Source organism: Frigoribacterium sp. PhB116 (assembly GCF_004364285.1).
Taxonomy (GTDB): domain Bacteria; phylum Actinomycetota; class Actinomycetes; order Actinomycetales; family Microbacteriaceae; genus Frigoribacterium.
In genome coordinates this window covers 1-54,154 of the sequence record NZ_SOBE01000006.1, presented here as the reverse complement: position 1 = coordinate 54,154, position 54,154 = coordinate 1, and the positions used below count along the sequence as shown (strand labels likewise).

At 73.3% G+C, this 54,154-nt stretch carries 56 protein-coding genes; 22 read left to right on the top strand and 34 right to left on the bottom strand.

The window, feature by feature from the left end; all coding sequences use genetic code 11:
* Window positions 1-51: 51 nt before the first annotated feature.
* The 3 genes from EDF20_RS14920 to EDF20_RS14910 all read right to left on the bottom strand — a co-directional run bounded on the left by EDF20_RS14920 (window position 52) and on the right by EDF20_RS14910 (window position 3,098).
* Window positions 52-1,020, bottom strand: a complete 969-nt coding sequence (locus tag EDF20_RS14920; protein WP_123548805.1) for an ATP-binding cassette domain-containing protein — start codon at window positions 1,018-1,020, stop codon at window positions 52-54.
* Entirely contained in the window at window positions 1,017-2,060 is a 1,044-nt protein-coding gene (locus EDF20_RS14915; protein ID WP_123548806.1) for an ABC transporter permease, read from the bottom strand. The genes EDF20_RS14920 and EDF20_RS14915 overlap by 4 nt, the downstream gene beginning before the upstream one ends.
* Window positions 2,061-2,129: 69 nt before the next feature.
* A complete protein-coding gene (locus tag EDF20_RS14910; RefSeq protein WP_123548807.1) occupies window positions 2,130-3,098 on the bottom strand; it encodes a sugar ABC transporter substrate-binding protein in 969 nt (322 codons plus the stop codon).
* 169 nt (window positions 3,099-3,267) lie between these two features.
* Here EDF20_RS14910 and EDF20_RS14905 point away from each other — a divergent pair, with 169 nt between their 5' ends.
* Window positions 3,268-4,452, top strand: coding sequence for a Gfo/Idh/MocA family oxidoreductase (locus tag EDF20_RS14905; protein WP_133739230.1), 1,185 nt, complete (start codon window positions 3,268-3,270; stop codon window positions 4,450-4,452).
* Window positions 4,453-4,480: 28 nt separating this feature from the next.
* Here the strand turns inward: EDF20_RS14905 and EDF20_RS14900 are convergent, their stop codons facing one another.
* From EDF20_RS14900 to EDF20_RS14885, 4 genes are all read right to left on the bottom strand, one after another.
* Window positions 4,481-5,263, bottom strand: coding sequence for a TIM barrel protein (locus EDF20_RS14900; RefSeq protein WP_133739229.1), 783 nt, complete (start codon window positions 5,261-5,263; stop codon window positions 4,481-4,483).
* Between the two features lie 7 nt (window positions 5,264-5,270).
* Window positions 5,271-6,275, bottom strand: a complete 1,005-nt coding sequence (iolG, locus tag EDF20_RS14895; RefSeq protein ID WP_123548810.1) for an inositol 2-dehydrogenase — start codon at window positions 6,273-6,275, stop codon at window positions 5,271-5,273.
* 91 nt (window positions 6,276-6,366) lie between these two features.
* A complete protein-coding gene (locus tag EDF20_RS14890; protein WP_243833519.1) occupies window positions 6,367-7,272 on the bottom strand; it encodes a sugar phosphate isomerase/epimerase in 906 nt (301 codons plus the stop codon).
* A gap of 226 nt (window positions 7,273-7,498) precedes the next feature.
* Window positions 7,499-8,470 (bottom strand): WYL domain-containing protein, encoded by a 972-nt coding sequence (locus EDF20_RS14885; RefSeq protein WP_208292672.1) that lies wholly within the window; start codon window positions 8,468-8,470, stop codon window positions 7,499-7,501.
* A 109-nt stretch (window positions 8,471-8,579) separates the two neighbouring features.
* Here EDF20_RS14885 and EDF20_RS14880 point away from each other — a divergent pair, with 109 nt between their 5' ends.
* Window positions 8,580-9,005: a VOC family protein gene (locus tag EDF20_RS14880; RefSeq protein WP_133739226.1), complete on the top strand. Its 426-nt coding sequence runs from the start codon at window positions 8,580-8,582 to the stop codon at window positions 9,003-9,005.
* A 124-nt stretch (window positions 9,006-9,129) separates the two neighbouring features.
* Here EDF20_RS14880 and EDF20_RS14875 read toward each other — a convergent pair whose 3' ends face one another.
* A complete protein-coding gene (locus EDF20_RS14875; protein WP_133739225.1) occupies window positions 9,130-9,873 on the bottom strand; it encodes an SDR family oxidoreductase in 744 nt (247 codons plus the stop codon).
* Window positions 9,874-10,035: 162 nt separating this feature from the next.
* On the opposite strand from EDF20_RS14875, the gene EDF20_RS14870 reads away from it, so the two are divergent.
* The 5 genes from EDF20_RS14870 to EDF20_RS14855 all read left to right on the top strand — a co-directional run bounded on the left by EDF20_RS14870 (window position 10,036) and on the right by EDF20_RS14855 (window position 12,485).
* Window positions 10,036-10,302 carry a hypothetical protein gene (locus tag EDF20_RS14870; RefSeq protein WP_208292671.1) on the top strand — a complete coding sequence of 89 codons (267 nt, stop codon included), beginning with the start codon at window positions 10,036-10,038 and terminating at the stop codon, window positions 10,300-10,302.
* Between the two features lie 176 nt (window positions 10,303-10,478).
* Window positions 10,479-11,003 carry a hypothetical protein gene (locus EDF20_RS14865; protein ID WP_133739224.1) on the top strand — a complete coding sequence of 175 codons (525 nt, stop codon included), beginning with the start codon at window positions 10,479-10,481 and terminating at the stop codon, window positions 11,001-11,003.
* Between the two features lie 114 nt (window positions 11,004-11,117).
* Entirely contained in the window at window positions 11,118-11,333 is a 216-nt protein-coding gene (locus tag EDF20_RS15960; protein ID WP_208292670.1) for a hypothetical protein, read from the top strand.
* A 26-nt stretch (window positions 11,334-11,359) separates the two neighbouring features.
* Window positions 11,360-11,653, top strand: coding sequence for a hypothetical protein (locus tag EDF20_RS14860; RefSeq protein WP_133739223.1), 294 nt, complete (start codon window positions 11,360-11,362; stop codon window positions 11,651-11,653).
* A 76-nt stretch (window positions 11,654-11,729) separates the two neighbouring features.
* Window positions 11,730-12,485, top strand: a complete 756-nt coding sequence (locus EDF20_RS14855) for an inositol monophosphatase family protein (protein ID WP_133739222.1) — start codon at window positions 11,730-11,732, stop codon at window positions 12,483-12,485.
* 30 nt (window positions 12,486-12,515) lie between these two features.
* Here the strand turns inward: EDF20_RS14855 and EDF20_RS14850 are convergent, their stop codons facing one another.
* The 5 genes from EDF20_RS14850 to EDF20_RS14830 all read right to left on the bottom strand — a co-directional run bounded on the left by EDF20_RS14850 (window position 12,516) and on the right by EDF20_RS14830 (window position 17,428).
* Window positions 12,516-13,037 (bottom strand): tetratricopeptide repeat protein, encoded by a 522-nt coding sequence (locus EDF20_RS14850; RefSeq protein ID WP_133739221.1) that lies wholly within the window; start codon window positions 13,035-13,037, stop codon window positions 12,516-12,518.
* A 9-nt stretch (window positions 13,038-13,046) separates the two neighbouring features.
* Window positions 13,047-14,408 carry an MFS transporter gene (locus EDF20_RS14845; protein ID WP_133739220.1) on the bottom strand — a complete coding sequence of 454 codons (1,362 nt, stop codon included), beginning with the start codon at window positions 14,406-14,408 and terminating at the stop codon, window positions 13,047-13,049.
* Complete coding sequence (locus tag EDF20_RS14840; RefSeq protein WP_133739219.1) at window positions 14,405-15,004, bottom strand: helix-turn-helix domain-containing protein; 600 nt, start codon at window positions 15,002-15,004, stop codon at window positions 14,405-14,407. Before EDF20_RS14840 ends, EDF20_RS14845 begins: the two co-directional genes overlap by 4 nt.
* Before the next feature lie 70 nt (window positions 15,005-15,074).
* Window positions 15,075-15,647 (bottom strand): hypothetical protein, encoded by a 573-nt coding sequence (locus EDF20_RS14835; RefSeq protein ID WP_133739218.1) that lies wholly within the window; start codon window positions 15,645-15,647, stop codon window positions 15,075-15,077.
* A 335-nt stretch (window positions 15,648-15,982) separates the two neighbouring features.
* Entirely contained in the window at window positions 15,983-17,428 is a 1,446-nt protein-coding gene (locus EDF20_RS14830) for a hypothetical protein (protein ID WP_133739217.1), read from the bottom strand.
* Between the two features lie 206 nt (window positions 17,429-17,634).
* On the opposite strand from EDF20_RS14830, the gene EDF20_RS14825 reads away from it, so the two are divergent.
* Window positions 17,635-18,177, top strand: a complete 543-nt coding sequence (locus EDF20_RS14825) for a MarR family transcriptional regulator (protein WP_208292669.1) — start codon at window positions 17,635-17,637, stop codon at window positions 18,175-18,177.
* 323 nt (window positions 18,178-18,500) lie between these two features.
* On the opposite strand, the gene EDF20_RS14820 is transcribed toward EDF20_RS14825, so the two are convergent.
* Window positions 18,501-18,692 (bottom strand): hypothetical protein, encoded by a 192-nt coding sequence (locus EDF20_RS14820; protein WP_133739215.1) that lies wholly within the window; start codon window positions 18,690-18,692, stop codon window positions 18,501-18,503.
* Window positions 18,693-18,787: 95 nt separating this feature from the next.
* Here EDF20_RS14820 and EDF20_RS14815 point away from each other — a divergent pair, with 95 nt between their 5' ends.
* Both EDF20_RS14815 and EDF20_RS15805 read left to right on the top strand, forming a co-directional pair.
* On the top strand, window positions 18,788-19,579 hold the full coding sequence (locus tag EDF20_RS14815; RefSeq protein ID WP_133739214.1) for a VanZ family protein: 792 nt from the start codon (window positions 18,788-18,790) through the stop codon (window positions 19,577-19,579).
* 167 nt (window positions 19,580-19,746) lie between these two features.
* Window positions 19,747-20,532: a hypothetical protein gene (locus tag EDF20_RS15805; protein ID WP_166644843.1), complete on the top strand. Its 786-nt coding sequence runs from the start codon at window positions 19,747-19,749 to the stop codon at window positions 20,530-20,532.
* Window positions 20,533-20,633: 101 nt separating this feature from the next.
* Here EDF20_RS15805 and EDF20_RS14805 read toward each other — a convergent pair whose 3' ends face one another.
* Window positions 20,634-22,067, bottom strand: coding sequence for an MFS transporter (locus EDF20_RS14805; RefSeq protein ID WP_133739213.1), 1,434 nt, complete (start codon window positions 22,065-22,067; stop codon window positions 20,634-20,636).
* 374 nt (window positions 22,068-22,441) lie between these two features.
* On the opposite strand from EDF20_RS14805, the gene EDF20_RS14800 reads away from it, so the two are divergent.
* Together EDF20_RS14800 and EDF20_RS14795 are read left to right on the top strand one after the other, a co-directional pair.
* Entirely contained in the window at window positions 22,442-23,572 is a 1,131-nt protein-coding gene (locus tag EDF20_RS14800) for an MFS transporter (RefSeq protein WP_243833518.1), read from the top strand.
* Window positions 23,573-23,721: 149 nt separating this feature from the next.
* On the top strand, window positions 23,722-24,768 hold the full coding sequence (locus EDF20_RS14795; RefSeq protein WP_133739212.1) for an NAD(P)-dependent alcohol dehydrogenase: 1,047 nt from the start codon (window positions 23,722-23,724) through the stop codon (window positions 24,766-24,768).
* A gap of 205 nt (window positions 24,769-24,973) precedes the next feature.
* Here the strand turns inward: EDF20_RS14795 and EDF20_RS14790 are convergent, their stop codons facing one another.
* Window positions 24,974-25,597 (bottom strand): TetR family transcriptional regulator C-terminal domain-containing protein, encoded by a 624-nt coding sequence (locus EDF20_RS14790; RefSeq protein WP_133739211.1) that lies wholly within the window; start codon window positions 25,595-25,597, stop codon window positions 24,974-24,976.
* Between the two features lie 124 nt (window positions 25,598-25,721).
* Between EDF20_RS14790 and EDF20_RS14785 the strand changes: the two genes are divergently transcribed.
* The 3 genes from EDF20_RS14785 to EDF20_RS14775 all read left to right on the top strand — a co-directional run bounded on the left by EDF20_RS14785 (window position 25,722) and on the right by EDF20_RS14775 (window position 27,918).
* Window positions 25,722-26,036 carry a multidrug efflux SMR transporter gene (locus tag EDF20_RS14785; RefSeq protein WP_123548826.1) on the top strand — a complete coding sequence of 105 codons (315 nt, stop codon included), beginning with the start codon at window positions 25,722-25,724 and terminating at the stop codon, window positions 26,034-26,036.
* Complete coding sequence (locus EDF20_RS14780; RefSeq protein ID WP_123548827.1) at window positions 26,036-26,401, top strand: multidrug efflux SMR transporter; 366 nt, start codon at window positions 26,036-26,038, stop codon at window positions 26,399-26,401. The genes EDF20_RS14785 and EDF20_RS14780 overlap by 1 nt, the downstream gene beginning before the upstream one ends.
* A 209-nt stretch (window positions 26,402-26,610) precedes the next feature.
* Entirely contained in the window at window positions 26,611-27,918 is a 1,308-nt protein-coding gene (locus tag EDF20_RS14775; RefSeq protein WP_133739210.1) for a hypothetical protein, read from the top strand.
* Between the two features lie 85 nt (window positions 27,919-28,003).
* On the opposite strand, the gene EDF20_RS15800 is transcribed toward EDF20_RS14775, so the two are convergent.
* From EDF20_RS15800 to EDF20_RS14730, 8 genes are all read right to left on the bottom strand, one after another.
* Window positions 28,004-28,150, bottom strand: a complete 147-nt coding sequence (locus EDF20_RS15800; RefSeq protein ID WP_158614707.1) for a hypothetical protein — start codon at window positions 28,148-28,150, stop codon at window positions 28,004-28,006.
* A gap of 270 nt (window positions 28,151-28,420) precedes the next feature.
* Window positions 28,421-28,957 carry a putative immunity protein gene (locus EDF20_RS14765; RefSeq protein WP_123548829.1) on the bottom strand — a complete coding sequence of 179 codons (537 nt, stop codon included), beginning with the start codon at window positions 28,955-28,957 and terminating at the stop codon, window positions 28,421-28,423.
* Between the two features lie 161 nt (window positions 28,958-29,118).
* Complete coding sequence (locus tag EDF20_RS14760) at window positions 29,119-29,631, bottom strand: MarR family transcriptional regulator (protein ID WP_133739209.1); 513 nt, start codon at window positions 29,629-29,631, stop codon at window positions 29,119-29,121.
* Window positions 29,632-29,695: 64 nt separating this feature from the next.
* Window positions 29,696-30,922, bottom strand: a complete 1,227-nt coding sequence (locus tag EDF20_RS14755) for an FAD-dependent monooxygenase (RefSeq protein WP_133739208.1) — start codon at window positions 30,920-30,922, stop codon at window positions 29,696-29,698.
* Window positions 30,923-31,136: 214 nt separating this feature from the next.
* Window positions 31,137-31,688, bottom strand: coding sequence for a YbhB/YbcL family Raf kinase inhibitor-like protein (locus EDF20_RS14750; RefSeq protein ID WP_133739207.1), 552 nt, complete (start codon window positions 31,686-31,688; stop codon window positions 31,137-31,139).
* A gap of 145 nt (window positions 31,689-31,833) precedes the next feature.
* Window positions 31,834-32,883 (bottom strand): hypothetical protein, encoded by a 1,050-nt coding sequence (locus EDF20_RS14745; protein ID WP_133739206.1) that lies wholly within the window; start codon window positions 32,881-32,883, stop codon window positions 31,834-31,836.
* Between the two features lie 300 nt (window positions 32,884-33,183).
* Window positions 33,184-34,785, bottom strand: coding sequence for an LPXTG cell wall anchor domain-containing protein (locus EDF20_RS14740; RefSeq protein WP_166644842.1), 1,602 nt, complete (start codon window positions 34,783-34,785; stop codon window positions 33,184-33,186).
* Between the two features lie 161 nt (window positions 34,786-34,946).
* Window positions 34,947-35,147, bottom strand: a complete 201-nt coding sequence (locus tag EDF20_RS14730) for a hypothetical protein (RefSeq protein WP_133739203.1) — start codon at window positions 35,145-35,147, stop codon at window positions 34,947-34,949.
* A 117-nt stretch (window positions 35,148-35,264) separates the two neighbouring features.
* Here EDF20_RS14730 and EDF20_RS14725 point away from each other — a divergent pair, with 117 nt between their 5' ends.
* Entirely contained in the window at window positions 35,265-35,930 is a 666-nt protein-coding gene (locus EDF20_RS14725; RefSeq protein WP_133739202.1) for a hypothetical protein, read from the top strand.
* 94 nt (window positions 35,931-36,024) lie between these two features.
* Here the strand turns inward: EDF20_RS14725 and EDF20_RS14720 are convergent, their stop codons facing one another.
* Both EDF20_RS14720 and EDF20_RS14715 read right to left on the bottom strand, forming a co-directional pair.
* Window positions 36,025-36,756 (bottom strand): alpha/beta hydrolase, encoded by a 732-nt coding sequence (locus tag EDF20_RS14720; RefSeq protein WP_133739201.1) that lies wholly within the window; start codon window positions 36,754-36,756, stop codon window positions 36,025-36,027.
* A 79-nt stretch (window positions 36,757-36,835) separates the two neighbouring features.
* Complete coding sequence (locus tag EDF20_RS14715; protein ID WP_133739200.1) at window positions 36,836-38,257, bottom strand: MFS transporter; 1,422 nt, start codon at window positions 38,255-38,257, stop codon at window positions 36,836-36,838.
* A 123-nt stretch (window positions 38,258-38,380) separates the two neighbouring features.
* On the opposite strand from EDF20_RS14715, the gene EDF20_RS14710 reads away from it, so the two are divergent.
* Window positions 38,381-40,339, top strand: coding sequence for a GAF domain-containing protein (locus EDF20_RS14710; RefSeq protein ID WP_166644841.1), 1,959 nt, complete (start codon window positions 38,381-38,383; stop codon window positions 40,337-40,339).
* A gap of 11 nt (window positions 40,340-40,350) precedes the next feature.
* Here the strand turns inward: EDF20_RS14710 and EDF20_RS14705 are convergent, their stop codons facing one another.
* The 4 genes from EDF20_RS14705 to EDF20_RS14690 all read right to left on the bottom strand — a co-directional run bounded on the left by EDF20_RS14705 (window position 40,351) and on the right by EDF20_RS14690 (window position 45,088).
* Window positions 40,351-41,238: an alpha/beta hydrolase gene (locus tag EDF20_RS14705; protein WP_133739198.1), complete on the bottom strand. Its 888-nt coding sequence runs from the start codon at window positions 41,236-41,238 to the stop codon at window positions 40,351-40,353.
* Window positions 41,238-42,731, bottom strand: coding sequence for an FAD-linked oxidase C-terminal domain-containing protein (locus EDF20_RS14700; RefSeq protein WP_133739197.1), 1,494 nt, complete (start codon window positions 42,729-42,731; stop codon window positions 41,238-41,240). The genes EDF20_RS14705 and EDF20_RS14700 overlap by 1 nt, the downstream gene beginning before the upstream one ends.
* 132 nt (window positions 42,732-42,863) lie before the next feature.
* Window positions 42,864-43,658 (bottom strand): response regulator transcription factor, encoded by a 795-nt coding sequence (locus tag EDF20_RS14695; protein WP_133739196.1) that lies wholly within the window; start codon window positions 43,656-43,658, stop codon window positions 42,864-42,866.
* The gene (locus EDF20_RS14690) at window positions 43,655-45,088 is read right to left on the bottom strand and encodes a histidine kinase (RefSeq protein WP_133739195.1); all 1,434 of its coding nucleotides are present in this window, start codon (window positions 45,086-45,088) and stop codon (window positions 43,655-43,657) included. The genes EDF20_RS14695 and EDF20_RS14690 overlap by 4 nt, the downstream gene beginning before the upstream one ends.
* An 84-nt stretch (window positions 45,089-45,172) precedes the next feature.
* Between EDF20_RS14690 and EDF20_RS14685 the strand changes: the two genes are divergently transcribed.
* Window positions 45,173-45,877: a DUF4232 domain-containing protein gene (locus EDF20_RS14685; protein ID WP_123548844.1), complete on the top strand. Its 705-nt coding sequence runs from the start codon at window positions 45,173-45,175 to the stop codon at window positions 45,875-45,877.
* A 71-nt stretch (window positions 45,878-45,948) separates the two neighbouring features.
* Here EDF20_RS14685 and EDF20_RS14680 read toward each other — a convergent pair whose 3' ends face one another.
* The 4 genes from EDF20_RS14680 to EDF20_RS14665 form a co-directional block, all read right to left on the bottom strand.
* The gene (locus EDF20_RS14680; protein WP_243833517.1) at window positions 45,949-47,226 is read right to left on the bottom strand and encodes an amidoligase family protein; all 1,278 of its coding nucleotides are present in this window, start codon (window positions 47,224-47,226) and stop codon (window positions 45,949-45,951) included.
* A gap of 8 nt (window positions 47,227-47,234) precedes the next feature.
* Window positions 47,235-48,020 (bottom strand): hypothetical protein, encoded by a 786-nt coding sequence (locus EDF20_RS14675; protein ID WP_133739194.1) that lies wholly within the window; start codon window positions 48,018-48,020, stop codon window positions 47,235-47,237.
* Window positions 48,021-48,387: 367 nt separating this feature from the next.
* Window positions 48,388-49,431, bottom strand: a complete 1,044-nt coding sequence (locus tag EDF20_RS14670) for an NAD(P)-dependent alcohol dehydrogenase (protein WP_133739193.1) — start codon at window positions 49,429-49,431, stop codon at window positions 48,388-48,390.
* Between the two features lie 58 nt (window positions 49,432-49,489).
* Window positions 49,490-49,972, bottom strand: coding sequence for a MaoC family dehydratase (locus EDF20_RS14665; protein ID WP_133739192.1), 483 nt, complete (start codon window positions 49,970-49,972; stop codon window positions 49,490-49,492).
* Window positions 49,973-50,237: 265 nt separating this feature from the next.
* On the opposite strand from EDF20_RS14665, the gene EDF20_RS14660 reads away from it, so the two are divergent.
* From EDF20_RS14660 to EDF20_RS14645, 4 genes are all read left to right on the top strand, one after another.
* Window positions 50,238-51,296, top strand: a complete 1,059-nt coding sequence (locus EDF20_RS14660; RefSeq protein ID WP_123548848.1) for an ATP-binding cassette domain-containing protein — start codon at window positions 50,238-50,240, stop codon at window positions 51,294-51,296.
* On the top strand, window positions 51,293-51,946 hold the full coding sequence (locus EDF20_RS14655; protein WP_133739191.1) for an ABC transporter permease: 654 nt from the start codon (window positions 51,293-51,295) through the stop codon (window positions 51,944-51,946). Before EDF20_RS14660 ends, EDF20_RS14655 begins: the two co-directional genes overlap by 4 nt.
* Window positions 51,943-52,665, top strand: coding sequence for an ABC transporter permease (locus EDF20_RS14650; protein ID WP_123548850.1), 723 nt, complete (start codon window positions 51,943-51,945; stop codon window positions 52,663-52,665). The genes EDF20_RS14655 and EDF20_RS14650 overlap by 4 nt, the downstream gene beginning before the upstream one ends.
* Before the next feature lie 128 nt (window positions 52,666-52,793).
* Window positions 52,794-53,714 (top strand): ABC transporter substrate-binding protein, encoded by a 921-nt coding sequence (locus EDF20_RS14645; protein ID WP_133739190.1) that lies wholly within the window; start codon window positions 52,794-52,796, stop codon window positions 53,712-53,714.
* The last annotated feature ends 440 nt before the right edge of the window (window positions 53,715-54,154 follow it).

Genomic DNA, 54,154 nt, shown 5'->3' with positions numbered 1-54,154 from the left:
CGATCCTCCCACAGCGGCGGATCGGCAGGGCTCGGGCCTTGCCGCGCGGCCTCAGCTGCGCGGCGCGGTGCTCGTCGTCGGCGGCGGCGTCACGGTCGCCGGCGTCGTCGTCTCCGAGGCGTCGGCGGCCAGCTCGCGGGCGACGGGCGAGCCCGGCATCTCGCGCTCGAGCTCGTGCGCGAGCGAGTCGAGCTCGGCGCCGCCTGCCATCAGGGCCGTCAGCTCGGGCAGCGTGATCTCGCTCTTCTCGAAGTTGCCGAGGCTCATGCCGCGGTTGAGCAGCAGGAACCGGTCGCCCACCGGGTACGCGTGGTGGGGGTTGTGCGTGATGAACACGACGCCGAGTCCTTGGTCGCGCGAGCGGGCGATGTACTTGAGCACGACGCCGGACTGCTTGACGCCGAGGGCGGCCGTCGGCTCGTCGAGGATGAGCACGCGGGCGCCGAAGTAGACGGCGCGGGCGATGGCGACGCACTGGCGCTCGCCGCCCGACAGGGTGCCGATCGGCTGGTCGACGTCGCGCAGGTCGATGCCCATGCGGGCCAGCTCCTCGAAGGTGATCTTCTTCATCGCCTTCACGTCGAGGCGACGGAACGGGCCGACCCCCGTCGTCATCTCGGAGCCGAGGAAGAAGTTCCGCCAGACGGGCATCAGCGGCACGACCGCGAGGTCCTGGTAGACCGTCGCGATCCCGGCGCTGAGGGCGGCCCTCGGCGAGGCGAAGGTGACCGGCTCGCCGTCGAGCAGCAGCTCGCCGTGGCTCGGGGTGTGGGCACCGGCCAGCATCTTGATGAAGGTGGACTTGCCGGCGCCGTTGTCGCCGAGCACGCAGGTGACCTGGCCGGCCGCGACCGTGGTCGAGACCCCGGAGAGGGCGTTGACCGCCCCGTAGCTCTTGCCGATGTCGCGGACCTCGACGATCGTCGTGCCGACGTCGGCACGCGGCGGCACAGCCGGGGCGCCGGAGCGGTCGGTGCTGGCGGCGCGGTCGGCGCGGTCGCTGGTGGTGTCGGTGCTCATCGCCCGCCTCCTGCTCGTGTCCTGACGAAGTTGTTCAGCAGCACCGCGGCGAGCAGCATGCCGCCGAGCACCGTGCGCAGCCAGTTGGTGTCCCACTGGGCGAAGGTGATGCCCTGGAAGACCATGCCGTAGATCAGCGCGCCGAGGGCGGCGCCGATCGCTGAGCCGTAGCCGCCGGTCATGAGGCAGCCGCCGACGACGGCGCAGATGATGTAGATGAACTCCTGGCCCACGCCGGTGTTGGCCTGGACGGTCGAGGTGCGGAAGAGCGAGATCATGCCGACCAGCCAGGCGGCCCCGGCCGTGCCCATGAACAGGCCGATCTTGGTCTTGAGGACGGGCACGCCCACCTGGCGGGACGAGTTCAGGGCCCCTCCGACCGCGAAGATCCAGTTGCCGGCGCGGGTGCGCAGCAGGATCCAGGTGGCCGCCGCCGCGACGAGGAACCACCAGAGCACGGACACGTAGAAGGTGCCGCCGCCGATCTGGACCGACGCGCCGAACAGGGGCTGGATCGAGTCGTAGGCGGGCACCTTGGTCATGCCCTGGATGGCGACCTGCCCGGTGATGATCTTGGTGACGGCGAGGTCGATGCCGGCGAGGGCGAAGAACGTGCCGAGGGTGACGATGAAGCTCGGCAGGCCCGTCTTCATCACGAGGATGCCGTTGACGGCGCCGACGCCGAGGCAGACGACGAGCGAGATGACGACCGCGACCCAGATGCTGAGGCCGTAGTGGGTCGTGAGGATGCCCACGATGAGGGCCGAGAAACCGGTCATGACACCGGCCGAGAGGTCGAACTCGCCGCCGATCATCAGCACGGCCACCGCGACGGCCATGATGCCGAACGTCGAGGCCGACTCGAGCCAGACGCCGGCTCCGGCGAAGCTCAGGAACTGGGGCGTGTAGAGGGAGAAGAACAGGAGCACCGCGAGCGCGGCGACGAAGGCGCCCGTCTCGGGCCGGGCGAGGATCTTGCGGAGCGGACGTCGCTCGAGGCGTGGCCTCGTCGCGATCGTCACGATGTCAGTGGTCGTCAACGGTGACTCCTGGGTCGGGGGGAGGAGAGGGGGCCGGCTGCCGATCGCGCCGGCCCCCGGGGAGTGTGCCTAGCGAGTGCCGTTGGCGGCGAACTCGGCGACCTGGGCCGCGTTGTCCTTCGTGACGAAGGCGGGACCGGAGTAGACCGGCTGGCCGCCGCCGATGACGTTGCCGTTGGTGACGAAGAGCTGCAGGGCGGTGACGCCGAGGAAGCCCTGCACGTAGGGCTGCTGGTCGACGGCGAACAGGATGGAGCCGTTCTCGACGTCGGCCACGACGTCCTCCGACAGGTCGAAGGTGCCGATCTTCGCGTCGCTGCCCGACTCCTCGACCGCGCCGACCGCGTCGATGGCGTACTGGCCGCCGAGGGTGAGGACCCCGTCGATGGACGGGTCGGCCTGCAGCTTCGACTTGATGGTCGCCTTCACGTCGGCGTCGTTCGTGCCGTCGACCTGGAGGTTCGTCATCGTGCCGCCGAAGGTCTTGGCCGCGGCGGCGCAGCGGTCCTCGAGGCCGACGTTGCCGGCCTCCTGGATGACGCAGAGCGCGTTGCCGAGGCCTTCGTCGGCGAGCCTCGTGCCGACGGCCTCGCCGGCGACGGTCTCGCTCTGGCCGATGTGGGTCAGGGCGCCGAACTCGGACGAGCGCTCGATGCCCGAGTTGATGGTCACGACGGGGATGCCCGCGGCGACGGCCTTCTTGACGCTGTCCTCGACGCCGTCGGGGTTGGCCATCGAGACGACGATGCCGTCCACCTCCTGCGCCACCGCGTTGTCGATGAGCTGCGACTGCTTCGCGGGGTCGGCGTCGGAGTTGTAGGTGATCGTGGCGCCGTAGTCGTCGCCGGCCGTCTCGGCCCCCGACTTGACGCGGTCCCAGAAGGCGTCTCCGGGGCCGGAGTGGGTGACGACGGCGAAGGTGAGGTCCCCGCCGCCGTCGTCGGGGCTGGCCGTCTCCTGGCCCGTTCCCGCGCAGCCGGCGAGGAGGAGCCCGGTCGTCGCGGCGAGGCCGAGGCCGGCGAGGAGTCGCTTCTTCATTGAAAGTCCCTTCGATGCGGAGCTCGTCGCGCAGGACGGTCCGGGGTGACGTCGGTGTCGGGTCCGAGTATGTGTGAGGGGGTCATGCTTGTCAATACATTCTGTCATTGGGATAAGCTCGCTCTGCCCCCTGCTCGACAGGGGGCCCGCCGACGACGTCAGGAGAACCATGTCGACACCGGATCGCGTAGGAGTAGGCCTCGTCTCGCTCGGATGGATGGGACGGCTGCACTCGCGGGCGTACCGCGCCGTCGCGGAGCACTATCCCGAGCTGCCGGTGCGGGCGGAGCTGGTGTCCGCCGCCGACACGGACGCCGGCGCACGACACCACGCCGAGACGGTGCTCGGCTATCGCCGTACCACCGCAGATTACCGTGAGGTGATCGCCGACCCCGAGGTCGACGTCGTCTCGATCTGCGCGCCGAACTTCCTCCACCACGAGGTCGCGCTCGCCGCGGCCGCCGCGGGCAAGCCGTTCTGGATCGAGAAGCCGATGGGCCGGTCGGCCGCGGAGTCGTCCGAGATCGCCCGCGCCGCCTCCGACGCCGGCGTCGTCACCTCGGTCGGCTTCAACTACCGCCATGCGCCCGCGGTCGCCCGCGCCCGGGAGCTCGTCCGCTCGGGCGCGCTCGGCACCGTGACGAACGTGCGGGTCAGCCTGCTCGCCGACTACTCCGCCGATCCGCTCGGCGCCCTGACCTGGCGGTTCCAGCGCGACCGGGCCGGGTCGGGGGTCCTGGGCGACCTGCTGTCGCACGGCGCGGACCTGGCCCAGTTCGTCGTCGGGCGCATCGACTCCGTGACCGGGCTCACCGAGACCTTCATCCGCGAGCGTCCGCTGCCGGGCTCGGGGGCCGCCGGCCACTTCAGCAAGGGCGCCGAGGGCGGGGCCACCGGCGCTGTCGAGAACGAGGACTACGCCGCCGTGCTCGGCCGCTTCGACTCGGGCGCCGTCGTCGTGCTCGAGTCGAGCCGCGTCGCGATCGGGCCGCGCGCGGAGTACGCGCTCGAGGTCTACGGGACGAAGGGGTCGCTGCGCTGGGACTTCCAGCGGCTGAACGAGCTGCAGGTCGCCGACGACACGAGCGGGTACCGCACCGTCATGGCGCAGCCCGGCTTCGGCGACTTCGCCCGGTTCCAGCCGGGCGCCGGCACGAGCATGGGCTTCGACGACCTCAAGACGATCGAGGCGCAGTTGTTCCTGCGCTCCGTGGTCGAGGGGCGCCAGCTGGCGCCGTCCGCCGCCGACGCCTGGTCGGCCGCCGAGATCGTCGAGTCGGCGGTCCGCAGCGACCGGGCCAGGGCGTGGGAGACGGTGGGGCAGGTCGAGGGGCCGACCACCTACGACCTGTGACGGGTCGGGCTCGCCGAGTCGCGCCTCCTCAGGCGAAGGAGGCGCGGAAGCGCTCGAGTGCCGTCTCCGAGTCGCCGGACGGCCAGGCCTCGAGCCCCACGACGCCCTCGTAGCCGAGCGTGCGCAGCTCGGCCGCGATCGCCGGGTACCGGATCTCGCCCGTCCCCGGTTCGAAGCGTCCCGGCACGTCTGCCACCTGGATCTCGCCGACCCACGGCAGCGCGCGCCGCAGCAGCTCGATCAGGTTCCCCTCGCCGATCTGTGCGTGGTACAGGTCGAGGTTGAGGCGCAGGCCGGGGCTGTCGACGGCGCTCACGAGCGCGAGCGTGTCCTCGGCGCGGGCGAAGGGCGTGCCCGGGTGGTCGACCGCGGTGTTGAGGTTCTCGAGGGTGAAGACGCGCCCGTGGCGCTCGCCGAGCAGTGCCAGGCGGGCGAGCGTCTCCTGGGCTCGTTCGCGGTCGCCGGGCGCCACCTCCTCGTCCGGGCGCAGGGGGCGCACCGGCAGCCCGTCCGGGTCGAGCCCGGTGCCGTGCAGGTTGAGCCGAGGGGAGTCGATGACCTCGGCCGCGGCGATCGACAGCTCGACGGTGCGCAGCAGCTCGGCGACGCCGTCGGGCGTGGTCAGGTCGCCGGCGAGGTAGCCGGTCATCGACGAGAAGGTGGCCCCGGTGGCGGCGAGGGCAGGCAGGTCCTTCGTCGACCAGCCCCAGATCTCGACCTGGAAGCCGAGCTCGTGCAGGCGCCGGACGCGGTCGACGACCGGCAGCTCGCGGAACAGCATCTCGGCCGAGGCCGCCAGCTGGACAGGCATCGTCGGCTCAGAGCTCGACGGCGACGGAGACGCGCTCGACCGCGGAGCGCGCGGCGGCGTCGGCGAGGACGAGCGCGGCGCGACCGTCGGCGAAGGTCGGGCTCGCCGACTCCTCGCCCCGGGCCAGCTGGATGAACGCCCGCAGCTCGGCGACGTAGGCCGCCGCGTACCGCTCGAGGAAGAAGTCCTGGTACGGCGGCTTCGCCTCGACGTGGGAGGCGGTCGAGACGCTGACGAGGCTGGTGAGGGCGTTCGACACCTGCAGCGAGCCCTCGGCGCCGAACGCCTCGAGCCGCTGGTCGTAGCCCACGGCGCTGTGCCGGGAGTTGGTGATCGAGACCAGGGCTCCGGAAGAGGAGCGGAGCGTCACCATCGCGGTGTCGAAGTCGCCGTGCTCGCGGGCGCCCGGGTCGAAGACGGTCGTGCCGGTGGCCGTCACCTCGACGATGTCCGGCAGGAAGAACCGGGCCATGTCGAAGTCGTGGATGGTCATGTCGCGGAAGATGCCGCCCGAGACCCCGACGTACGCCGCCGGAGGAGCCGCCGGGTCGCGGCTCACGATCGAGAGCTGCTCGAGCTCGCCGATCTCGCCGGCCGCCACCCGGGCGCGCGCCGCGGCGAACGCGGGGTCGAAGCGCCGGTTGAAGCCGAGCGCGATCGGGATGCCCGAGGACTGCACCCGGGGCAGCAGCGCGTCGACCCGCGCGATGTCGAGGTCGATCGGCTTCTCGCAGAGCGCGGGGACGCCGACGTCGAGCGCCGCCCCCAGCAGGTCGACGTGCGTCGCCGTGGGCGAGGCGATGAGGACGGCGTCGACGTCGCCCGACGCGAACATCTCGGCCGCGTCGGTCGTCACGGTGCCGCCGTGGCGGGCCGAGACGGCCTGCGCGCCCTCGACGAAGGGGTCGCAGACCCAGGCCAGCACGGCCTCGGGGTCGGCCGCGATGTTCGCGGCGTGCACCTGGCCGATGCGGCCCGTGCCGATGAGTCCGAAGCGGAGGGGAGTGGTCACGTCGTCGTCCTTGCTGCCCGTGGGCGTCGTGGGGCCCCGAAGGGCAGGAGGTGGTGGTGCGGTAGCTGTGGAGCGCCAGGTGCCAGGGGCGTCAGGCCCAGGTGCGCAGGGCCTCGCGGTTGACGAGCTGGTCGGCGCCCCGCTCGGCCCGGAACGCGGCGATGTCGGCGTCGGGGGCGTTGAGCACGTCCTGCTCGACGACGATCCAGCCGTCGAAGCCCTGTCGGTCGACGGCGCCCATCACCGCCCCGAGGTCGACGTCGCCCTGGCCGAACGCCACGAAGGAGCCGGACGACCAGACCTCGCGCATGCCGCCTCCTTGGTCCAGCACGCGCCGGAGCTCGGCGACGTCGACGTCCTTGAGGTGCAGGTGGTTGATGCGGTCGCCCCACCGCTCGATCGCGAGCACGGGGTCGCCGCCCCCGATCACGAGGTGCCCGGTGTCGAGGGTCAGGCCGACGTCGACGGCCGAGAGGAACCGGTCGATCTCGTCCGGCGACTCGATGAACGTGCCCGCGTGGTGGTGGAAGGTCGGCTCGAAGCCGGCCGCCCGCGTCAGGGCGGCGGCACGCTCGACGTTGGCGACGAGGGTCGACCAGCGGCGCTCGTCGAGCGGGTCGGCGGTGGCGCCCCGGCCCGGGCCGGCGCGACGAGCGTCGGACCCGTCGTCGGCGAGGGTCGGGAGCGGCAGCCGCGAGGGGCCGTCCTCGGACGCCTCGGCGAAGATGCGCAGGGCCTCGTGCAGCTGGGGGAGCGCGGCGTCGAAGGCGTCGTCGTCCGAGAACGGCAGCTGGACCCAGCCGCCGGCGAGCTCGAGGCCCGAGCGGACGAGCCGGGCGCGCAGCTCGTCGCCGCGGCCGAGGTAGTCGACGGGCCCGAGGTCGACGCCGGCGTAGCCGCTCTCGGCCAGGACGTCGACGAGCTCGTCGGGGCCGACGACGTCGGCGCCCTCCGGGGTGAGCTCGAAGACGCCGAAGCTGACGGGGGCTCCGGCCACGGACGCCTTCATCGGAGCGCCGACAGCAGGGTGGGGTGAGCGGACTGGTTCTGGTTCATACGTCGCTGTATGCCTTCCCGGTGGGGCCAATTGTCCTAACAATGGCACAAACTTCTGGGGGAGGCAACGGAGGTGGTCGTCTCGACGCTGCCCTAGGAGCCCCTCGCGCGATGTGATGCGAGCGTCACGGCCGGCGACCCGAGCGTCACGGCCGGCGACCCGAGCGTCACGGCCGGCGACCCGGGCCTCGCGAGTCGAGCAGCCGCCGCGCCAGCTCCTGCCCTGCCTCGACGAGTGCCGGCGGCCCCTCGAGCGTCAGGTCCGCGTCGAACCCGGCGAACCGGGCCGCGAGGGCACGCCACGACCACGAGCCCGTCGTGAGCCTCGTCCGACCGTCGTCCCCCTGCTCGACGAGGGCGTCGGCGTCGACGTAGGGGGCGACGTCGCTCGCCGGGAGGTCCAGCAGCGCCGTGCCGACGCAGGGCCAGGAGGCGTCGGTCGACCCGCGGAACCGCGCCGCGACGAAGGCGACCGGGTCGTCGCCGGGCACGGGGCGCCGGCTGAACGACCGGCGCGTGGCCGCCCGCGGGTGCATCCGGTCGACGCGGTAGGTGCGCCAGTCGGCGGCGGCGGGCGCCCACGCCAGGAGGTACCACCGGCCGTTGCTCGTGACGACGGCGTGCGGCTCGACCGAGAGCGGTGGGCCGACCTCGGCCTCGCCCCAGACGGGTGCGTAGTCGAACCGGAGCACCTCGTGGGCGCTGGTCGCCTCGATCACCGCGACCAGCACCTCCGGCTCGACGACCACCGCCGACGGCGTGCTGAGCACCTCGATCGAGTCCATCCGGTGCCGTAGCCGAGACGGCATCACCTGCCGCACGGTGCCGAGCGCACGAGCAGCCGCCTCGCCGATGGCGGTGCCGGAGGCGGGCGCCACGGCGAGCGCGAGCGCGACGGCCACGGCCTGGTCGTCGTCGAAGAGCAGGGGCGGCAGCTCGGCACCCGCCGACAGACGGTAGCCGCCCGCTGGTCCTCGCAGGGTCGTCACCGTGTAGCCGAGCTCGCGCAGGCGCTCGACGTCGCGGCGGACCGTGCGCGGGCTCACGCCGAGTCGCTCAGCCAGGAACGTCGCCGAGCTCTCCCGTCGCACCTGCAGCAGTGAGAGGAGCGTGAGGATCCGCGAGGAGGGGCTGGTCACGTCCCGATGATCGCACCGGATGCGGTCACGATCTGACCGCATCGGGGAGGAGAGTCGCTCTCGACGCGGGCCTCACCACCGAGGACTGCGCGACGACGAGGAGACAGACATGACCATCTCGACCACCCCGCACCTCAACTTCGACGGAGACGCCCGCCAGGCTCTCGACTTCTGGGCCGCCGCACTCGGCACCGAGGTGACGGCCATGACCTACGGACAGATGGGCGCCTCCGACGACCCGGCGTGGGCGGACCGGATCGTCTGGGGGCAGGTCGAGACCGCGAGCGGGGTCCGCGTCATGGCGTTCGACGTCTGGCCGCACCAGGAGTACGACCAGGGGGCGAACTCCTGCTACGTCTACCTCAGCGGCGACGACGCCGCCGAGATCACGGCGGTGTGGGAGGGGCTCGTCGACGGGGCCGAGATCCGGCAGCCGCTGGGCGCCTCCGCGTGGTCGCCGTTGGCAGGGCAGCTCCGCGACCGGTTCGGCGTCGTGTGGGCGCTCGACGTCCGGGCTCCGCAGCCGGGGGTGTGACGGGCGGCGGGCAGGCCCGACATCTCGTAGTCGGGCACCCCGTGGCCTGACACCCCGAAGTGGACGATGCACCCCGTCGTTGCGGGGTGCATCGTCCACTCAGGGGTGTCCGGCTCGGTCCGGGCTACTCGCTGACGCTGTCGCTCTCGCCGGCGAGCTCGCCGCCGTCGATGACGAACTCGGCCCCGGTCTGGAAGCTGGACTCGTCGCTGGCCAGGTAGACCACCAGGTTCGAGACTTCCTGGGGCTCGCCGATGCGGTGCAGGGCGCCGAGCTGGTCGCCGAGCTCGAGGCCGTCGGTCATCGGGGTGCGGATGACCCCGGGGTGCACCGAGTTCGAGCGGACGTTCGCCGAGCCGAGCTCGAGGGCGACGGACTTGGTCAGGCCGCGGAGGGCGAACTTCGAGGCCACGTAGCCGTGCAGCGCCGTGGTGCCCTGCAGTCCTGCGGTGGAGGAGATGTTGACGATGCTCGACGGGGCAGACGCGACCAGCGCCTCCTTCGCCGCGGTGATGCCGAGGAAGGCTCCCGTGACGTTGATGCCGAGGATGAGGTTCCACTGGTCGAGCGTGTACGTGCCGAGGCGGCCGAAGTTGACGATGCCGGCGTTGTTCACGAGCACGTTGAGGCCGCCGAACTCGCTGACGGCGGTGGCGACCGCCGCCTCCCAGTCGCCGGGCGACGTCACGTCGAGGTGCACGTAGCGGGCGGCGTCGCCGAGCTCGTCCGCGAGGGCGCGGCCCTCGTCGTCGAGCAGGTCGCCGATGACGACCTTGCCTCCCTCGGCCACGATTGCGCGGGCGTGCGATGCGCCCATGCCTCGGGCGCCTCCGCTGATGAGGGCGATCTTGCTGGTCAGTCTGTCCATGGGTGGCTCCTTTGCCATCGGGTGCTGCGGGTCCGGCAGGTGTCGCGGTGGGCGACGGGTGTTGCCGTGCGGTGAGACTAGCGACCGAACCGTCGGGTTCGCTGAGGGAACCTCGACGTCGTCCCGGCGGTCGAGGGCTCAGGCGTGCGCTTTACTCGTCCGATGGGCAGTCATTCCGGGATCCCCGCACCAGACGAGAAGCGCGTTCCGCTCGAGCAGGCTCTGGCCGGGCTGGAGGTCCACCCTCTGGAAGCGGGCGAGACGGCCATCGAGGCCTTCGTGCTCGTCAAGACCCTCGACTCCGAGGGGGAGACCGGCTGGGCCTACCGGACGACGAACAGGCTCAACCGTGAGGAACTGCTCGGGGCGCTGACGGTGCAGGTGGCGGTGCTGGCCAAGGAGCTCCGTGACGAGTGGGACGACGAGTGATCTTCCGCAGGCGGGCCAAGTCGTCCGTCGGTCTCCAGGGTGACGGCGCTGAGGCTCGGCCCGCCGGACGAGACCGGGCTGGTGGGGTCGCCGAGGCTCCCTCGGCGGAGACGCGTGAGAGCGTGCTCGCTCGGTGGCGATCCGTATGGGGCTCGACCGCCCCTCTCTCGCACCTGATGCGGTGGGACTGGCCCGATCGTGTCCTCCGTTTCCACTCCCTGCCGAATCACGAACGTCTCCCCGAGACCGAGGAGGAGCGCGAGGAGATCTGGGACCGGTTCCTGGCTCTGCACACGTCGCTCAGGGCGCTGCACCACTCGGAGGACTCCTTGTTGTTCGTGCTGGGTCGGAGCCGTCGGCGGCCTCGGCGCAGGGAAGGGCTCGGCGCTCTCGCCGAGCTTCTGCCGCCGGGCTCGTTCCTCGCGACCTGGAGTGACGGGGAAGACGAGGACCAGATCGACTACGACATCTGGCTCCACGTCGGTCCCCTCTCCGTCGAGGCGTTGCGGGCGCTGTCCGACGAGGTCGCCGCCGATGCCATCCGGTTCGCCGTGGGCGACGAGTCGTGCTCGTGGTGCTTGGCTCCCTACGACGGCGGCTTCGACGTGCTCGGCATGACGGATGAGGATCGCGAGATGCTGCGTGAGGCGTTCAGCGAGTGGCTGCCTTTGCCGGAGCAGCCGTACGGCTCTGCGAAATGAGCCAGGTCGAGTGATTTCGTTCCGCATGCGGCGCCCGCGTACGCCTTCACCGAGCGGTGGTACTGCGGCCAGGTCGGCTCGAGGGCTTCGATCGCGATCTCGAAGGGCTCCCCGATGGAACTGACGAACTCCGACGATCCCGAGAAGGTGCACCTGACGCTGACGCGCGACGAGTTCGACATGATCTCGGGCTGTGTGATGGCGGCGATCGACGAGGTGCCCGACTGGGAGTTCTCGAGTCGCCTGCCCGGCGACGTGGACGCGGCGTGCGACGTGCGGAAGTCGCTCTGGAGCGTCCACGACCAGCTTCCGCCCCGAGCTGCGATCTAGGGGCCGAGCGCCGCTACAGTGGCGCCATGCACGAGCCCGTCCACGTCGCCGTCCTCGAGGACCAGAAGGTCTGGGGCATGATCCCGCGAGAGCTCGCGGACACTGCGGGGAAGGTCTCGTGGCTCTCGGCCCTGGGGTTCGGCATCGCCGCGATCGTGTCCGGGCAATTGTGGTTCCTGGCCGGGAGCGTGCTCGCCGTCGTCAACTCGCTCGCGCTGCAGGCGCTCGCGTCGTACCTGCACGAGCTGGCCTACGCGAATGCTGACCTGGTCGACGACGAGCCGGGTGCGACAGGGGCGGACGACGTTCCGCACGAGTGATGCGACAGGACAGGGCACGCGGCGGTGGTCGCCCTGCCCCGCCCGCCTGCGCATGCGTGGTCGGTAGCGTGGGGGCATGGACGACGCCGAGCTCGCACGGACGCTGGTCACGGAGGCCGCTCGCATCGCGGTGTCCATGCGAGTCGAGGGCATCTCCGCCCAGCAGAAGACCTCGACGGCCGACCTCGTCACCGCGGCCGATCGGGCAGCCGAGGCGCGCATCCAGGAGTTGCTGCGCATCGGGCGCCCGGGCGACGGTCTTACGGGGGAGGAGGGCGCCAGCTGGGCCTCCCGTACCGGTCGTCGCTGGGTCGCCGACCCGATCGACGGCACCTACAACTTCGTCTCGGGCCTGGTCACCTGGTGCAGTGCTGTGGCGCTCGAGGAGGCGGGGCGTGTTCCGGCAGCGGCGGTCCACGTTCCCGGTGCCCGCGAGACGTGGGTGGCGGCCGGCGGTCGGGTCGAGCTGAACGGCGCCGAGGTCGGGCCGCTCGAGGACCGCTGCCTCAGCGAATGCAGTGTCGCGACGTACTTGGATGCGACGAACGTCCGTGATCCTCTCGCCCTGGCCGTCGTCCTCGCGGTCGTCGGAGCCGCGGCGACGCTCAGGGTGAGCGGGTCGGGGACCTGCGACCTCGCGGACGTGGCCGCCGGGCGACTCGGGCTCTGGATCCAGGAGGACTGCGCGGACTGGGACTGGCTGCCCGGACGAGCCCTCGTCGAGGGGGTCGGCGGCAGAGCGGAGGTCGTCGAGCACGCGGGGCGCCGATGGCACGTCGCCGGCCCGCCGCGAGCGGTCGGCGAGGCGCTGGACGTCGTCCGGCGGTCCTGAGCACGAGCGAGGCAGCCGATCCCGCGGCCGCTACTGCTGCGTCAGGGCCGCCGCGTACGCCTTCACCGAGCGGTGGTACCGCGGCAGGGTGGGCTCGACGGCCTCGATCGCGACCCGGAGCGCCTCGTCGGCGCGGCCGGCGCTGTGCAGCGCGAGCGCGAGGAACACCCTCGGCGCGGCGCCGGTGGCAGGGTGCTCGGGAGCGTCACGCAGCATCGCGATCGCCTCGTCGAGCCGGCCGAGGTTGCGGAGGGTCGAGGCGTGCTGCACCACCATCTGGGCCGCACGCGTGGGGTCGACGGCGTCGAGACCGGCCGCGGTCGCGGCGGCGTAGTGGACGTCGGCCTCCGCCTCCTGCCCGCCCGAGTCGTGGGCGCCGCCCAGCTCGAACGAGCCCAGGGCGGGGTGAGGCGCTGCGGCCGCCAGCGCCTCCATCAGGGTGATCCGCTGCGCGTCGTCGACCTCGGTGTCGGCCCAGAGGGCGGCGACGCGCGCCTCCCAGTCGTCGGTGCTCGTCCGGTCGTCGGTGCTCGTCTGATCGTCGGTGCTCATGAGCCGAGGCTAGGGCGTTCTGCCCTTCTCGAGACGGACCGCGCCGCGTTCCATCAGCCGCCACGACCCGCCCGCGAGCGGCGTGAGCGTCACCGCCACGTAGACGGCCGCGACGATGCCGAAGGCGATGGTGAGGCCGATCGTGTCGGCGGCGACTCCGCCGAGGAGGGCTCCGAACGGGACCCCGGCCCAGGCTCCCGCGTTGAGGAGCCCGAACACGCGGCCGCGCAGGTGCTCGGGCACGCGCTCGAGCTCGACCGTCGCGAGGATCGGGTTGAGCGCCCCCGCCGCCAGCCCCGACAACGCCGTCGCCGCGACCAGCACCGGCAGCGGAACGCCGAGCGCGAACGCCAGGCTCGAGGGGCCGCCGGCCAGCGCGAAGCAGAGCGCGAACGTGACCCGCCGCGGCACCCGGTGCGCGACGAAGCCGAAGACGACGTTGCCGAGCAGGGCGCAGCCGCCCATGGTCGCGACCAGCAGTCCCAGGGCGGCCGCGCCTCCTAGTCGGTCGTTGGCGTAGAGCGGCAGCAGGGTCGATCCGCGCGCCGCGTCGAGGAGGTTCGTGACCAGCACCAGCGCCACGATCAGCCGCATCAGGGGGTCGCGGACGACGAAGCGGGCTCCCTCGGCGAGGTCCTGCCAGTAGGAGGCGCGGGCCGCGTCCCCGAGGTCGGCGTCACCTGGTGCTGTAGCTGCGGCTGCGCGCGCGTCGCGTGGCACCAGCGTCCAGGTCAGCACCGCCGAGACGGCGAACGTCGCCGCGTTGACGAACAGCGACGGGACAGGCCCGACAGCGGCGACGAGCAGACCGGCCAGCGACGCGCCGATCAGCTTGGCGAAGCGCTCGGAGCCGTCGAGCAGGCCGACGCTCCGCTCGATGCGGATGCCGGCGCGCTCGGTGAGGCCGGGGAGCATCACCCGACGCGCGGTCTGGCCGGGGGTGTCGAGCAGGCCGGCGACGAAGACGAGCGCCAGCAGGGCCCAGAACGGCAGCCCGACGGTCAGCGCCAGCACCGGCATCGCCAGCACGGAGGCGCCGCTCACGACATCCGCGACTATCGCGGCCCTGCGATGGCCGACGCGGTCGACGACGACCCCGCCGAGCGGCCCGCCGATGATCACCGGCGCGGTCGCGAAGGCCGCGGCGACGCCGATCTCGACGCCGGAGCCGCCGAGCGCGAGGACGTAGAACGGGACCGCGAAGGCCGTGACGACGTTGCCGGTCTGCGAGATCGCGTGGGCCGCGACGAGGGCGGAGAGGGCGGTGCGGGAGGCGCGGGAGGCGCTGGTCGGGCCTGCCGGGCCCGCCGCGCTGGTCGGGCCGGCAGGTGCCGGGGCGACTGTCTCGGGTGCGGGGGCGTCCTCGGTCACGCGCCCGCGCCTCCGGGGTGCCGGTAGGCCTGGTAGGCGAGGACGACGGTCTCGGCTCCGTCGTCGTCGGCGGGGTCGTGCGCGTCGCCGACGTCGACCCAGCGGTCGACGACGGACTCGAGCTCGGCGCGGAGGGCGGCGAGCTCCGTGACCGTGAGGCGGATCGCTCGGTCGCCGCCCGCCGCCGCCGCGACCCACCCGCGCGGCAGGGCCGGCATCTCGTCGACGTACCGGGTGTACCGCGCGGCGTTCGCCTGGACGATCGACTTCTCGAGGGCCGCCGACGCACTGAGGCGCTCGGGGTCGTCGAGCAGCTCGGCGGGCTCCCACGAGGTGAGGAGTGCCGTGGCCTGCCACCAGCGCTCGCGACGGTCGGCGCTCTGCGGGTCGGCGGCCTGGATCAGGTCGCTCGCCGCGAGCTTCGACAGGTGGTAGCTGACCGTGCCCGGCGCCTCGTCGACCACGTCGCCGAGCTGTGCCGCGGTCTGCGGACCGCGCTGACGCAGCAGGCCGAGGAGGCGCAGCCGCGTCGGGTGGGCCAGCGCGCGCATCGAGGCGGCGTCGGTGAGGGCGGAGCGGGGTTCGTCGCGGGTCATGGGGCAACGGTAAGTGCACAAGAGTTGTTGCGCAAGAGGTGTTGTGGATTTCCGTGCGACCGTGATGAGCTCAGTGGCGCAGCCGCTCCCTGACCACCTGGTCGATCTCGTCGGCGACGGCCCGGGGCTCCGTCGACACGAGGGTGACGGCGTCGCCGCCCTCCCGGTCGATCACGGCCCAGCGCCCCGACGTCCAGGACCGACCCGTGCTCGGCGTCACGTGGGCGCCGGTGAGCGACTCGGCGGACCACTCCTGTGCGGTCGCGCCTCGGAGGCGCGCGACGGGGCCCGGCGTGTAGCGGAGGCGGTGGTTCGAGAGGGAGAAGCGCCCCCCGTGGCCTAGTCCGCCTGTGGGCCGGACCAGCACGGCCGACGTGCCCCAGAGGATCGTCTCGTCGTCACGGACGGGGTCCGAGCGCCACGACCCGAGAGCCCGGAACTGGACGATCAGGGCCACGAAGGCGGTGGCCCAGATCGCGAGCAGCCACAGGCGGACGACGTCGAGGTCGTCGTCGCCGCCGAGCAGCAGAGGCGAGAAGACCATCACGCCGAGCACACCCTGGATGACCAGCTGCACCAGCGAGGACCGACGGAGGGCGGTCTCCGAGGTGCCGGGCGCGGGTTCGAGGGGGCGGCGGGGCATGCGGTCAGCCTGCCAGGTCGGTGCTGGCGTCGGTGGCTGGTCGTCGGTCGAGGCGTCGCGCTGGCGCGATCTCAGAACGCTGGGGTGCGATCTTCTGAGATCAGCCCTGATCTCAGAAAGAACGTCTGTGATCGCGCGCGTGGTGGCCCGAGGGCTGCTGGGATGTCGGGCGGGCGGGTTCGTCGGGGGCGGGCCGTCACGACGGCCCGCCGGCGACGGACCCGCCCGCTGAAGGCTTGCCGGTGGCGGGTCTCGGGCCCAGCAGCCCGGCCAGCAGGTCGGCGAGGAGGCGCGGCGCGTCGGTGGGGAGGGTGACGGCCGGGCGAGGGCAGGGCTCAGATGTCGAGGACGCCGTCGACGGCCTCCGTGCGGGCAGGGATCTGTCGCGTGGCGATGTCCTCGTCGAGGTGCACGGAGACCCAGAGCCAGTCGAGTGGCCAGCCGGTGTCGTCGAAGACGCGGTAGCGCCGACGCAGTCGCAGGAACGGCACGTCGGCGTGCTCGAAGCTGACCAGCAGCTCGGTCGTCGGCCAGCTGCCGACGGTCTCCACCTCGAGGGAGCGGTACGGGCTCCGGCCCCGTCTCGGCTCGGGGTGCTCGCGGGTCCAGACGATGTCCGGCTCGTCCAGCCGCTCGAACTGGGCGCGCAGAGCTGCCGCGGCCGCATCGCGCGATGCCTGGTCCAGAGGGGCGAGCGGCCAGCGCGCACCCTCGACGCCTGCCAGGTCGAGACGGTCTCGCCAGGGGGCGAGCACCTCCTCGCGACGGTCCTCCTCGCGCTGCCAGTCCTCCTCCTGCGGCTCCGGCGCGGGCTGCCACGGCAGCTCGTCGGTGTCCACGCCGTCGGGGAGGCCGTCGGCGACGTCGACCCTGGCCTCGCGTGGCTCGTAGACGACGTCCCAGCCGCCGCCGAAGCTCGAGGTCTCGTGGCGGGGGCCGCGCCGGTGATAGCGCAGCACGATCTCGTCACCCTCTCGGCGCACCTCGTCGACGAGGTGGTCGACCCGGATCGTGGAGCGTTCGCCTGCGGGGCTGAGGAGGTGCAGGTCGGTCGGAGGAGTCGGGCCCGGGTCGTTGGGCTGCGGGTCTGAGGAGGAGTCGGCAGAGTCCCCGACGTCGCCGGGGTTCCCGAAGGCGAGGGTCCAGCCGACGTCGTCGTCGTCGGGACCGACGTCGTCGTCCGTGTCGGCGACCACGAATGCGTGGTGGTCGTGGTCGTGCTCGGCGAGGCCTGCGTCGATCGGCTCGGTCCAGTCGGCGGGGTCGGGCCAGAACGACGTCTCGGGGATCCAGGGGAGGGTGCTCGGGTCGAGATCGGCTGCGTCGGCATCGGCGTCGGTGCCGAGCCCGCCGCCGTCGAGCTCTTCTCCTCCCGGGAACGTGCCCATCCACTCCGAGGCGTCTCGGGGGTCGCCGATCCAGAGGCCGGAGGCGTCCGCCCCGATCGGCCGGCCGGTGCCCAGGTCGACGGCGGCCGTGACGCCCTCGGGAGTGAGGTGCACGGCGGTCCGGCGCGGCGACGCGTCACCGCTCGCGTCGCGGTAGACGACCCATGCGCCCTCCGGTGTCGACCGCACCTCCGCCTCCTCGACAGCACCGGCCGGACGGGGCACGTCGGGCCACGTGACGAAGCGGACCTCGTCGTCCGTGACGATCGCCGCGACCGGTCGCACGGCGTCGACGACGATCGTGGCGGCGTCGACGGCCACGGCGGCGAGGGGCGTCAGGAGCTCGCCGGAGGCGGCTGGCGTGCTCTCGCTGTCAGGTCGAGGTGTGGACATGCCGACAGGCTAGCGACGTCGGGATCGGCGAGCCGGGGCGGTGCGGGCACCGGGTGGGCAACTCCTCGGCTATCCGCTTTGCGTCGTACCGAACGGGGGGTGTCTCGATGGTCGAGATTCTCGCTAATCTAATGGTCGGCACGGATGCCGATCTCAGCGCAGGAGCGAACATGACCAGCCCGACACTCTCGACCCGACCCAGGCACATGACCCGACCGAACACCGCACCGGACCCGACCCCGGCCGCGGCACCCTCCCTCGACGGAGGCGCCGGCCACGACGCCGGCGTCGGCCCCGACTCCGTCACCGGCTTCATGCAGGCCTTCGGCGTCGCGCAGATGCGCGCGGAGACCCTGATGAAGATCGTCGCGGCCGACCACGGGATCGGCGTCTCGGACCTCCGCGCGCTGTACTTCGTGCACGGCGGCACCGACGTCACGCCGCGCGAGCTCGCCGCGTACCTCGATCTCTCGTCGGGCTCCGTCACGAGCCTCGTCGACCGGATGACCGACGCAGGGTTCCTGGACCGCGCCGCCCACCCGTCGGACCGGCGCAGCAGCGTCCTCGTCATCGCCCCTGACGGCGTCACCCTGATCGAGGGCGAGATCGGGTACTACCTCGAGGTCTTCGACGGGCTCGCGTCGCGACCCGAGCTGGCCGTCGTGACGACGGCGCTCGCCGAGCTCGCGACCTCGATGACGCGGCACGCGGCTACGCGGTCTGCGGGCACGAGCTCAGCGTCCGCCTAGCCCGAGCCCCCCGCTCTCGAACCATGTGACGCGTCGAAGGGATCCGGGAAGAGCAGACCCCCGCGACGCGTCATCTCGATCGCGAGGACGGGCCCGGGAGCCGGGGGCGAGAGGCGCCTCCTTCGGTCGCACCTGCCTCGGGGGCGCTTCCGGCCGCAAGACCCGACCGGGGAGGCGCGAGGACACTCGCAACGACCGGAAAAGTCCGCATTGCGTGCGGTGCGGTCGGCATTTGCGGACCCGGACCCGGACCCGGGCCTGCGGCCGGACCGGGACCCGGACCCGTACCCGGACCCGGGCCTGCGGCCGGAGCAGGGGGGCAGTCAGCGCGGCTCCGGCGAGGCGCCGAAGGCCTTGCGGCCGTTCCACACGGCGATCCCGACGACGAAGAGCGTGAAGAAGACCGAGAACACGACGCTCGGCTGCAGCACGGCCCACACGACGACGAGCATGCCGACGCTGATGACGAGGCTGATCCCGTACATGATGCGCCCGAGGCGCGTGTTCATCTTCATGGGGACTGTCTACACAGGCGGAGCGCTTTCAGCCCTGCGGGCGAAGCGGGCGGCGAGGGTCGGCGGCGAGACTGGACGTCGAACGAAAGGACCCCATGTTCGCCGCATCCTCGCCCGTCGTCCTCCCCGCGCTCGCGACCGTCGTCCCCGTGACGATCGTCGCCGTCGCGCTCGTGGGGCTGCGCTCGCGGCGAGCCGGGGCCGACGTGGGGACGACCCTCTGGCGGACGTCGTTCGTCGCCTACCTCGGGGCACTGGTCGCGGTCACGTTCTTCCCGTTCGTGATCGACCTCGACGCACCTCCGGACTCGCCGTGGCGCCCGATGATGAACCTCGACGCGCTCAGCTCGCTGCACCTCCGGTCGTTCTGGCTGAACATCGTGATGACGGTGCCCCTCGGGGCGTACCTGACGGGCCGCGGGCTGGCGGCACGTGGGCGAGCGAGGCCTGGGCCGGCGGGGCGGCGTCGCCTGCGCGGCATCGTGCCGGTCGCCGCGATCGCGCTGGTCGCCAGCGTCTCGGTCGAGCTGCTGCAGCTGGTGCTGCACCTCACGATCGGCGGCAACCGTGCGACCGACATCGACGACGTGATCGCCAACACCGCCGGAGCCGTCGTCGGCGCGGTGCTCTGGCGGGCCGTGCTGCGCGTCGGGTGTCGGGTCCTCTCGGGCCGGCGCCTCGAGCTGGCCGCCACGGGCGCGAACACGAGCGCGAACATGAGCGCGAACACGAGCGCGAACACGAGCGCGAACACGAGCGCGAACATGCGCACGACCTCGAGCCCGCAGGAGGCGGTGCTCGCGACGGCAGGCCCGTCGCGACGGCGTCCGCACCCCTCGGAACCGCGCACACCCGCGCGCGCGAGCGAGGGTGCGCGCGGGTCCTGAGGGTGCGGACGGACGCGCCGACGCGCGTGGTCGCCTGCGCGCACGGCGCACGGCGCACGGCGCACGGCGCACGGCGCACGGCGCACGGCGCACGGCGCTTCGCCCACCACGCTCGCGGTCGCCGTCGGGCGGTCCGGGCGTAGGGTCGGACCGACCGAGGAGGGGCGATGACCTACCCCCGGAGCGACCGCGGCGCGACGGAGCGCGGCGTGCCGACGCTGCAGCCGCGTGACGTCGTCTGGGCCTGCCTGCGGCCGGCGCTGAGGCTCCGGCTCGCGCTCTTCCGTCGGGCCGTGCGTTCGGGGACGTTCCCGCCTGCGGCCACCGCGCCTCCTTCGCTGCTCGAGGACGTCACCGCCGACCGGGTCGCCTACGTCGGCAACGCGGCCGCGGCCCGGTTCGGCGTGCTCGAGGAGGAGCTGACGACGCTCAGCCGCGTCGCGGCCGCGGTCGGCGCCGCGCGGGGACGGCCGTTCGTCTGGGTCGAGGGCCCGGCCCAGGTGCTGACCGTGCGGGAGGCGGCCGACGAGCCGACCTCGGCCGTGCCCGACGTCGACGCGGTCGTCGTCGCGCTGGGGTTCAGCGACGTGCTGCTGATGACCTCCGCCGCCGCGTGGCGCCGCGACCTCGACCGGCTGCTCGACGCCGCACGGCACCCGGGGAGCGTGCTCAGCCCGGTGCTCGTCGCGGGGATCCCGCCGATCGACCGGCTGCGGCTCACGTCGCGCGGGGCGCGAGGCCGCGTCCACGGGCAGATCGCGCGGCTCAACGCCGAGTCCGAGCGGCTCGTCCGGGACCGCGGCGACTGCGTCTTCGTGCCGTTCCCCGAGCCCGAGCCGGCCGTCGGCAGCGCCCGGCTCAACGGCCAGCTGTGGTCCTGGCGGCGCGTGCACGAGCTGTGGGCGGCGAGCCTCTGGCCCGAGCTCGTGAGGGTGCTCGACGAGTCGAGCTGAGGGGCGCCGTCCCGACGTGGAAACGACGAACCTCCGCGGAAGATCACGGAGGTTCGTCGTTCTGGGGGAGGTACGCGTGCGACGAGCGCAGGTGGTCCCGCCTAGCGGGCCTCCGCCTCCTCGGCGTCACGGGCGCGCTTGCGCTCGTTCAGCGCGCGCTCGTCGCGGCCGACGACCGCCAGCAGCACGATGGCGAGCACCACGCAGGCGAGGATCAGCACGAAGGTGACGTCCCAGCCGAACGCGTGGACGGCCAGGCCGATGCCGGTGGAGGCGAGCGTCGCGCCGAGCACGTAGCCGAACAGCCCCGTGAACCCGGCCGCGGTGCCGGCGACCGAGCGCGGGCTGAGGTCGAGCGCCTGCAGGCCGATCAGCATGACCGGGCCGTAGATGAGGCCGCCGATGGCGACGAGCATGGCGAGCGAGATCCAGAGCGGGCCCTCGACCGGCGACAGCCAGTAGACGGCGACGGCGACGGCGACCGCGGTCATGAACAGGATGCCCGTGGGGGAGCGGCGGCCCTTGAACACCTTGTCGCTGATGTAGCCGCAGAGCAGGGTGCCGGGGATCCCGGCCAGCTCGAACAGCGAGAACCCGGCGATGCCCTCGCCGAGGCTCGCGCCGCGCACCTCGGACAGGTAGACCGGCGCCCAGACGAGCACCCCGTAGCGCAGCGTGTAGACGAACACGTTGGCCAGGGCCAGGTTCACCATGGTGCGGTTCGTGAGCACGTAGCGGCGGATCGTCGACCAGGTCGAGGCGCCCTCGTCGGCGGCGTCGGTCTCGACGGGGGCCGGGTCGTTCCGGTACTCCTCGATGGGCGGCAGGCCCTCGGACTCGGGGGTGTCGCGCAGCAGCACCAGCGCGACGACCGCGATGACGAGGCAGACGACCGCGGGGAACCAGAACACGCTCTGCCAGGTGCCGAACGACGCGAGCGCGACACCGGCGAGGCCTCCGGCACCCGCGCCTCCCACGTTGTGCGCGACGTTCCAGATCGCGGTCTTGCCGCCGCGCTCGGAGGTGGAGAACCAGTGCACCAGGGTGCGGCCGCTGGGCGGCCAGCCCATGCCCTGGAAGAACCCGTTGAAGATCATCACCACGGCGAAGAACGCGACGGAGGCGCCCACCGCGGGGACGAAGGCGATGAACAGGTTCGCGAGGGCCGAGAGTGCGAGACCGATCGGCAGGAAGAACCGCGCGCTGCTCTTGTCGCTCACGATCGCACTGAGGAACTTGCTGAAGCCGTAGGCGAGCAGCACGCCGTTGGTGATGACGCCGAGGCCGACGGTGCTGAAGCCGTTCTCGTCCTTGAGGATCGTCGACACGAGCGGCACGTTGTTGCGGATCAGGTAGTACGCGGCGTAGCCGATGAAGATGCCCAGGAACACCTGCAGCCGGAGGCGCGGGTAGCGACGGGCGACGGTCGCGTCGTCGAGTCGGGGAGCGGGCGGCGGGGCCGCGAGGAAGGCGGTCAGCCCTCGTCGCGACGACGTCTCGGTGGGGGTGCGCGGGGCGCGGTGGTCGGTGGTCATCTCGGCCTTCCTCGTCCACGGCGGTGTGGGCGAACTCATAGCTGAACACAAGGTTGCAGTTCACGCAAATGACACCTGCCGTTCACCTGGAGGGGTTGACACCAGCCAGAGGAGCGGAGAAGGAGCGCTCGTCGGGAGGGGTGCCCTGGCAGTGCCTGTCAGCCTGCGGGGCGCGTGCGTAGCGTGAGGCGTGACGCCGCAGGTCGGCGTCGCCCCCTCCTCCTCCTACCGCTGCTGCTGACCGCAGCGCGCCCCTGCCCTCGACCCTGAGAGGACCCGTCCTGACGAACGCGCCCGCGCCCGCTGCCGACGTCGCCCTCTCGGGCGAGCCCGGTACGTCGACCCCGACCCGTCTGCCGCTGTTCTCGCTCGTCGTGCTCGCGACGATCGGCTTCGTGCTCGTCGCCATGGAGACGATGCCGGCCGGGCTGCTGCCGCAGATCGCGTCCGGGCTCGACACGGGCGAGGGCACCGTCGGGCTGCTCATCAGCGCGTACGCGCTGGGCACCGTCGTCGCGACCGTCCCCGCGATCACGCTCACCCGTGGGCTGCGGCGTCGCCCCGTGCTCGCGGCGGCGCTCGCCGGGCTCGTCCTCGCGAACGTCGTGACCGCCTTCGCCCCGACGGTCGGCGTCGCACTCGCGTCCCGGTTCGTCGCCGGGGCCTTCTCGGGCACGATCTGGGGCATGCTCGCCGTGTACGGCCGCCGCATCAGCCCGCCCGGCAGCGCGGGTCGCGCGCTCGCGATCGTCTCGGCGGGAGCTCCCGTCGGCTTCGCGTTCGGGACGCCCCTCGGCTCCTGGCTCGGCACGACCCTCGACTGGCGCTGGTCGTTCGGCGGCCTCAGCCTGATCGGGCTCGTCGCCCTCGTGCTCGTGCTCGCCGTGGTGCCCGACGCGACCCCGGCGCCCGCCCCGGCCTCGGGCCGCCTCCCGCTCGGCCGCGTCCTCCGCCTCCCCGGGGTCGTCGTGATCCTGGCCGTCATCGCCGCGTGGATGATCGCGCACAACACGATCTACACGTACGTCGCGCCGTACCTGCGGGCCGGCGGCTCGGGCCTCGGCGTCGACCTGACGCTGCTCGTCTACGGGGTCTCGTCGATCGGCGGCATCGTCGTCACCGGCGCGCTGCTCGACCGACACCCCCGGCCCCTGCTGCACGGCAGCGTCGCCCTGTTCGTCGTCGCGGGGGCCGTGCTGCTGGTAGGCCAGGCGTCCCCGGCCGCGGTGCTCGCCGCCTCCGTGCTCTGGGGACTGACCTTCGGGGGAGCCTCGGCCCAGCTGCAGGCGGCGCTGACCACCGCAGGAGGCGCGGAGGCGGACGTCGCGAACTCGTTCCTGCCGGTCGCCTTCAACGTCGCCATCTTCGCCGCGGGTGTCCTCGGAGCGCTGCTGCTCGGCGGGGTCGGCCCTCTCGTGCTGCCCGTCGTCATGATGGGAGCAGGGGCCGTCGCCCTCGGCCTCACGGTGTGGGGCAGGCGCAGCGCCTTCCCCGCTCGGTGGTGACGCGGCGCCTCGTCGACGCGGGCGGGCTCCGCAGCCGGAACCGCGCCTCCTTCTTACTTCTCTCTTCCCTCTTCCCTCTTCCCTCTTCCCTCTTCCCTCTTCTTCTCCACTTCCCGACATCATCACCGAACACGAACACAGGAGCACACATGCGCACCGTCAAGGCCTACGCGGCACCGTCCGCCACCGAGCCCCTCGTCCCGACGACCATCGAGCGCCGCGACGTCGGCCCGAAGGACGTCATGATCGACATCGCCTACGCCGGCATCTGCCACAGCGACATCCACACCGTCCGTGGCGAGTGGGGCGAGATCCAGTACCCGCAGGTCGTCGGCCACGAGATCGTCGGCACCGTCTCGGAGGTCGGCTCCGAGGTCACGAAGCACAAGGTCGGCGACCGCGTCGGCGTCGGCTGCATGGTCAACTCGTGCGGCGAGTGCGAGTACTGCCAGCGCGGCGACGAGCAGTACTGCGCGAAGGGCAACACCGGCACCTACACGAGCGTCGACCCCGCCGACGGCACCGTCACGCAGGGCGGCTACTCGCAGGCCGTCGTCGTCACCGAGGACTTCGTGCTGCGCGTGCCCGAGTCGCTCGACTACGACAAGGTCGCGCCGCTGCTCTGCGCCGGCATCACGCTCTACTCGCCGCTGCACCACTGGGGCGTCACCGAGGGAACCAAGGTCGCCATCGTCGGCATGGGCGGCCTCGGCCACATGGGCGTGAAGATCGCCGCCGCGCTCGGCGCCGACGTGACCGTGCTGTCGCAGACGACCTCCAAGAAGGAGGACTCGCTCCGCTTCGGTGCCAAGGCGCACTACGCGACCAGCGACGAGCAGACCTTCACCGACCTGGCGAACTCGTTCGACCTGATCGTCAACACGGTGTCGGCCAAGATCGACATGGGCGCCTACCTCGGCCTGCTCGCCGTCGACGGCACCCTCGTCAACGTCGGTGCCCCCTCGGAGCCCCTCGAGGTGCCCGCGTTCGCGCTGATCCCGGCTCGCCGCAGCTGGGCCGGCTCGGCCATCGGCGGCATCCGCGAGACCCAGGAGATGCTCGACTTCTGCGCCGAGCACGGCATCCTGCCCGAGACGGAGCTGATCAGCGCCGACCAGATCAACGAGGCCTACGACCGCGTGCTCAAGTCGGACGTGCGCTACCGCTTCGTGATCGACGCGGCGACGTTCGCGTAGGTCTCACCCGCTGGTCGCACAACGCCCTCGCCGTGCGCGGGGGCGTTCGTGCGTGTGCGGGCGGCAAGCGGCCGGGTGCGGCCTGTCGACGCGAGCCGCACCTCCTGCGGGCTGGCCGTCAGTGCTGCCGCGCGGCTTCGCACCGGGTTTCGTGCAACGCACCGGGTCTGGACGCGGTGCGTTGTACGAAACGCGGTGCGGTGCGTCAGGGGCGCAGCGCCAGCAGCGCCAGGTGCGCGTCGAGGGCCGTGACCGCCCAGGAGGCGTCGGTCCCGACGGCCTGGGCGAGCAGGTGCAGGGCCAGGCCGTCCACGACGGCGTGGGTGAGCTCGACGTCGACGTGGGCCGGCTCGGGGGTGCTGGCCGCGCCGCCCGCCGGGCGCGGGCTGGCCGCGCCGTCGGTGCCGAGGTGCACCAGCGCCAGCGCGCAGACGTCGCGGACCGCCGCGTGCGTCTGCTCGTGCGCCGTCCGCAGCGAGGGGTCGGTCAGGGCGAGGGCGGTGAAGGCGACGGTCACCTCCATCTCGGCGCGCCGCTCGTCGTCGAGGGGGAGCAGTTCGAGCAGGACGGCCCGGGCCGCGTCGCGTCCGCCGGTCGTGTCCGCCGCCCGGTCGACGCGCTCGCGCAGCCGCGACACCAGCAGCTCGACCGCGGCGTCGCGCACGCTCGCCTGCGTCGGGAACGTGTAGCGGAGCGATGAAGGAGGCAGCCCGGCCTCGGCGGCGACCTTGCGGACGGACACCTCCGTCGGTCCGTCCCGGACCAGCACCCGCCAGGCGGCTTCGCCGACGATGCGGCGGCGGTCGTCGAGATCAACGGTGCGGGGCATCCGTCGATTCTGGCACGACTGTGCGAAAACGTGCTAGAACTGAGTCCGCACGACTGTGCGACAACGAGTCGCGCAGGGTGTCGACATGAGGTCGGCTCGGTGCGCCGGAGGAGAGGGGCCCGTCATGGCCTGGGTGCTGTTGATCGTCGCGGGGGTGCTCGAGGCCGTGTGGGCCTCGGCGCTCGGCGCCTCGGGGAACTTCACGAAGAAGGGGCCGACCGCGCTGTTCGTCGTCGCGCTCGTCCTGAGCATGGTCGGCCTCGCGCTGGCGATGAACGACCTGCCCGTCGGCACGGCCTACGCCGTCTGGGTCGGGATCGGTGCCGTGCTGACGGTGATCATCGCGGTCGTCCGCGGCCAAGAGGTGCTGACCGTCGCCCGCGCACTGCTGCTGGCCGTGCTGATCGGCTGCGTCGTCGGCCTCAAGGTGGTCAGCTGATGCCGTGGGTCGTGCTCGTCGTCAGCGCCGTGCTCGAGGCGGTCTGGGCGACCGCGCTGGGTCGGAGCGAGGGGCTCTCGGTGCTCGCCCCCTCCGTCGTCTTCGTGCTCGGCCTCGCCGCCTCGATGCTGACGCTCGGCTGGGTGACGCGGCACATCCCGATCAGCACCGCGTACGCGATCTGGGCCGGGCTCGGCGCGGCGTTCACCGTCACCTGGAGCATGCTCACCGGCGGTGAGGCCGTCACGGTCGTGCGGGTGCTGCTGCTCGCGGGGATCGTCGGCAGCGTCGTCGGGCTGAAGCTGCTGAAGTCGGGGCCGGCCGCGAGACCGGCCGTGGACGAGGAGGCGGCCGGCGCCCGTTGAGGACCGCCCTGGGCGCCTGCTCCCTCGCGCTCCGCGGCCGCGCGCCCGCGGCCGTCCCCCGCTCGGTGCCCGACGGGGGACGATCTCGTCACGATCGGATCACGGCCGGTCCTCCCGGCGCACCCGGAGGCGCGGAGGGGCCCCGCGCCGCTCTAGCGTCGGTCCGCCGGGCGTCTCCGGCTCGACCCGACTCGATTCCTGGGGGATCCGTGACCACTTCCCGCCGCATCCGCGCGTGCGCCCTGCCCGCGGCGGCGCTCGCCGCCGCCCTCGTCCTCACGCCCGCCGCGGCCTTCGCCGCCGACGGCGACGTGCCCGCGTCGTCGTCCGTCGTGGCGGAGGGCCCCGACGCGACGACGGCCGTCTCGCCCGCTGCCGAGGCCGGCGTCGCCGAGAGCCTCCCCGTGTCGCCCAGCGCTGCCGAGGCAGGCGCCGCCGAGAGCGTCCCCGTTGCGCCCCGCGCCGAGACCACCCTCGCCGCGGACGGCGAGGCCGCCCCGTCCGAGCCCGAGGTCGTGGCGCCGGTCGCCCCGACCCCGTCGGCGGCCCCCGAGGACGGCGGCGACGAGGTCGTCGTCGACGCCCCCGAGGTCTTCTCGCAGGACGGCAGTGACCTGCACCCGGGCTTCGCGAGCTTCTTCGGCACCGTCGGCTTCACCCCCGGCGACGAGGCCACGGTCGGCCTCGTCGGATCGCAGGGCGAGGACCTCTCGAGCTGGATCCGCCCCGCGCCCGGCCTCACCTTCAGCATCGACGGCGACACGACCATCATCGTGGTCGTGCCGAACGACGCCGCCGTCCCGGACATCGTGACCCTCAACGTGTTCGACGAGTCCGGCAACGAGGCCTCGCTCGAGATCCGCGTCAGCGCCTTCGTCGTCGCCCCGCACCTCGAGGCACCGGTCTCCGCGACCGCGGGAGTCGTCAGCGTCCAGGGCGAGAACGGCGAGCCGGGCCAGGTGGCCCTCGTCAGCGTCGTCGACGCCTCGCTGGTCGAGTCCCTTGAGCCCGACCAGGGCAGCGACGAGGGCGTCGCCGACGAGGCGGACGGCGTCGAACTCGTCCGCGTCGCGGAGGACGAGGCCCCGGCCGACGACCCTGGGTTCGTCACGGACGAGGAGCCGATCGCGTTCGACCCGGAGGAGGGCGTGGCCTTCACGCTCGTGCCGATCGACGAGACCGGGCACTTCACGGCGTCGTTCGTGCTGCCCGCCGGAGACTACGTGAGCGACGCGGCCGTGCTCCGTCGTGACGGGAGCGCCGCCTCCGACTTCTCCGTGCCCGTGCAGTTCTCGGTCGCCGCCGCGGCGCCCGTCCTGCCCGTCCCGACGGCGCCGGCCGCCGTCGTCCCCACCGCCGTCGCGCCGGTCGCCGTGGTCCCGGTGCGCACGACGCGCCCGGCGGGCCTCGCCTACACCGGCTCGGACGCGTCGGCGTGGCTCGTGCTGGCCGCCGGTCTCGTCGCCGCCGGCAGCGTGGCCGTGGCTGCGTCGCGCCTCCGGGGCCGTCGCTCCTAGGGCTGGTCGCCCCGACGCCAGGACGGCCCCGCACCCTCGTCAGGGTGCGGGGCCGTCGGCGTCCCGGAACGCGGGAGGCGACGTGTCAATGGCTGAGGCCGAGGAGGAAGAGCATCCCGACGACGAGGCTGGCGCAGGTCGCGACGGCCGACGACGCGACCACGAAGAGCGTCACCTGGCGCTCGTGGTCGCGGACCTCGGAGAAGGGGCTCGTGGGGCGGATGATGCTCATGGTGGGCTCCTCTCGGCAGTTCTGCGCTGCATGGGGTCGACGTCGGATTTCTATGCATGTGCATCTTGTCACGGTCGGCTAGAGCATCTAGCGACGCGGTCGGCTGCCTTCGCGAAGTGGACAGTGGCGGCGTCGAGTTGCCCCGAACTGCTGCTTCCCGGGGCTCAGGGCAGCGGTTCGGGGCAACTCGTCGAGTGCGAGTGCGAGTGCGAGTGCGAGTGCGAGTGCGAGTGCGAGCGCGAGTGCGAGCGCGAGGGGAGGCGCGGGCGGCTAGCGCAGGCCCCCCTGGAGCGTGCGGATCGCGTCGCCGAGCGTGCCCGACGCGAGCAGGCCGGTGCCGAGCGGGCCCGAGCTGTCCTCTCCGAGCAGGGGGAGGCGCGCGAGAGCCCTGCGGACCGGCGGGCTCAGGTGCCGCAGCTGCCAGGTGATCTCGGCCGCGCCTCCTGCGGTCCCGTCGTCGTCGGGGGCGGCCAGGGTGACGGCCTTCACGGCGTAGGCCGCGGCGCCCAGGGCGTGCGCGCCCATGTGCGCGACGCCCGACGCTTGCCCTGCCGACCACGCGGCGGCCCTGGCCGCGGGCGAGGTCACGGCCTGTGCGGCACGACCGGCGACGAAGCGGCGACGGATCTCGCCGACGGCGTCGAGCTCTCCGCGGGCGAAGGCGCGGGTGCGCGTGATGCCGTCGCGAGGGCGGTCGTCGGCGGGCGCCTCCTGCTCGAAGAGGGGCAGGACGCGCTCCGCGCAGTCGGCCGCCCACGCGGCGACGAGCCGGCGATCGGTCTCCGAGAGCGCCTGCGGGGAGGTCATCCCTGCACCCTGGCACGGCGCCCGCGCCGCGTCGACGACGAGTTGCCCCGACGTGCGGCCTCGCTCGCTCGGAGGCAGCTGTTCGGGGCAACTCGTCGAGACGTCGTCCGGGAGGCGGAGGGCCGCCGAGAGACGGAGGGGCTCGAGGAGGCGGCGGTCCCTCAGGAGGCGGTGGTCGGCGATTCGTCCGCGGGCGGCGGCGGCGACGCGTCGGAGGCGCCCGGCAGCACCGCGGCGAGCCGCGTCAGGAACGCGCGCACCGCCTCCAGCGCCTCGTCGTCGTAGTCGTCCAGGGCCGCCTCGAGGGCGGCACCGCCCCGGCGAAGGAACGGCTCGATGCGCTCGTGCGCCTGCTCGGTCGCCCGCAGCGTCACGACACGGCGGTCGGTGCTCTCGCGGCTGCGGGCGACCAGGCCCTGGGCCTCGAGCCGGTTGAGCAGGGCGGTCGTCGCGCCCGAGGTCAGGCCGATCCTGCTCGAGAGCTTCGCCGGCGTGAGCGGCGCGTCCTCGCGCTCGGCCCAGATCACCTCGCCGAGGGCCGTGCCGTCGACGGTCGGCAGCTCCATCCAGCGGGCGAGCTGGTGGGCCGACTCCTGGTAGGTCACGGCGTAGTGCCGCAGGGCCTCGAGCACCTGCGTCCTCGGCGTCGGCGGGGGCGGCGTCGGCGTCGTCATGGGTCGATCCTCCCATCGAGACGTCGTCGCGATCGTCCCCGCATCGGGCCCTGGGTCGCCGGCCTCAGGCACGCAGCTGCGGGTACTCGGCCAGCACCGACACGTGCTTCTCGCTCGTGAGCAGGTTCGCCTGGAAGAACTTCCGGACCGGCCGCGACGCGGTGACGCGGTGCATCGTCTGGATCGCCTTCACCCCGGCGCCCGACGACGGGTGCATCAGCTTCGCCCCGCCGCGCGGCAGCCCTTGCGCGCTGTCGGCGTAGCGACGCATCTGCCGTTCGTACCGGGCGAAGGCATGCGCCGGGCGATCCGGGCTCGCGGCGAGCTCGCCGACGAGGATGTGCGCACCGACCAGCGACAGCGTCGTGCCCATGCCCGTCGGGCCCGAGCCCCAGGCGGCGTCGCCGACGAGCGCGATGCGGCCCCGGCTCCAGGTCGACATGACGACCTGCTCCATCCGCTGCGTGTAGAACTCGTCCGGACGGGCGTCGAAGCCGTCGAGGATGCGCTCGGTCTGCCAGCCCGCACCTCGGAAGCGCTCCCTCAGCAGCTGCAGCTGCGCCTCCACCGGGAGCCCCTCGAAGCCCATCGGCTCGGACTCGAACGACATGCACGCCCTGATCGTGCCGAGGTTGTCGGGCCGCACCGACGCGACGCGGCCGCGGGCCGCGGTGAACCAGTCCCAGGAGTCGACGTCGCCGGGCCGGCGGTCGATCGTGCCGTACGTGATGCTGACGCCGAAGTCGCGCAGCTCGGTCTCGTCCGCGAAGAGGAGGCGGCGGGTGCGCGAGCTGCGCCCCTCGGCCACCAGGAACAGGTCGAAACGCTCCTCGGCGCCGCTGTCGAAGGTGGCGTCGACGCCCGTCGCGTCCTGCTCGGCCCCCACGACGAAGTCGCCGAAGCGGCGCTCGACGTCGGCCGGGACGAGGTCCGCGAGGATGCCCGCGAGCCGCCCGCGCAGGATCTCGACCTCGGCGGTCGGGCCGTCCTGCCCCTCCTCTCGCGGGAACACGGCGTAGGGGCGGCCGGACTCGTCGACGAAGCGCGTGCCGTCCTCGCCGGTCAGGTTCGCGAGCACCGCCTCCTCGACGCCCATCCGGGTCAGGATCTCGCGACCGAGCCCGCGGACGTCGATGTTCTGGCCGGTCTCGCGGGGCTCGGCGGAGCGCTCGAGCAGCACGACGTCGAAGCCGGACTTCGCGAGGCCCCAGGCGAGTGCCGGGCCGGCGATGCTCGCTCCGGTGACGAGGACGCGGGGGCGCGCGGCCGGGGAGGAGGGGGGTGTGGTCATCGTGGAGCCTTCCGTGGAGCGGCCGATCTCGGCTGCATGACGTCAGACTAGCTTCACCATGATGTGACTCCACAGTGAAAGCACATGTTGCCGAGGCCGCCCTAGCCCCGGCACACGCGGCAGGTGGCGACGGCGAGTCGCCCCGAACTGCTGCCCCCGTGAGTCGGGAGCAGCAGTTCGGGGCAACCCGTGCCGCTGCCGCCTCCTGGGCCGGCTACTCGGCGGGGATCTCGCCGGTCGCGACGAGCGTGGCGCGCGCGAGGATGTGCGACGCGATCGTGAAGTTGAGGAACGCGGGCGTCCCGTCGGCGGGCACCTCGATGTCCTCGACGTCGAGCGCGTGCACCGTCACGAAGTAGCGGTGCTGGCCGTGGCCCGCAGGAGGTGCGGCACCGATGAACGAGGGAGCCCGCGAGTCGTTCGGCAACTGGTACGCCCCCTCGGGGAGCTGCGCGCCGGTCGCGTCGCCGGCGCCCTCGGGCAGGTCGGTCACGGACGCCGGGATGTTCGCGACGGCCCAGTGCCAGAAGCCCGACTGCGTGGGGGCGTCGGGGTCGTAGACGGTGACGGCGTAGCTCTTGGTGCCCTCAGGGGCACCCGACCACGAGAGCTGCGGCGACACGTCCTGGCCGCCGGGGACGCCGAAGGCCCCGGAGTACTGCTGCTGCGCGAAGGGGGCGCCGTCCTCGACGGTGGCGCTCGTGACGGTGAAGCTCGGCACCTCGGGGAGGCGGGCGAAGGGGTCGTTTCCGGTGGTGTCGCTCATGACGGTCCTTTCCTGGGGCGGCCGGGTGGCGCCTCCTGGGGGATCATGCTCCGGCACCCTCGGAAACCGCGCAGACCCCCGTGCGCGCACGAGGGTCTGAGCGGGGCCCGCGGGTGCGGGCAGGTGTGGTGCCGCAGGAGGCGCGCTAGCGGTCGAAGAGACCGCCGAGGTCGCCCAGCCCGGGGATCTGGAAGCCCTCGCCGAGGCCGCCGACCTGCTCGCCGAGGCCGGTGAGGTACTCCTCGCCGCCCTGTGCGATGCCGTCGACGCCCTCGGTCAGGCCGCCGAGGCCCTCGGAGAGCCCGGCGATGCCCTCGAGCCCGAAGTTCTCGGCGAGGCCGCCGAAGTCGACGCCGTTCGCGAGCGCTCCCGAGAGGAGCGGGCCCGCGACGCTGCTGACGGCGGCACCGCCAGCGACCGCGAGTGCGAGGCCGCCGAGTGCGGCGACTCCCGCGCCGGCGGCAGCTCCTGCAGCGAACTTCCCTGCGCCGGAGCCCTGACGGGCGCCGGTGGCGGTGCCGCCCGAGTCCTGTCCGGGGCGTCCGTGGCCGCCGAAGACGCGCTGCATGAGCCCGGGGTGCACGGTCTCGCCGCGGGTGGCGGCCCGGGCGAGGTCGTCGGTGCTGCCGCTGCGGGGCTGCTCGTGCGCGGGGAGCTCCTCCGTGAGGCGTGCTTGGACGAGCTCGCGCTGCTGCGGGGTCAGGCGGGCGAACGCGTCGCGGTGCACCTGCTCGAGCTGCTCGGGCTCGGCCGTGCGGAGGAGGTAGTCGTACTTGCCGAGGGCGACGCGGTCGGCCTCGGTCGCGCGGGGAGCGCCGGACGCGCCGTGCTGCTGGGCCGGGCGCTGCTGCTCACCCTGCCGACGCCCGTCGTAGCCGCCCTGCTGGCTCTGCCGCTGCTGGCCGTCGCCCTGCCGGCCCTGCTGGTCGTAGGCCTGCCCCTGCTGGCCGTAGCCAGCCTGCCCCTGCTGCGGGCCGCCTCCTCGCTGGTCGCCCTGCTGCTGCTGGTGGCCGTCGCGGGTCAGCTTGTCGGCCGCCGTGCGGACGAGGTCACGCCAGTCGGTGCCGGAACCTGAGCTGGACCCGGAGCCGGCGCCCGGTCGCGGCGGCTGGCCGTTGCGGGAGGAGGACGAGGAGGAGTTCGAGTCGCCGAGCGCTTTCGCGGCGGCGCCCAGGAGGCGCTTGAAGTCGGGCATGAGCACATCGTGCTGGCCCCCGATGTGCAGACCCCCGGGAGGACCTGCGGAAGTCATCCGAACTGCCTCGTCTGCTCGCCTGCCTCCTCGGCTCGTCTGACCCGCCGACCACGGGCCTGTTCGTCGCGAGCGGGCCGTCGCCACAGCCCGCGGACGACGAACTCGCCCGCGTCCAGGGGGCATGCCGCGCCAGCCAGAGCGACGCCCGCCCCGGCCGACGACCACGGAAGTCCGTGGTGCCGCCCGGGGCGGGCGAGGTGCAGCTGAGGTGCAGCTGAGGTGCGGTGGTGCGGTGCGGTGCTACTCGGCCGAGTCGACGGTCAGCGCACGGCGGCGACGGGCGGCGACGAGCAGCCCTCCGCCGAGGAGGAGCAGCAGCGCGGCGCCGACGACGCCCTGCGACGCCTCGGACCCGGTGTAGGCGAGACCTGCCGGACGGGCGACGGGAGCCGCCGGCGTCACGCCGGGAGGTACCACAGCGGCCGGGGCCGCGACGAGCGAGAAGGCGACGACGTTCGAAGGCTCGGACACACCTCCGGTCTCGTTCACGGAGCCGTCTGCGTTCAGCTCGGCAGCGATCGCCTGGGTCACGTACTCACCGGGGAGCAGCTCGACGGAGACGGTCCAGTTGCCCGCGTCGTCGACAAGGATCGGGTCGGCGAGGTCGGTGATGTAGAAGCGGCCCGCGGCGGGGGTCTCGGTGACTGTCCCGTCGAGGAACGACGAGTCGGCGACGGTCAGGACGATGCCCGTGCCGACGGGGCCGGTGCCCGAGATCGTGACGGTGCCGCCTGTGACGACCTGCCCCTCCGTGGGGCTGGTGATCACCGGGGTGGGCGTGAGCAGGACGACCTCGTCGGCGACGGTGACGTCGACGGCCTGGACGATGCCCGAGCGGACGCCGGTCAGCGTGATCGTGTAGTCGTCGGCGAGCACGTCGTCGGCGAAGACGACCGTGTCGGCGTAGGCGCCAACGGTGTCGTCCGCGTAGTAGTTCAGCGCACGGTCGGCGAGCTCGACGACGGCGCCCTCGGAGTCGGTCACGACGGTGGTGATCTCCTCGCCAGGGCTGAAGCCGGTGGCAGCGATCGCGACACCGGTGGTGGTCGCCTCGTCGACGGTCACCTCGTCGGGCGTCGCCGTGATCGTCGGGGCGATCGCGGGCACGGGCGCCTGGGCGAACGTGAAGTTCACCGAGAGGCGTCCGACCTGAGCGTCGGGGTTCGACTGGGTGACGTTCGCACCCGTGCCGAGCGAGCCCGGTGCGAGGTCGAGGAACGTCGTCGGGATCGAGTAGTTGCCGGCGAGGTCGGCGATGCCGGTGCCGGCGGTGGAGTTGCCGAGGTTCTTGTTGCTGTACGTCACCGTGACCGTGCTGCCGGGCTGCGCCGTTCCGGTGAAGACGGGCGTGGTCGTGTCGACGACCGTGCCCGTGCCGGGGTAGGTCACGGTGAAGGGGGATGCCGGGTTCGGCGCGACGGCAAGCTCGAAGGTGTAGGCCAGCGGGGTCACCTCGGGGTCGGCGAGGCCCGACTGCGCATCCGCGCCCGCGACGGTCGCCAGGACCGTCGTCTCACCCGGGGGCAGCTGTCCGAAGTTGGCGTTCACGAAGAACGAGCCGTCGTCGTTGTGCGTCGTGCCGCTGAACAGGGCCTGAGCGGGGGTGCCGGTGCCGATGTCGTAGGTGAGCACGAGGTCGTCGGTGGTCGGCAGGCCGGTGCCCGTGATCGGCACGACCTGAGGCAGGCCGGCCGAGTTGTCGTAGGTGGAGCCGGGCGCCGGCGACGTGATCGTCACGGGGGCGGCCGCGGAGGCGGGCCCTGCGGCGAGCAGGACACCTCCGAGGGCGAGTGCGAGGGCCGTCGGCGCAGCGACGAGGCCCCTTCTGGCTGATGAGCGCAAGGGCGTTCTTTCTCTCGAGGTGGATACGTGCGTCGTTGCATGTCCGTCGAGGCCCAGCGCCAGGAACGAAGAGGGGGCTAGCCCCATGCCGGAACCTAACAGAACCTCAGGGATTCGGTAAGAGGCGGCTGTGAACGGGCCTCGTCGAGGAGGGGGCTCGGTCAGAAGGCGTTGCCGAGGGCGTCGAGGAACACGGCCACGGGGTGGGCGACCCAGCGCTGCAGCCAGCGGTGCAGGCGGGGGAACCGGCGCGGGGCGCCTCCTCGGGCACGGGCGTCCTCCGCCTCTCGTCGCTCACGTCGGCTGAGCGGACGGCCGAGGTGCCTCGGCCCCTCGTGCATCGGCCCGTCGTGCGCGGGCACGTCGGGTGTGACCCTGGCGTGCGCGGGATCGCTCCCTGCGTCATGAGGCCGTCGATCCACGGAGGCGACGCTATCGTGACGAGGTCCGCCTCCCGACCCCTTTCCCCGGAGTCCCGCATGCCCACCCGCACGACCCGCGAGATCGTCGACGCCGCCCGCGCGCGCTTCGACGACGGCGAGCACCGGGCCGCGTGGGACTCGCTGCTGGTCCACGCCCGTCGCCACCCGGACGAGCGGGCCTACCGCGACGCCCTCTCGGAGTTCTACCGCCGGGCCGGCAACCCCGACCAGGCGGCCCGGTGGGGCGCCCACGACCTCGCCTCGCTCGACGCCCGTGAGCGTCACGCGCTGCGCCGGTCGCTGCTGCAGTTCGAGACGGAGGAGGAGGTGCGCGACTACCTCGCCCTGTCGGGCGGGCTGCCCCCGGAGACGACCGAGCACCTCGGGTCGCCCCGGCAGCAGCGGCTGATCCGGTGGGAGCCGACCTCGGAGCTGCTCTTCGGGATCGTCGGGATCGGCGCAGTGTTCGGAGGTCTCTTCGTCCTGATCATGCTCGTGTGCGTCGTCGTCACGGCGTTCACGGGCGACCCGGAGACGCAGTCCGTCGCGCAGGTGTTCGTCTCGGTCGCGCTCAGCGTCGTGGCCGGGGCGGGCGCGCTCGCCTCTGCGGGGTACCTGCTCAGCGAGCGGTGGTGGCGGGGCGGGCTGCTCGGGGTGGTGGCCGTCGCCGCGGCCGTCGTGCTCGCGCAGACCGACATCACGTCTCCGCTGCCCTTCGGCTGAGGCGCAGCCGCACGAGTTGCCCCGAACGGTCGCCTCCGGCCCGGCCACGTGACGATCCGGGGCGACTCGCGGCTCGCAACTCGAGGGAGGCGCGCTAGAGCACGTCGGCGACGAGCTCGAACACGCGGTCGGGCGCCTCGAGGTGCATGTCGTGGTGCACGCCGGGCAGGCGGCGCAGCTCCCAGCCGACGCCCTCGAGCGAGCGGGCGACGGGCTCGGGCAGCACGGCCGGGCTGTCGTCCGAGAGCACGACGACCGAGGGCACCGCAGGAGGCGCCACCTCGATCGGCGCGTGCGCCACGTCACGGAACACCCCGATCGCCATCCTCGTGTCGAACCGCTCGCGGGCGTCGTCGAGCAGCGCGACCGTCGCCGCGTCGTAGCTCGCGCGCACCGCCTTGGTCGTGCGTGCCTGCGCGAGGCCTGCCACGGCCAGCGTCAGCGGCGGCACGGCCCAGAAAAGCCGCCCGGCGAGGCCGCTGGTCGGCAGCGCCAGGTGGAAGCCCGGGTCGAGGTAGATCGCCCGGAGCGGCTGCAGCCGCGCGACCGCCCGGACGAGCACGGCGCCGCCGAGCGAGTGCCCGACCACGCTGTGCAGGCCCGTCGGCAGGGCCTCGACCAGGTCCGTCGCGAACTCGTCGAGGCCGTACGACGCGGCCCGGCCGCTGTGCCCGTGGCCCCGCAGGTCGACCGTCGTCACCGTGTACCGGCCCGTCTCGAGCATCCGGTCGACGAGCGGCCGCCACGTCTCGCCGTCGGCGCCCAGCCCGTGCACCAGCCCCACGTGCCGCTCGCCGTCGCCGGTGGTGGTCGTGTGCAGCTGCATGGGGTCCCTCGGGGTTCGTGTCGATCAGGGCGGGGCGGTCGGGGCAGGTCGAACAGGGGCGAGCGGGTGCGTCGCCGCCTCAGCGCACCGACTTGATCGGGATCACCGCGAGGGCGCCGAGCACCACGAACACGATGCCCGAGATGAACAGCACGGGGTAGCCCCCGGTGATCGAGACGAGGCCGGCCGCGATCGAGGGGCTGAGGGCCTGGGGCAGCGTGGTGGCGAGGCCGAGGATGGCCAGGTCGCGTCCCGCGGAGCTGGCGCCCGACGTCAGGGAGGCGGGCAGCACCTCCGTCATGAGGGCCAGGTCGATCGAGATGTAGGCGCCGAAGCCGAGGCCGAGCAGGAAGCTGTAGATCAGGATGCCGGTCGTCGTCGGCATCACGAGGGGCACGACCAGGCCGATCGCCATGACGACCGAGGCCCAGACGATGAACGGCTTGCGGCGGCCGATCCGGTCGGACAGCACGCCGCTGGCCAGCGCCGAGATGAGCACGCCGAGCAGCAGCACGACACCGATCTGGGCGGCGAAGGCGTTCGAGGCGGCGTCGCTCAGCCCGATGTAGTCGCGCAGGATGTACAGGCCGAAGGTCTGCGCGCCGTAGAAGCCGATCACCATGAGGAACCGCGCCGCGAATGCCCACGCGAAGTCGGGGTGCTTCCGCGGCGAGACCCAGAAGCCGCGGGCGAACTCGCGGAACGTGGGTCGGGGCGCGGCGGGGCCGGCCGCCTCGTCGAGGCTCGAGCGGTCGGGGTTCACCACGACGAACACGGCGACGACCACGAGCACGAGGGCGGCGAGCACGAGGTAGGGCAGGGCTCCCGCACCGGAGGCCGAGCCGGCGACGACGGCCCCCACCGCGTTGCCGACCGTGATGCCGAGGCCGATGAAGCCCGAGACCCCGCCGCGCTTGGCGGCCGGGAAGCGGTCGGGCACGAGTGCCGTGGCCGCGGCCTGCAGCGCGTTGAGCCCGAGCTGCACGACGAGCCAGATCAGGGCGACGGTGACGATCGAGCTCGCCAGCGGCAGGCCGGCGAAGAAGCCGGCGGCGAGCAGCGCGCCGCCGACCATCCAGGGCGAGCGCCGGCCGAAGCGCGAGCGGGTCGCGTCCGACAGGGCACCGGCGATCGGCTGCGCGAACACGTTCGCGAGGAACGCCACCGTCGTCACGATCGCCAGGTTGCCGATCTTCGAGGCCTCGTCGATGTCGGCCACGAGGTTCGGGATGAGGATGCCGAGCCCGCCCGAGTTGATCGCGAGGATCGACACGTAGACGAGCGCGAGCCCGATCGAGAGCCGACGGAGGCGCGGTGGGCCGACGCTCACGTCACTCGCCTCCGCGACGGCGGCGATGCCGGCGGGCCCCGCGGAGCCGGGGGTGGGCGCGACGAGGGAGGCGGCGGTGCTGCCGATCGTGCCGGGCACGTCACCGGGTGTGCCGGAGGCGGTGCCGGGCGTGCTGCCGGCGGAGGCGGTGGTGCGGTCGACGTCGGTCATGGGGGGGCTCCTGAGCTGAGGGGCGGCGCTGCCGCTCGGGGACGCTCAACCCTGCGCCTCGGCCCCCTGCCCCCACAACGGCTGTTCCGTCTACTCTCGACCCATCGGATGGAGGGAACCACCATGGCTGAGCGTGACCCGCACGCGACACCTGATCTGCAGGCGACACGTGACCCGCAGGGGCCGGGGTGGCTGCAGCTGCTCGCCGACCAGGCCGGAGTGCCCGAGCTCGAGGCTCACCGCCGCCTCCTCGTCGCCGACGGTGCCGACGAGGCCCGCACCGACCAGGAGGCGCGCACCGCGGTCGAGGTCGCGTCGCTGCTGCAGGAACGCCGACAGCGCGCGGTCGAGCTTGCCGCCCTCAACGACATCGCCGGCCGCCTGGCCGCCGTGGCCGACCCGGCCGACCTGCTCGTGGAGGTCGTCGACCAGGCCCGCCGCCTCCTGGGGGTCGACCTCACCTACGTCGCGCTGCTCGTGGGCGACGACCTCCGCATCGAGGTCGCGAGCGGCGACCGCTCGTCCGCCCTGGTCGGCACGCGCCTGCCCCGCACCGCCGGGCTCGTCGGCAGCGTCGCCGCGAGCGGGACCCCGCGCTGGACGTCGGACTACGCGGCCGACCCCGAGCTCGTGCACGAGGAGAGCGCCGACCGGGCCGCCCGGGCGGAGTCGATCCGCGGGCTGCTCGGCGTCCCGCTGGCCGTGCGGGGCCGTGTGCTCGGGGTGCTGCTCGCCGCCAAGCGGGAGGAACGCCGCTTCGGCCCCCACGAGATCAGCCTGCTGACCGGGCTCGCCGCCCACGCCGCGGTCGCCATCGACAACGCGCGGACTGCCGCCGAGCTGCGCGAGGCCAAGGAGGGGCTCGAGTCGACCCTGCGCCTCGACGCCGACCTGACCCGGGCCGTGCTCGCCGGGGGCGACCCGGAGTCGCTCGTCGAACGGGTGCAGGCGCTCACCGACGTGCCCGTGCGGTGGGTGGAGCACCCGACCGACGGGCCGGTGGGGGCGGCGCTCGCCGGGGCGGCCCGCAGCGGGGAACCCGGACCGGTCGTCGTAGGGGCCGAGACGGTGCAGCCGGTGGCGGCGGCGGGGCAGGTGTTCGGGGCGCTGGTCGCCGGGCCTGCGGGTCTGCGTGTCGGTCTCGGTCTCGGGGACGCTGCGGGCGCGGTCGCCGGCACCGCGCCTCCTCGGGGCGGGCTCAGGGACGCCGGGCCTGCTGGTGCGGGGCCTGCTGGTGCGGTGCCCGCCGACGCCCTGCTGCTGCTCGAGCGGGCCGCGCCCCTGATCGCGCTCACGCTCGTGGGGGCGAGGGCCACCGCCCGCGCCGCCCAGCTCGGCCGTGACATCGCCACGGTCGACCTGCTCAGCCGCGGCGAGCCCGACGCGACCGCCGATCACCGGCGTTGGCGCGGCGCCGGGCTCGACCCGCGCCGGCCGCACGTCGTCGTGGTGGTCGAGGGCGACCCCGAGGCTGCCCGGAGCCACGTCGCGGGGCTCGGGCTGGGCGGGCACGTCGCGTCCGCGGTGCACCGCGACCGGTTCGTGCTGGTCGCCCCGGCCTCGCTCGAGCTCGAGGGGCGCTGGGGAGCGCAGGAGGCGCCCGTCGCCGGACTCGCCGGCCCCGTCGTCGAGACGGCCGCGCTCCGCACCGCGTGGGGCGAGGCCGCCCGGACGGCCCGGGCCCTCACGGCCCTCGGCCGCCGCCCGGGCAGCGGCGGCGGGCTGTCGCGGGGCGACGACCTCGGGGTCTTCGCCGTGCTGCTCAGCCGCGCCGGCACCCGTGAGCTGCACGAGCAGGTCGAGCGCGAGCTCGGGCCGGTCCTCGCCGAGGAAGCTCGGCGTGGCGTGCCCCTCTCGGAGACGCTCGAGGTGTTCCTCGACCAGGGACGGCGCCCGACGGCCACGGCGTCCGCGCTGCGCGTGCACGTGAACACGGTCTACCAGCGGCTGGCGACGCTCGACGGGCTGCTCGGGCCGGCCTGGCGGGAGCGGGCGCTCGAGCTGCAGGTGCTGCTGCGGCTGAGCCGGGCGGCGCGGGAGCTCGACGGACCCGCGCCTGCGCGCTCGCCCGGGCCCGCGTAGGCGCCCGAGCCTCAGAGGCCCGCGACGAACGCGAGCAGCACCCCGTTGAACTCGTCGGGGCGGTCGAAGTTCGTCGCGTGCCCGGCGTCGTCGATGACGACCGACCGGCCGAGCGCGTGGTCGCCGACCGCCGCCTCCGCGTGGCTGCAGGGCCAGAGCTGGCTGTCGCGGCCCGCGACCATCGTGAAGGGCACGTCCAGCCGGGCGATCACGTCGCGCCAGTCCTGCAGGCCGTGGTCGCGGAGCAGCTTGCGCGTCTCGGGCGCGTTCGCCTCGCGCACGGCGGGCGGGCCGCCGAGCCGCTCGAACAGCCGGGCGACGCCGGTGGCGGCCGGGTCGACGCGGGCGCCGCGGCCGGTGTCGGGGATGCCGTCGTCGAAGAAGGTGCCGCTGTTCTCGGGCGTCATGCCGTAGAAGCCGTGCGCCCACTCCGCGTCGTTCACGAGCTTCGGCGTCTGGTCGATCGTCAGCACTCCCGCGACGCGGTCCGTGCCGAACAGGTCGATCGCCGCCCAGACCGTGCTCGCGCCCATCGACTGGCCGACGAGCACCACGTCGTGGAGGTCGAGGTGCACGAGCAGCTCGTGCAGGTCGGCACCGTGGCGGCCGATCCGCTGGCCGTGCAGGACGTCCTCGCTCGCGCCGTGCGAACGCCGGTCGAACTCGACGACGCGGTGGCCCGCCGCGAGCAGCGCGTCGGTCTGGAGCGCCCACGCCGCGGCGGGCATCGCGTAGCCGGCGACGAGCACGACGGTGCGGGAGGCCGTGCTGCGGGAGGCGGTGGTCGCGGGGGAAGCGGCGGCCGCGTCGGTCCTGCCGGTCGCGACGCGCGCCTCCCCCGAGTCCGTGCACGCGAGCGTCACGCCGTCGGTGCTGACGAACGTGCTGGCGGTGCTCATCAGAAGGCCTTCCCGGGGTTGAGGGTGCCGGCGGGGTCGAGGGCGTCCTTGACGGAGCGGTGCATCGCGAGCACGCGCTCGCCCAGCTCCTCGCGGAGGCCCGGCAGCTTCAGCAGGCCCACGCCGTGCTCGCCGGTCACGGTGCCGCCGAGGTCGAGGCAGTCGGCGACGATGGCGTCGAACGCGACCTTCGCCCGGGCCTTCGCGGCCTCGTCGCCCTCGGGCGCGATGATCAGCGGGTGCAGGTTGCCGTCGCCCGCGTGCGCGATGTTCGCGATGACGACGTCGGCGCCCGCCGCGGTCGCCTGGATGCGCCGGAGCATCTCGGGCACGGCCGAGCGCGGCACGCAGATGTCCTCGGTGAGCACAGGGCCGAGCCTCTCGAGCGCCGGGTAGGCGAGCCGTCGCGCCTGGAACAGCCGGTCGATGTCGGCCGGGTCCGTGGCCAGCTCGACGTCGGTGCCGCCCGCCTCCGCGAACACCCGGGCGACTTGGTCGGCGAGCTCGTCGCCGGCCGCGCCGCGCTCGTCGACGCGGGCCAGCAGCAGCGTGTCGACGTCGGAGGGGAGCCCCAGGTGCACCCAGTCGTCGACCGCCTGCAGGCAGGTGCGGTCGAGCATCTCGAGCGCGGCGGGGATGATCCCGGCCTTCGAGATCGCCGCCACGGCGTCGCCCGCGGCGACGAGCGAGGGGAAGTACCCGATCACCGCACGCTCGTCGCGCCCGGCGAGCGGCAGCAGCCGCACGGTCACCGAGGTCACGACGCCGAGCGTGCCCTCCGACCCGACCATCAGCCCGACGAGGTCGTAGCCGGCGACGCCCTTGGCCGTGCGCCGCCCGAGCTCCACGATCGAGCCGTCGGCGAGCACGACCGTGAGGCCCAGCACGTAGTCACGGGTCACGCCGTACTTGACGCAGCAGATGCCGCCCGCGTTCGTGGCGACGTTGCCGCCGATCGTCGAGATCGCCGAGCTGGCCGGGTCCGGCGGGTACCAGAGACCGTGCTCGGCCACGGCGGCACGCAGGGCGTCGTTGATCACCCCGGGCTGCACGACGGCGTACCGCTCGTCGACGTCGATCTCGGTGACGGCGTCCATCAGCTCGAGCGACAGCACGACGCAGTCCGCGACGGCGTTCGCGCCGCCGGAGAGACCGGTGCCCGCACCGCGCGGCACGACCCGGACGCCGGAGGCGGCGGCCCGGCGGAGCACCGCGCTCACCTCGTCCGTGCTGCGGGCGAGCACCACCGCGAGCGGCGCCTCGAACGGCGCCCACTCGGCGTCGTCGTGGCTGTACCGGGCGAGGGACTCGGGATCGCGGAGCACGCGGTCGGCGTCGAGCGCCGACGCCAGGTCGGCGACGAACGCGGCGACGGCCTCGGCGGCGAGGGGCCGTGCGGATGCGGGGGCCTGTGCGGATGCGGGGGCCTGCGCGGGTGCGGCCGCGGCCGCGGAGGAGGCGGCGCGTGCGTCCGCTTCGGTGGTGACGGTCATGCGGGGCGTCCTCCTGGCTCGGCTCGGTGCGGACCGACTGTAGCCCCGCTCCCCGGGCCGCGCCTCCGGCTGGGCAGCTCTCCGCGTGCGCGCGGGTCCGAGGGGTGCGCCGTGCGCGCGGAGTGCGGCGGGTCAGCGGGCGGTGCCGCCGCCGGCGTCGCGGCCGGCCCGGGCGAAGCCCGACTCGTACGCGAAGACGGCTGCCTGCACGCGCGTGCGGGTGCCGGTCTTCGCCAGCAGGTTCGAGATGTGGGTCTTGACGGTCGCGATGCTGAGGTAGAGCTCCTGGGCGATGTCGACGTTGCTGAGGCCCCGCGCGACCCCGTCGAGCACGTCGAGCTCGCGGTCGCTCAGCCCGTCGAGCGCGGCACGGAGGAGCGGCGGGGCCAGCCGGGACGCGGCGGTCCCCGCGAGGGCGGGCGCCGACGTGGGCGACTGGGCCGACACCTGCGCAGGCGCATGCGCGGGCGACTGCGCGGGCGAGTCGCCCGACGCGCGCGCCGCCTCTGTCGCGACGGTCTGCTCGATCAGCGCCCGCGTCATCGCCGGGTCGATCAGCGAGTCGCCGCGGGCGGCCGAGCGGACGGCGGCGGCCATGAGGTCGGGCCCGGAGTCCTTGAGGAGGAACCCCGAGGCACCCGCGGCGATGCCGTCGAAGAGGTGCTCGTCGTCGTCGAAGGTCGTGATGAGCACGACGGCCGTCGAGGGCTCGGCGACGATGCGCCGGGTCGCGGCGATGCCGTCGAGGCGCGGCATGCGGATGTCCATGACGACGACGTCGGGTCGCAGCTCGAGGGCGTCGCGCACGGCGTCCTCGCCGTCGCGGCTCTGGCCCACGACCGTGAGGTCGTCCTCGGCGTCGAGCATCGTCGCGATGCCGGCGCGGGCGATCGCCTGGTCGTCGACGACCAGCACCCGGAGGGTCACGACAGGCCTCCGTCCGACGCCGCCACGAGAGGACCGCGGGCGTCGGTCGCGGCCGCAGCCGCCGTCTCGGCCGCCGTCGCCGGTCCGACCGAGAAGGAGGCGCCTCCCCGGGGCAGCTCCGCCCTCACGGCCCAGCCCGTCCCGGCCGCGTCGTGCCCGGTGACGAGCACGCCGCCCAGGCCGACGATCCGCTCGCGCATGTTCGCGATGCCCGCGCCGCCCCGCGGCACGTCGGGGAACCGCTCGGCGGCGGGCCCGGGGTCGGTGACGACCACCTGCCAGGCCGTGGGGCCCTCCGTGATCGCGGCCCGTACCTCCTCGGCGGACGAGTGCAGCATCGTGTTGGTCAGGCACTCCTGCACGACGCCGAGCACCGCGATGCGCTGCGCCGCGGGCAGCTCGCCGTGCACCAGCACGGTGCAGTCGACCTGGTAGCCGATGGCGCGCAGCCTCGCCGCCATCGCCTCGAGCTCGACGTCGAGGTCGCCCGTCGCGTCGGCGAGCGGCCCGACCGGTGCGGCCTTGAGCACGCGGACGACGGTGCGGATGCGGGTGAGCACGTCCTTGCCGCCGAGCACGACGTCGTTGAGCGCGGCGACCAGGCGGTCGGGGTGCTGGCCGGCCACCCGGACCGCCGCCTGCGCGCCGATCACGAGAGCGGCGACGTGGTGCGCGACCTCGTCGTGCACGTCGCGGGCGATCCGGGTGCGCTCGCGCTCGGCGATGCGCACCGCCTCCTCGGCGCGGAGGGCGACCAGCTCCCGGTTGCGGGCCGCGAGCTGCGCCGTGGCCCGCCGCTGGTGCTGCAGCGCGAGCGCGGCCGCGACGACGAGCGCACAGCCGACGAGGTAGCCGAACTGCGTCGAGCGGTCGTAGAAGACCGCCCAGTCGAAGGCGTCGAAGACGGAGCCGGCCGACAGCCACGAGTCGACGACGACCTGCCACGGCACGATGGTGAGCACGGCGAGCGCCGCGAAGGAGGCGGCCGGCGCGAACACGGGGAGCCCGTTCGACACCGAGATGAAGACCGTCACCGCCAGCGGCACCAGCAGCTCGGGCGCCCGGACGTACCAGTCGCCCGGCACCGGCCCGAAGGCGATCGCCACCGTGATCGCCGAGACGCCGGTGAGCGAGGCGAGGGGGAACCGCTTCGTGGTCGCCGCCGCGACGAGCGCCGTGAGGCCGACGATGACGTAGCCCGGCAGGCTGGAGGGGTACCAGTTGAACTGCAGCGCGACGATCAGCGCCGTCAGGTAGGCGGCGACGCCGAGCCCGAGCAGGAGCGCACGGCGGAGCCCGGGGCCGAGGTCGCGGAGCGGAGCGACGGCACGGAGGCGGGCGGTCAGGGAGGGCTCCCGGGGCGTCGTCGAGGCCCACCCGGCGGCGGCCTCGGCCTGCTCGTCGGCCGCCCTCACGTCTGCTGTCTGCACGTCCACACGCTAGCTCCGGGCGCGCGTGCGTTTCTCAGCCAGAGGGATGAACGACATCCGTGCAGTGAGTGCACGATCGGGGACATGAACCGTTCCGCGAAGATCCTCCTGCCCCTCGTGCTGGCCTCGTCGCTCGGCCTGCTCGTCTCGGGGTGCACCTCCGGCGACGCGGACGCGTCGGCGACCGGCGCCTCCTCGGGGCCGTCCTCGTCTGCCTCGTCGTCGGCGTCGACCTCGCCCGGCGGGTCGGCCAGCCCGTCGGCGTCCGCGCCGGCCGAGCCGAGCGCGACCCCGGGCCCCGACGGCGCCTCGGGCGGCGGCGGCGACCTCGGCGACGGCGCCTCCGGCGACGCGTCGGCCCGGTGCACGGTCGACGAGCTCGGCGTCGAGATCGCCGACGGAGGCGGCGGCGCGGCCGGCAGCTACGGCATCGCGTTCATCTTCACGAACACCGGCGACCGCACCTGCACGCTGCAGGGCTGGCCAGGCGTCTCGTTCGTCGGGGGCGGGGACGGCACCCAGATCGGCGCCTCCGCCACGCTCGACCGCGGGACGCCGCACGACACCCAGAGCCTCGCGCCCGGCGGCGAGGTCCAGGCGCTCGTGAAGATCGTCCAGGCCGGCGGCTACGACGCCGCCACCTGCCAGCCGACCGCGACCGACGGGTTCCGCATCTACCCGCCCGGGTCGGTCCGCTCGATCTTCGTGGGCGCCTCGGGCTCGAGCTTCGAGGCGTGCGCGAACACGGCCGTGCAGCAGCTCTCGACGAGCGCGCTCGCCGTGTTCTAGCCCTCGGGGCGATCGATGTGACGCCGACGCGGGGTCGCGAGGTCCGCGACCCCCTCGGGGCGTCACCTCGATCAGCTGCGGGTGCGCGCGAGCGCGAGGAGCTCGGCGGCCGCAGCGGCAGGGGAGGAGGCGGTCGTCGGGCGCGGGAGGGGCGCCTCCTCGAGGCAGCGGTCGAGCAGGCCCTCGACGAGCCGGGCCCGGCCCGTGATGTCGGAGGCGGAGAGCGAGCCGGGCAGGATCCGCACCTCGACCGTGTCGCGCACGGGGGCGTCCGTGAGCAGGGCGGTGAGGTTCACGTCCATGTACTTGAGCAGGCCGGTGCGGGCGGCAGCCTGCTGGAGGCGGTGCCAGCGCTCGGCTGAGGCGGCGCCTCCTGCGGTCGTCGCGTCGTCTCCTGCGGTCGTCACGACGTCGTCCTCGGCGTCGGCGCCTGTCCGGGCTGCGCTCGTCGCCGCGGCCCAGGCGGCCGCCTCCTCCTCGACCAGCGCGAGCACCGCGGGCGGCATCGGCGCGAGCCTCGTGCAGGCCGGGTTCGTCTCGAGCAGCTCGTGCAGGGCCCCGCGCCAATGCCCGAAGAGCCGCACCAGGTTGGCGAACGCATGCGCCGAGCGGAACGGCGCCCCGTCGACGTGCAGGTGCACGGCGGCCTCGACGGGGACGGTGAAGCCGAGCTCCCTCGCGGGCCGGAGCAGCGCCTCCAGCGCCACCTCGTGGTCGACGACCAGGGGAGCCGTCACGATCTCGCACGGCCGTTCGCGGCCCGGGGCGAGCGGGGCCGCCATCGCGATGCTCGCCCCCGAGCGGTCGCGCAGCCGCCGGACGCCGCCGACGACCTCGACGTCGGTGCCGAAGAGCCGCGCAGCCGCGTCGAGCGACTGCGCGACGGGGGCGGCCGGGTCGCTGTGGTCGGCCACGAGGCGGAGGAGGCGAGGGTCGTCCGAGAGGACGCGCCAGAGGCCCGGGGACGACGGCGCGAGGGTGACGGCCCCTGCCCTCCCGGCCCGCGCCTCCTCGTGCTCGCGTCGCAGGTCGTCGGCGATCGTGATGTCGTCCACGAAGGAGGCGACGGGCGCGCCGCGCGCGTCGGACACCTCCCATGCCGGTGTCAGGTGCCAGAAGTGGCCCATCCCCGGCACGAGCGAGGGCTCGGAGTCGGTGTGGAAGACCCGACGGGCCGCCCCGCCCGAGGCGAGGGCGACCCGTCGGGCGAGCACGCCGCGATCGACGCCGGGTGGGGCGATCAGCTCGATCTCGACGCCGATCCGGCGCCGCAGTGCCGTGCCGGTCCGGCCGTGCGCGGGCCCGGCGGGGTCGTGCGTCGTCCCGTCGTGCCCGGTCGGCGTCGTCACGGCCCGGCTCAGGGGACGACCGGCAGGCTGTCGCCGGCGAGCAGCGCCGCCCCGGCCCGGGCCTCGGCCTCGCGCACGGAGCCGCTCTGCCAGATCGAGGCGAGCTCGGTCGCGTTCGCCTCGGTGTAGCCGCTCGCGGTGAACGCGGCGACCTGCTGGTCCTCGGTGAAGGTCGCGGGTGCGGGCTGCACCTCCTCGTGGGCCAGCAGGGTCGCGCCGATGGTGCTCTTCACCGGGTAGACGCTGGGCTCGCCCCAGGCGACCGCCAGCCCGAGGGCCTGTTGCCAGCTCGCGCCGCCGAGGAAGAACGCGGCGAGCTGCTGGTCGTCCGTGTACGAGGCGGCGGGGGCGTCGTCGGGACCGAACGGCAGCGGGGTGCCGGCCGTGATTGCGGCGCCGGCCTTGCCCTTCGCCGTGGCGACGTCGGGCGTGCCCCAGACGACGGCGAGGTTGAGCGCGTCGTCCGCGTAAGGCGAGGCGGCGAAGGCCGCGAGGTCGGCCTGGCTGTAGGTGATCTTCGGCAGCGGGGTCTGCTCGCCCTTCGCGGTGCCCGCGGCCTGTGCTGCGGCGGCGTCGGCCGCGACCTGCGCCGACGACGTGGCCGGGGCCGCGCCGTCGGTGGCGAAGGCGCCCGCTGCCCCGAGGCCCAGCGCGGAGCCGGTGACGGCGCAGGCGACGACGGCGACGACTCCCGCGCGGCGGAACGAGGCGCCGCGGCTCGTGCCGGGCGCGGTGCGGGCGGTCGGGCTGGTGCGGGTGGTGCTGGTCTGCGTGGTGGGGCTGTCCTGGTCCATGAGGTGCTCCTCGGTCGGGTCGGCGGGGTGCGACGGTGCGTCGCGGTGCCGACCCTCCGGACGCTACGAGCACCAGGAGGCGCGGGTCGAGGGATCCGGGCAGGTCCCGTCCGCACGGCGTCCGGTTCGGTCCGGAGGGATGAGCCGCACGCGCCGAGCGCCCTCGCTCGGCTCATCCGAACGACCGATCCCGACCTCGCGCACCCGCACTCGCGCACTCGCGCACCCGCACTCGCGCACTCGCGCACTCGCGCACGCGCTCGCGACGCGAACGAGGTGACGCGTCGCGGGGGTCAGAGCCGGCCGGACCCCCGCGACGCGTCACCTCGACGGGCAGAGGCCCGGCCCGCCCGGGCTCGCGTGCGCGCTACGGGACGATGACCGCGCGGCCGCGGACCGTGCCGGCCGCGAGGGCCTCGTACGCGGCCGGGCCGTCGTCGAGCGAGTACCGCTGCGTCTCGACCGAGACGCGGCCCGACCGGGCGAGGTCGAGCACCTCGATCAGCTCGGAGCGGCTGCCCCAGTACGGCACCCGGACGGCGGCGTCGTAGGCGATCGAGCCGAAGCCGACCTGAGCGGTGCCGCCGCCGATCCCGACGAGGGTGACGTCCGCCTCCGAGGCGGCGACCGACGTGGCGAGGGCCACCGTGGGAGGCGCCCCCACGAAGTCGAAGACGGCGTTCGCGCCCAGCCCGCCCGTGAGCTCGCGGATGCCGTCGGCCGCGTGCTCGTCGCTGATCAGCACGTGGTCGGCGCCGACGTGGGTGGCCAGCTCGAGCTTCTCGTCGCTGACGTCGAGGGCGATGATCTGCGCCCCCGAGAGCGCCTTGAGGATCTGGATGCCGACGTGCCCGAGTCCGCCGGTGCCGATGACGACGGCGAAGGTGCCCGCCCCGAGCTTCGGGAGCGAGGTCTTGATCGCGTGGTACGGCGTGAGGCCGGCGTCGGTGAGCGACACGTTCTGGACGGGATCGAGGTCGCCGAGCGGCACCAGGTGGCGCGGGTCGTCGACGATCATGTACTCGGCCATCGAGCCGGGGGCGCCGAGGCCGGGGGGCTTGATGCCCTCGGCCGCCGCGTTGACGCAGTAGTTCTCCTTGCCCTGCGAGCAGGGGCGGCAGCGGCCGCAGCCCCACGGGCCGTAGACGGCGACGGCGTCGCCGATCTGCAGGTGCTCGACGCCCTCGCCGAGCTCGTCGACGACGCCGGCGCCCTCGTGGCCGAGCGTCAGGGGGAGGGGGTAGCCGCCCGCCGTGTAGTCCTCCTCGCTGAGGCCCATGACGAACTCGTCGCTGTGGCAGACGCCGGCCGCGGTGATCTTGAGCAGCACCTGCCCGGGGCCGGGCGACGGCTTCTCGATCTCGACGACCTCGGGGTGCTGACCGATCTTCGTGTACTGGAGTGCCTTCATGGCCAGAGGCTACGCCGGGCGCGTCACCCGTGCCCGACACCTGTCGGCTGTATCCAGGTCAGGCGAAGGGTGGCAGGTCGCGCAGGACGAGGTTCATCATCACCTGCGACATGACGACCTCGTCGCGCTGGTTCAGCATCTCGATGCGCGTGCGCACGAGGCCGCGGTCGGGCTTCGACGCAGAGATCCGCGACGAGAGCACCGTGAACCGCGCCCGCAGCAGGTCGCCCGGCCGCACCGGCAGCAGCCAGCGCAGCTCGTCGACGCCGGGCGAGGCGACGCTCGCCCGCTGGTTCAGGAACCCGCCCACCATCAGCCGCATCATCAGCGCCGTCGTGTGCCAGCCGCTGGCGATGAGGCCGCCGAACGGGCTCCTCCTCGCAGCCTCCGGGTCGACGTGCATGTCGTGGGGGTCGAAGGAGGAGGCGAACGCCACGATCTCGGACTCGGTCACCTCGAGCGGCCCGTGCGTCTCCACCAGCCCGGGCGCGTAGTCGGAGAGCGTGCGGTCGGCCACGGGGACGGCGGGGCGTTCGGTCATGCTCCGATCCTCCGCCCTGCGCCCGTCGGGCGTGCTCACCACGGTCACGCTGAGTTCCCGTCCCGCCCAGGCTCGGAGGCGGGCTCGGGCTCGGATCCCACGGGCAACTTCCCTCGCTCCGTACGGAACGCAAGCCCCCAAGGTCACGATCAGGCCTCGATCGCCGCGCACCGACCAGGAATCGGCGACAATGGTCGATGTATGGCTGTTCTACCGGTCATGTCGAACACCCGGCCACCACGGTTCCGACAGGCAAGGAGAACAGATGATCACGTTCGAGGGCGTCAGCAAGGTCTATCCGGACGGCACGGTCGCCGTCGAGCAGCTCGACATGGAGCTGCCGACCGGCGAGCTCACGGTCCTGGTCGGCCCCTCCGGCTGCGGCAAGACCACCTCGCTGCGCATGATCAACCGCATGGTCACGCCGTCGACCGGCCGCGTGCTCATCGACGGCGTCGACGTCGCCGGCCAGGACGAGGCGCTGCTGCGCCGCGGCATCGGCTACGTCATCCAGGCCGCCGGCCTGTTCCCGCACCGCACGATCGTCGAGAACATCATGACGGTGCCCGCCCTCGTCGGCACGAGCAAGAAGGCGGCCCGCGCCACGGCGGTCGAGCTCATGGAACGGGTCGGGCTGACCTCGGCGATGGCCGACCGCTACCCGGTGCAGCTCTCCGGTGGTCAGCAGCAGCGCGTGGGCGTCGCCCGCGCCCTGGCCGCCGACCCGCCGGTGATGATCATGGACGAGCCGTTCAGCGCCGTCGACCCGATCGTCCGCGAGGGCCTGCAGGCCGAGTTCCTGCGGCTGCAGCGCGACCTCGGCAAGACCATCGCGATGGTCACCCACGACATCGACGAGGCGATCAAGCTGGGCGACAACGTCGCCGTGTTCCAGGAGGGCGGCCGCCTCGCCCAGTTCGCCACCCCGCGCGAGCTGCTCGCGAACCCGGCCGACGACTTCGTCGCGGGCTTCGTCGGCCGCGACCGCGGCTTCCGCAGCCTCTCGTTCGACTCGGCCGCGAGCCTCGACGTCGCGCCCCTGTCCGAGGTGACGACCGGGCCCGAGCAGCTCGTGCTCGACCAGGCCGGCCGGCCCCTCGGCTGGACGGGCGCCGGTCTCGGGTCGACCGCCACCCCGACCCCCACCGGAGGCGCGTTCCAGACCACGGACTCGCTGCGCCTCGTGACCGACCTCGCGATCACGTCGCCGGTCGGCGTCGTCGTCCGCGTCGACGAGAACGGGGTCGCCGACGGCGTGATCCGCCACACCAGCCTCATGCAGCAGCTGGAAGCCCGCCGTCGACGGGAGGTCGACCCGGCGTGATCCAGTACCTGCAGAACAACGTCGCGGTCATCCAGGCCGCCCTCTCGCAGCACGTGTTCCTGGCGCTGGTCCCGGTGCTGATCGGCATCGTCGTGTCGCTGCCGATCGGCTACCTCGCGGTCCGCTTCGGGTTCCTCTACCACCCGCTGCTCAACCTCAGCGGCATCCTCTACGCGGTGCCGTCGATCGCCCTGATCGTGCTCGTGCCGACCATCGTGGGCATCCAGATCCTGTCGCCGTTGAACATCATCATCGCCCTCAGCGTCTACACGATCGCGCTGCTCGTGCGGGTCGTGGCCGACGGCCTCAAGTCGGTCGACCCGCTCGTGACCGAGGCCGCCTCGGCGATGGGCTACCGCCGCCTCCGGCGCCTGGTCTCGGTCGAGCTGCCGATCGCGCTGCCGGTCATGCTCGCGGGGCTCCGCGTCGCGACCGTCGCCAACGTCAGCCTCGTCAGCGTCGGTGCCCTGATCGGCGTCGGCGGCCTCGGCGCCCTCTTCACCCGCGGGCAGCAGCTGAACTACACGCCGCCGATCGTCGTCGGCATCGTGCTCTCGGTGCTGCTCGCCGCCGTCTGCGACGGGATCATCGTGCTGGTCCAGCGGCGCGTGACGCCCTGGACCCGCGTGGCAGGGAGGATCGCCGCATGAGCGACGGACTGCTCGGCTACCTGCTCGACCCCGCCAACTGGCAGGGCGGCGGCGTGCGCGCCTCGATCCCCGAGCTGGTGCTGACGCACCTCTGGTACACGGTGCAGGCGCTCGTCGTCGCGGCCGTGATCGCCCTGCCCCTCGGTCTCTACATCGGCCACACCGGCAAGGGGTCGTTCATCGCGATCAACGCAGCGAACGCCGGCCGGTCGCTGCCGACGCTGGGCCTCATCATCCTGCTCGTCGTGATCATGGGCCTCGGCTTCGGGCCGGTGCTGATCGCCCTGGTCATCCTGGCGATCCCGCCGATCCTCACCACGACGTACGCGGGCATCCGCGCGGTCGACCCGGCCGCGATCGACGCCGCCCGGGGCATGGGGATGCGGCCGCTGCAGGTGCTCTTCGGGGTCGAGGTGCCGATCGCGCTGCCGCTGATCTCGTCCGGCCTCCGCAATGCGCTGCTGCAGCTCGTCGCCACCTCGACCGTCGCCGCCTACGTCGGCATCGGCGGCCTCGGCCGGCTGCTCATCGACGGGCTGTCGCTCAACGACTACGGCCGCGTCGTGGCGGGCGCCGTCGTCGTGGCCGCGTTGGCGATCGTGCTCGACCTCCTCGCCGCGGGCACGCAGCGGCTCGTCGTGTCGCCCGGCCTCACCGGGCGCATCCCCCGGCGCCGCGTCGGCACCGCGCTGGCGGCGCGCGACGGCGCGTCCTCCTGACCTGGCGCGCGCCTCCCGGCCCGCGCCTCTTCGAACTCGACCAGCACCTCCTGGTCCTCCTTCTCACCCCACACCCCCGCACCCGAACGAATCGTCGTCAGGTGCACGAGAGCAAAGGCTCACACCCCATGAAGAAGACCCTCCTCGGCGCCATCGGCGTCATCGGCGTCGGCGTGTTCGCGCTGTCCGCCTGCTCCGACCCCACCGCCAGCACCGGCGGCGGCTCGTCGTCCGACAGCGACACGATCGCCATCGGCTCGGCGAACTTCCCCGAGAGCGAGCTGCTCGGCGAGATCTACGCCCAGGCACTCGAGGCCAAGGACGTCAAGGTCAGCCGCACCTTCAACATCGGCGCCCGCGAGGTCTACCTCAAGGCGCTCGAGGACGGCTCGATCGACCTGCTGCCCGAGTACAACGGCGCCCTGCTCGCCGCGCTGTCGACCGACGGCGTGGACGAGGGCGTCACCTCGCCCGACGACGTGTACGACGCGCTGCAGGACGTGCTGCCCGAGGGCATCGTCTCGCTGCCCCAGTCGGACGCCGAGGACAAGGACACCCTCACCGTCACCCGCGCGACGGCCGACCAGTACAGCCTCGAGACCATCGAGGACCTCGAGCCCGTCGCGGGCGAGCTCCGCCTCGCCGGCGGGCCCGAGTTCGCGGAGCGCCAGCAGGGCGTCGTCGGCCTCGAGTCGGTCTACGGCCTCACCTTCAAGGAGTTCGTGCCCCTCGACGCCGGCGGACCGCTGACGCTCGCCGCGCTCGAGAACGGCGACGTCGAGGTCGCGAACCTCTTCTCGACCGACTCGGCCATCACGACGAACGACCTCGTCACCCTCGAGGACACGAAGAACTTGTTCCTCTCGGAGAACATCGTCCCGATCATCCGCGAGGACAAGTCGAGCGACACCGTCGAGGAGTCGCTCAACGCCGTCTCGGAGGCGCTCACCACCGAGAACCTCACGGAGTACCTCGCCATGGTGCAGGTCGACAAGAAGGACTCGGCGAGCGTCGCCACCGCGTTCCTCACGGAGTACGACCTCCTCTAGGTCTCGTTCACGAACCGACGTAGAAGGTCCTCCCCGGTCTCGGGGAGGACCTTCTTCGTCGTCTCGCCCCCGTGTGTCCCCGGTCGTGCGTCTCCTCGTTCAGGAAGATCGGTCCTGAGTCGCGCAGCGGGGGGAGCGAGAGTCCTGAGTCGTGCACCGTTCAGGAGGTGTGGCCTGTCTCCTCCTGCACGACGCGGTGCCGAGGAGGTGCGGGCCGAGGAACGCGGGAAGCCCCGTCCCGCAGGGTGCGGGACGGGGCTTCACCGGGAACGTCGGCGGGTGCCGACGGGGGACGCCACCCGGGCGGGCTGCTCGATGAGCCCTCCTCGGTGAGCAGTACGAGTACTACTCGGTGGCGACGGTGATCTTCGCGACGCCGACGAGCATCTCGTCCTGGACGGCGTCGGTGTTGAAGGTCTGGTTCAGCAGGGCGGCGGCGT

Bases quoted from the DNA above. Each gene is read 5' to 3' on its own strand.
- EDF20_RS14920 (WP_123548805.1), bottom strand. From the start codon at position 1,020: ATGAGCACCGACACCACCAGCGACCGCGCCGACCGCGCCGCCAGCACC.
- EDF20_RS14910 (WP_123548807.1), bottom strand. From the start codon at position 3,098: ATGAAGAAGCGACTCCTCGCCGGCCTCGGCCTCGCCGCGACGACCGGG.
- EDF20_RS14905 (WP_133739230.1), top strand. From the start codon at position 3,268: ATGTCGACACCGGATCGCGTAGGAGTAGGCCTCGTCTCGCTCGGATGG.
- EDF20_RS14900 (WP_133739229.1), bottom strand. From the start codon at position 5,263: ATGCCTGTCCAGCTGGCGGCCTCGGCCGAGATGCTGTTCCGCGAGCTG.
- EDF20_RS14880 (WP_133739226.1), top strand. From the start codon at position 8,580: ATGACCATCTCGACCACCCCGCACCTCAACTTCGACGGAGACGCCCGC.
- EDF20_RS14875 (WP_133739225.1), bottom strand. From the start codon at position 9,873: ATGGACAGACTGACCAGCAAGATCGCCCTCATCAGCGGAGGCGCCCGA.
- EDF20_RS14870 (WP_208292671.1), top strand. From the start codon at position 10,036: ATGGGCAGTCATTCCGGGATCCCCGCACCAGACGAGAAGCGCGTTCCG.
- EDF20_RS14865 (WP_133739224.1), top strand. From the start codon at position 10,479: ATGCGGTGGGACTGGCCCGATCGTGTCCTCCGTTTCCACTCCCTGCCG.
- EDF20_RS15960 (WP_208292670.1), top strand. From the start codon at position 11,118: ATGGAACTGACGAACTCCGACGATCCCGAGAAGGTGCACCTGACGCTG.
- EDF20_RS14860 (WP_133739223.1), top strand. From the start codon at position 11,360: ATGCACGAGCCCGTCCACGTCGCCGTCCTCGAGGACCAGAAGGTCTGG.
- EDF20_RS14855 (WP_133739222.1), top strand. From the start codon at position 11,730: ATGGACGACGCCGAGCTCGCACGGACGCTGGTCACGGAGGCCGCTCGC.
- EDF20_RS14850 (WP_133739221.1), bottom strand. From the start codon at position 13,037: ATGAGCACCGACGATCAGACGAGCACCGACGACCGGACGAGCACCGAC.
- EDF20_RS14840 (WP_133739219.1), bottom strand. From the start codon at position 15,004: ATGACCCGCGACGAACCCCGCTCCGCCCTCACCGACGCCGCCTCGATG.
- EDF20_RS14835 (WP_133739218.1), bottom strand. From the start codon at position 15,647: ATGCCCCGCCGCCCCCTCGAACCCGCGCCCGGCACCTCGGAGACCGCC.
- EDF20_RS14830 (WP_133739217.1), bottom strand. From the start codon at position 17,428: ATGTCCACACCTCGACCTGACAGCGAGAGCACGCCAGCCGCCTCCGGC.
- EDF20_RS14825 (WP_208292669.1), top strand. From the start codon at position 17,635: ATGACCCGACCGAACACCGCACCGGACCCGACCCCGGCCGCGGCACCC.
- EDF20_RS14820 (WP_133739215.1), bottom strand. From the start codon at position 18,692: ATGAAGATGAACACGCGCCTCGGGCGCATCATGTACGGGATCAGCCTC.
- EDF20_RS14815 (WP_133739214.1), top strand. From the start codon at position 18,788: ATGTTCGCCGCATCCTCGCCCGTCGTCCTCCCCGCGCTCGCGACCGTC.
- EDF20_RS15805 (WP_166644843.1), top strand. From the start codon at position 19,747: ATGACCTACCCCCGGAGCGACCGCGGCGCGACGGAGCGCGGCGTGCCG.
- EDF20_RS14805 (WP_133739213.1), bottom strand. From the start codon at position 22,067: ATGACCACCGACCACCGCGCCCCGCGCACCCCCACCGAGACGTCGTCG.
- EDF20_RS14795 (WP_133739212.1), top strand. From the start codon at position 23,722: ATGCGCACCGTCAAGGCCTACGCGGCACCGTCCGCCACCGAGCCCCTC.
- EDF20_RS14790 (WP_133739211.1), bottom strand. From the start codon at position 25,597: ATGCCCCGCACCGTTGATCTCGACGACCGCCGCCGCATCGTCGGCGAA.
- EDF20_RS14785 (WP_123548826.1), top strand. From the start codon at position 25,722: ATGGCCTGGGTGCTGTTGATCGTCGCGGGGGTGCTCGAGGCCGTGTGG.
- EDF20_RS14780 (WP_123548827.1), top strand. From the start codon at position 26,036: ATGCCGTGGGTCGTGCTCGTCGTCAGCGCCGTGCTCGAGGCGGTCTGG.
- EDF20_RS15800 (WP_158614707.1), bottom strand. From the start codon at position 28,150: ATGAGCATCATCCGCCCCACGAGCCCCTTCTCCGAGGTCCGCGACCAC.
- EDF20_RS14765 (WP_123548829.1), bottom strand. From the start codon at position 28,957: ATGACCTCCCCGCAGGCGCTCTCGGAGACCGATCGCCGGCTCGTCGCC.
- EDF20_RS14760 (WP_133739209.1), bottom strand. From the start codon at position 29,631: ATGACGACGCCGACGCCGCCCCCGCCGACGCCGAGGACGCAGGTGCTC.
- EDF20_RS14755 (WP_133739208.1), bottom strand. From the start codon at position 30,922: ATGACCACACCCCCCTCCTCCCCGGCCGCGCGCCCCCGCGTCCTCGTC.
- EDF20_RS14750 (WP_133739207.1), bottom strand. From the start codon at position 31,688: ATGAGCGACACCACCGGAAACGACCCCTTCGCCCGCCTCCCCGAGGTG.
- EDF20_RS14745 (WP_133739206.1), bottom strand. From the start codon at position 32,883: ATGCCCGACTTCAAGCGCCTCCTGGGCGCCGCCGCGAAAGCGCTCGGC.
- EDF20_RS14725 (WP_133739202.1), top strand. From the start codon at position 35,265: ATGCCCACCCGCACGACCCGCGAGATCGTCGACGCCGCCCGCGCGCGC.
- EDF20_RS14720 (WP_133739201.1), bottom strand. From the start codon at position 36,756: ATGCAGCTGCACACGACCACCACCGGCGACGGCGAGCGGCACGTGGGG.
- EDF20_RS14715 (WP_133739200.1), bottom strand. From the start codon at position 38,257: ATGACCGACGTCGACCGCACCACCGCCTCCGCCGGCAGCACGCCCGGC.
- EDF20_RS14710 (WP_166644841.1), top strand. From the start codon at position 38,381: ATGGCTGAGCGTGACCCGCACGCGACACCTGATCTGCAGGCGACACGT.
- EDF20_RS14705 (WP_133739198.1), bottom strand. From the start codon at position 41,238: ATGAGCACCGCCAGCACGTTCGTCAGCACCGACGGCGTGACGCTCGCG.
- EDF20_RS14700 (WP_133739197.1), bottom strand. From the start codon at position 42,731: ATGACCGTCACCACCGAAGCGGACGCACGCGCCGCCTCCTCCGCGGCC.
- EDF20_RS14685 (WP_123548844.1), top strand. From the start codon at position 45,173: ATGAACCGTTCCGCGAAGATCCTCCTGCCCCTCGTGCTGGCCTCGTCG.
- EDF20_RS14675 (WP_133739194.1), bottom strand. From the start codon at position 48,020: ATGGACCAGGACAGCCCCACCACGCAGACCAGCACCACCCGCACCAGC.
- EDF20_RS14670 (WP_133739193.1), bottom strand. From the start codon at position 49,431: ATGAAGGCACTCCAGTACACGAAGATCGGTCAGCACCCCGAGGTCGTC.
- EDF20_RS14665 (WP_133739192.1), bottom strand. From the start codon at position 49,972: ATGACCGAACGCCCCGCCGTCCCCGTGGCCGACCGCACGCTCTCCGAC.
- EDF20_RS14660 (WP_123548848.1), top strand. From the start codon at position 50,238: ATGATCACGTTCGAGGGCGTCAGCAAGGTCTATCCGGACGGCACGGTC.
- EDF20_RS14650 (WP_123548850.1), top strand. From the start codon at position 51,943: ATGAGCGACGGACTGCTCGGCTACCTGCTCGACCCCGCCAACTGGCAG.
- EDF20_RS14645 (WP_133739190.1), top strand. From the start codon at position 52,794: ATGAAGAAGACCCTCCTCGGCGCCATCGGCGTCATCGGCGTCGGCGTG.